Source organism: Dactylosporangium sucinum (genome assembly GCF_014647515.1).
Classification (GTDB): Bacteria; Actinomycetota; Actinomycetes; order Mycobacteriales; family Micromonosporaceae; genus Dactylosporangium; species Dactylosporangium sucinum.
On record NZ_BMPI01000022.1, the window covers coordinates 68147 to 125817 of the forward strand.

Annotated in this window: 51 protein-coding genes (1 of these 51 cut by a window edge); 23 read left to right on the forward strand and 28 right to left on the reverse strand. The window is 71.3% G+C overall.

Translation table 11 applies throughout. The annotated features are described in order from the left end of the window. Positions 1 to 497: 497 nt before the first annotated feature. The 3 genes from radA to IEZ31_RS22925 all read right to left on the reverse strand — a co-directional run bounded on the left by radA (position 498) and on the right by IEZ31_RS22925 (position 3585). Entirely contained in the window at positions 498 to 1904 is a 1407-nt protein-coding gene (gene radA, locus IEZ31_RS22915; RefSeq protein WP_190251987.1) for a DNA repair protein RadA, read from the reverse strand. A 34-nt stretch (positions 1905 to 1938) separates the two neighbouring features. Then, the gene (locus IEZ31_RS22920; RefSeq protein ID WP_190251988.1) at positions 1939 to 2667 is read right to left on the reverse strand and encodes a hypothetical protein; all 729 of its coding nucleotides are present in this window, start codon (positions 2665 to 2667) and stop codon (positions 1939 to 1941) included. A 96-nt stretch (positions 2668 to 2763) separates the two neighbouring features. Beyond that, positions 2764 to 3585: a UbiA family prenyltransferase gene (locus tag IEZ31_RS22925; RefSeq protein ID WP_190251989.1), complete on the reverse strand. Its 822-nt coding sequence runs from the start codon at positions 3583 to 3585 to the stop codon at positions 2764 to 2766. 45 nt (positions 3586 to 3630) lie between these two features. Between IEZ31_RS22925 and IEZ31_RS22930 the strand changes: the two genes are divergently transcribed. Then, positions 3631 to 4341, forward strand: a complete 711-nt coding sequence (locus tag IEZ31_RS22930) for a class I SAM-dependent methyltransferase (RefSeq protein WP_190251990.1) — start codon at positions 3631 to 3633, stop codon at positions 4339 to 4341. Between the two features lie 20 nt (positions 4342 to 4361). Next, positions 4362 to 5378, forward strand: a complete 1017-nt coding sequence (locus IEZ31_RS22935; RefSeq protein WP_190252057.1) for a type III polyketide synthase — start codon at positions 4362 to 4364, stop codon at positions 5376 to 5378. 3 nt (positions 5379 to 5381) lie between these two features. Here the strand turns inward: IEZ31_RS22935 and IEZ31_RS22940 are convergent, their stop codons facing one another. After that, positions 5382 to 6155: a hypothetical protein gene (locus tag IEZ31_RS22940; protein WP_190251991.1), complete on the reverse strand. Its 774-nt coding sequence runs from the start codon at positions 6153 to 6155 to the stop codon at positions 5382 to 5384. A gap of 366 nt (positions 6156 to 6521) precedes the next feature. Between IEZ31_RS22940 and IEZ31_RS22945 the strand changes: the two genes are divergently transcribed. Further along, positions 6522 to 7007, forward strand: a complete 486-nt coding sequence (locus IEZ31_RS22945) for a CarD family transcriptional regulator (RefSeq protein ID WP_033363204.1) — start codon at positions 6522 to 6524, stop codon at positions 7005 to 7007. A 39-nt stretch (positions 7008 to 7046) separates the two neighbouring features. Beyond that, positions 7047 to 7745, forward strand: coding sequence for a 2-C-methyl-D-erythritol 4-phosphate cytidylyltransferase (gene ispD, locus IEZ31_RS22950; protein WP_190251992.1), 699 nt, complete (start codon positions 7047 to 7049; stop codon positions 7743 to 7745). 193 nt (positions 7746 to 7938) lie between these two features. Here the strand turns inward: ispD and IEZ31_RS22955 are convergent, their stop codons facing one another. Next, positions 7939 to 8676 carry a TVP38/TMEM64 family protein gene (locus IEZ31_RS22955; RefSeq protein WP_190251993.1) on the reverse strand — a complete coding sequence of 246 codons (738 nt, stop codon included), beginning with the start codon at positions 8674 to 8676 and terminating at the stop codon, positions 7939 to 7941. Between the two features lie 102 nt (positions 8677 to 8778). Here IEZ31_RS22955 and ispF point away from each other — a divergent pair, with 102 nt between their 5' ends. Continuing rightward, a complete protein-coding gene (gene ispF, locus IEZ31_RS22960; RefSeq protein ID WP_190252058.1) occupies positions 8779 to 9255 on the forward strand; it encodes a 2-C-methyl-D-erythritol 2,4-cyclodiphosphate synthase in 477 nt (158 codons plus the stop codon). Continuing rightward, positions 9256 to 9633 (forward strand): PPOX class F420-dependent oxidoreductase, encoded by a 378-nt coding sequence (locus tag IEZ31_RS22965; RefSeq protein WP_190251994.1) that lies wholly within the window; start codon positions 9256 to 9258, stop codon positions 9631 to 9633. It abuts the gene before it with no gap. Here IEZ31_RS22965 and IEZ31_RS22970 read toward each other — a convergent pair. Beyond that, positions 9620 to 10795 (reverse strand): homogentisate 1,2-dioxygenase, encoded by a 1176-nt coding sequence (locus IEZ31_RS22970; protein WP_190252059.1) that lies wholly within the window; start codon positions 10793 to 10795, stop codon positions 9620 to 9622. The two genes, IEZ31_RS22965 and IEZ31_RS22970, sit on opposite strands and share 14 nt — an antisense overlap. An 84-nt stretch (positions 10796 to 10879) precedes the next feature. Between IEZ31_RS22970 and IEZ31_RS22975 the strand changes: the two genes are divergently transcribed. The 3 genes from IEZ31_RS22975 (at position 10880) to IEZ31_RS22985 (ending at position 14463) form a co-directional block, all read left to right on the forward strand. After that, positions 10880 to 11800, forward strand: coding sequence for a hypothetical protein (locus IEZ31_RS22975; protein ID WP_229835755.1), 921 nt, complete (start codon positions 10880 to 10882; stop codon positions 11798 to 11800). Continuing rightward, complete coding sequence (gene fahA, locus IEZ31_RS22980; protein ID WP_190251995.1) at positions 11797 to 12996, forward strand: fumarylacetoacetase; 1200 nt, start codon at positions 11797 to 11799, stop codon at positions 12994 to 12996. Before IEZ31_RS22975 ends, fahA begins: the two co-directional genes overlap by 4 nt. A 144-nt stretch (positions 12997 to 13140) precedes the next feature. Further along, positions 13141 to 14463: a PQQ-binding-like beta-propeller repeat protein gene (locus IEZ31_RS22985; protein ID WP_190251996.1), complete on the forward strand. Its 1323-nt coding sequence runs from the start codon at positions 13141 to 13143 to the stop codon at positions 14461 to 14463. A gap of 110 nt (positions 14464 to 14573) precedes the next feature. On the opposite strand, the gene hisC is transcribed toward IEZ31_RS22985, so the two are convergent. From hisC to hppD, 4 genes are read right to left on the reverse strand one after another with little or no spacing between them, the layout of a single operon-like run. Next, on the reverse strand, positions 14574 to 15614 hold the full coding sequence (gene hisC, locus IEZ31_RS22990) for a histidinol-phosphate transaminase (RefSeq protein ID WP_190251997.1): 1041 nt from the start codon (positions 15612 to 15614) through the stop codon (positions 14574 to 14576). Then, positions 15611 to 16768, reverse strand: a complete 1158-nt coding sequence (locus tag IEZ31_RS22995) for an RDD family protein (RefSeq protein ID WP_190251998.1) — start codon at positions 16766 to 16768, stop codon at positions 15611 to 15613. The genes hisC and IEZ31_RS22995 overlap by 4 nt, the downstream gene beginning before the upstream one ends. Further along, positions 16765 to 17406, reverse strand: coding sequence for an RDD family protein (locus IEZ31_RS23000; protein ID WP_190251999.1), 642 nt, complete (start codon positions 17404 to 17406; stop codon positions 16765 to 16767). The genes IEZ31_RS22995 and IEZ31_RS23000 overlap by 4 nt, the downstream gene beginning before the upstream one ends. 10 nt (positions 17407 to 17416) lie before the next feature. Continuing rightward, on the reverse strand, positions 17417 to 18574 hold the full coding sequence (gene hppD / locus IEZ31_RS23005) for a 4-hydroxyphenylpyruvate dioxygenase (protein ID WP_190252000.1): 1158 nt from the start codon (positions 18572 to 18574) through the stop codon (positions 17417 to 17419). Positions 18575 to 18666: 92 nt separating this feature from the next. Between hppD and IEZ31_RS23010 the strand changes: the two genes are divergently transcribed. The 3 genes from IEZ31_RS23010 (at position 18667) to IEZ31_RS23020 (ending at position 21682) form a co-directional block, all read left to right on the forward strand. Then, positions 18667 to 19164 (forward strand): Lrp/AsnC family transcriptional regulator, encoded by a 498-nt coding sequence (locus IEZ31_RS23010; protein WP_229835756.1) that lies wholly within the window; start codon positions 18667 to 18669, stop codon positions 19162 to 19164. A gap of 67 nt (positions 19165 to 19231) precedes the next feature. After that, positions 19232 to 20554, forward strand: a complete 1323-nt coding sequence (locus IEZ31_RS23015; RefSeq protein ID WP_190252002.1) for an outer membrane protein assembly factor BamB family protein — start codon at positions 19232 to 19234, stop codon at positions 20552 to 20554. Between the two features lie 180 nt (positions 20555 to 20734). Further along, on the forward strand, positions 20735 to 21682 hold the full coding sequence (locus IEZ31_RS23020; protein WP_190252003.1) for an alpha/beta fold hydrolase: 948 nt from the start codon (positions 20735 to 20737) through the stop codon (positions 21680 to 21682). Here IEZ31_RS23020 and fxsT read toward each other — a convergent pair. The 8 genes from fxsT to IEZ31_RS23060 all read right to left on the reverse strand — a co-directional run bounded on the left by fxsT (position 21676) and on the right by IEZ31_RS23060 (position 33394). Beyond that, positions 21676 to 25581 (reverse strand): FxSxx-COOH system tetratricopeptide repeat protein, encoded by a 3906-nt coding sequence (fxsT, locus tag IEZ31_RS23025; protein WP_190252004.1) that lies wholly within the window; start codon positions 25579 to 25581, stop codon positions 21676 to 21678. The genes IEZ31_RS23020 and fxsT overlap by 7 nt on opposite strands. Further along, positions 25578 to 26735, reverse strand: a complete 1158-nt coding sequence (locus IEZ31_RS23030) for a TIR-like protein FxsC (RefSeq protein WP_190252005.1) — start codon at positions 26733 to 26735, stop codon at positions 25578 to 25580. The genes fxsT and IEZ31_RS23030 overlap by 4 nt, the downstream gene beginning before the upstream one ends. Beyond that, positions 26732 to 27364, reverse strand: a complete 633-nt coding sequence (locus IEZ31_RS23035) for a TIR-like protein FxsC (RefSeq protein WP_190252006.1) — start codon at positions 27362 to 27364, stop codon at positions 26732 to 26734. The genes IEZ31_RS23030 and IEZ31_RS23035 overlap by 4 nt, the downstream gene beginning before the upstream one ends. A gap of 119 nt (positions 27365 to 27483) precedes the next feature. Continuing rightward, positions 27484 to 29643 (reverse strand): FxsB family cyclophane-forming radical SAM/SPASM peptide maturase, encoded by a 2160-nt coding sequence (locus IEZ31_RS23040; protein ID WP_190252007.1) that lies wholly within the window; start codon positions 29641 to 29643, stop codon positions 27484 to 27486. 392 nt (positions 29644 to 30035) lie between these two features. After that, a complete protein-coding gene (locus IEZ31_RS23045; protein ID WP_190252008.1) occupies positions 30036 to 30245 on the reverse strand; it encodes a hypothetical protein in 210 nt (69 codons plus the stop codon). A 485-nt stretch (positions 30246 to 30730) separates the two neighbouring features. After that, positions 30731 to 32365: a fumarate hydratase gene (locus IEZ31_RS23050; RefSeq protein WP_190252009.1), complete on the reverse strand. Its 1635-nt coding sequence runs from the start codon at positions 32363 to 32365 to the stop codon at positions 30731 to 30733. A gap of 13 nt (positions 32366 to 32378) precedes the next feature. Then, on the reverse strand, positions 32379 to 32687 hold the full coding sequence (locus IEZ31_RS23055) for an AzlD domain-containing protein (RefSeq protein ID WP_190252010.1): 309 nt from the start codon (positions 32685 to 32687) through the stop codon (positions 32379 to 32381). Then, positions 32684 to 33394 (reverse strand): AzlC family ABC transporter permease, encoded by a 711-nt coding sequence (locus IEZ31_RS23060; protein ID WP_190252011.1) that lies wholly within the window; start codon positions 33392 to 33394, stop codon positions 32684 to 32686. Before IEZ31_RS23060 ends, IEZ31_RS23055 begins: the two co-directional genes overlap by 4 nt. Positions 33395 to 33471: 77 nt before the next feature. Between IEZ31_RS23060 and IEZ31_RS23065 the strand changes: the two genes are divergently transcribed. Continuing rightward, positions 33472 to 34029, forward strand: coding sequence for a helix-turn-helix domain-containing protein (locus tag IEZ31_RS23065; RefSeq protein WP_190252012.1), 558 nt, complete (start codon positions 33472 to 33474; stop codon positions 34027 to 34029). 165 nt (positions 34030 to 34194) lie between these two features. Here the strand turns inward: IEZ31_RS23065 and IEZ31_RS23070 are convergent, their stop codons facing one another. The 4 genes from IEZ31_RS23070 to IEZ31_RS56750 form a co-directional block, all read right to left on the reverse strand. Next, complete coding sequence (locus tag IEZ31_RS23070; RefSeq protein WP_190252060.1) at positions 34195 to 35313, reverse strand: ABC transporter permease; 1119 nt, start codon at positions 35311 to 35313, stop codon at positions 34195 to 34197. A gap of 62 nt (positions 35314 to 35375) precedes the next feature. Then, a complete protein-coding gene (locus IEZ31_RS23075; protein WP_190252013.1) occupies positions 35376 to 36050 on the reverse strand; it encodes an ABC transporter ATP-binding protein in 675 nt (224 codons plus the stop codon). Continuing rightward, positions 36047 to 37099 carry an efflux RND transporter periplasmic adaptor subunit gene (locus tag IEZ31_RS56745; protein ID WP_229835757.1) on the reverse strand — a complete coding sequence of 351 codons (1053 nt, stop codon included), beginning with the start codon at positions 37097 to 37099 and terminating at the stop codon, positions 36047 to 36049. The genes IEZ31_RS23075 and IEZ31_RS56745 overlap by 4 nt, the downstream gene beginning before the upstream one ends. Next, positions 37096 to 37569: a hypothetical protein gene (locus IEZ31_RS56750; protein WP_229835758.1), complete on the reverse strand. Its 474-nt coding sequence runs from the start codon at positions 37567 to 37569 to the stop codon at positions 37096 to 37098. The genes IEZ31_RS56745 and IEZ31_RS56750 overlap by 4 nt, the downstream gene beginning before the upstream one ends. Positions 37570 to 37685: 116 nt before the next feature. On the opposite strand from IEZ31_RS56750, the gene IEZ31_RS23085 reads away from it, so the two are divergent. After that, positions 37686 to 38348, forward strand: coding sequence for a response regulator transcription factor (locus IEZ31_RS23085; RefSeq protein ID WP_190252015.1), 663 nt, complete (start codon positions 37686 to 37688; stop codon positions 38346 to 38348). Further along, positions 38345 to 39532, forward strand: coding sequence for a sensor histidine kinase (locus IEZ31_RS23090; RefSeq protein WP_190252016.1), 1188 nt, complete (start codon positions 38345 to 38347; stop codon positions 39530 to 39532). Before IEZ31_RS23085 ends, IEZ31_RS23090 begins: the two co-directional genes overlap by 4 nt. 3 nt (positions 39533 to 39535) lie before the next feature. On the opposite strand, the gene IEZ31_RS23095 is transcribed toward IEZ31_RS23090, so the two are convergent. The 3 genes from IEZ31_RS23095 to IEZ31_RS23105 are packed head-to-tail and all read right to left on the reverse strand — an operon-like array spanning position 39536 to position 41214. Then, complete coding sequence (locus IEZ31_RS23095) at positions 39536 to 40453, reverse strand: hypothetical protein (RefSeq protein WP_190252017.1); 918 nt, start codon at positions 40451 to 40453, stop codon at positions 39536 to 39538. Further along, the gene (locus IEZ31_RS23100) at positions 40447 to 40767 is read right to left on the reverse strand and encodes a PadR family transcriptional regulator (RefSeq protein WP_373294670.1); all 321 of its coding nucleotides are present in this window, start codon (positions 40765 to 40767) and stop codon (positions 40447 to 40449) included. The genes IEZ31_RS23095 and IEZ31_RS23100 overlap by 7 nt, the downstream gene beginning before the upstream one ends. Positions 40768 to 40812: 45 nt before the next feature. After that, complete coding sequence (locus IEZ31_RS23105; RefSeq protein ID WP_190252019.1) at positions 40813 to 41214, reverse strand: hemerythrin domain-containing protein; 402 nt, start codon at positions 41212 to 41214, stop codon at positions 40813 to 40815. A 56-nt stretch (positions 41215 to 41270) separates the two neighbouring features. On the opposite strand from IEZ31_RS23105, the gene IEZ31_RS23110 reads away from it, so the two are divergent. The 5 genes from IEZ31_RS23110 to IEZ31_RS23130 all read left to right on the forward strand — a co-directional run bounded on the left by IEZ31_RS23110 (position 41271) and on the right by IEZ31_RS23130 (position 49504). Continuing rightward, the gene (locus IEZ31_RS23110; RefSeq protein WP_190252020.1) at positions 41271 to 41717 is read left to right on the forward strand and encodes a MarR family winged helix-turn-helix transcriptional regulator; all 447 of its coding nucleotides are present in this window, start codon (positions 41271 to 41273) and stop codon (positions 41715 to 41717) included. A gap of 604 nt (positions 41718 to 42321) precedes the next feature. Then, complete coding sequence (locus IEZ31_RS23115) at positions 42322 to 45270, forward strand: AfsR/SARP family transcriptional regulator (RefSeq protein ID WP_268241684.1); 2949 nt, start codon at positions 42322 to 42324, stop codon at positions 45268 to 45270. Positions 45271 to 45286: 16 nt separating this feature from the next. Next, on the forward strand, positions 45287 to 46681 hold the full coding sequence (locus IEZ31_RS23120) for a class II fumarate hydratase (RefSeq protein WP_190252022.1): 1395 nt from the start codon (positions 45287 to 45289) through the stop codon (positions 46679 to 46681). A 389-nt stretch (positions 46682 to 47070) separates the two neighbouring features. Then, the gene (locus tag IEZ31_RS23125) at positions 47071 to 47307 is read left to right on the forward strand and encodes a hypothetical protein (protein ID WP_190252023.1); all 237 of its coding nucleotides are present in this window, start codon (positions 47071 to 47073) and stop codon (positions 47305 to 47307) included. Further along, the gene (locus IEZ31_RS23130; RefSeq protein WP_190252024.1) at positions 47297 to 49504 is read left to right on the forward strand and encodes an N-6 DNA methylase; all 2208 of its coding nucleotides are present in this window, start codon (positions 47297 to 47299) and stop codon (positions 49502 to 49504) included. The genes IEZ31_RS23125 and IEZ31_RS23130 overlap by 11 nt, the downstream gene beginning before the upstream one ends. A 318-nt stretch (positions 49505 to 49822) precedes the next feature. Here IEZ31_RS23130 and IEZ31_RS23135 read toward each other — a convergent pair whose 3' ends face one another. Next, positions 49823 to 50449, reverse strand: coding sequence for an IclR family transcriptional regulator (locus IEZ31_RS23135; protein WP_190252025.1), 627 nt, complete (start codon positions 50447 to 50449; stop codon positions 49823 to 49825). Beyond that, positions 50450 to 51367, reverse strand: a complete 918-nt coding sequence (locus tag IEZ31_RS23140) for a hypothetical protein (RefSeq protein ID WP_190252026.1) — start codon at positions 51365 to 51367, stop codon at positions 50450 to 50452. It abuts the gene before it with no gap. Between the two features lie 73 nt (positions 51368 to 51440). Here IEZ31_RS23140 and cysS point away from each other — a divergent pair, with 73 nt between their 5' ends. From cysS to IEZ31_RS23155, 3 genes are read left to right on the forward strand one after another with little or no spacing between them, the layout of a single operon-like run. Further along, positions 51441 to 52847, forward strand: a complete 1407-nt coding sequence (gene cysS / locus IEZ31_RS23145) for a cysteine--tRNA ligase (RefSeq protein WP_190252027.1) — start codon at positions 51441 to 51443, stop codon at positions 52845 to 52847. A 5-nt stretch (positions 52848 to 52852) separates the two neighbouring features. Beyond that, entirely contained in the window at positions 52853 to 53941 is a 1089-nt protein-coding gene (gene rlmB / locus IEZ31_RS23150; protein ID WP_190252028.1) for a 23S rRNA (guanosine(2251)-2'-O)-methyltransferase RlmB, read from the forward strand. A 38-nt stretch (positions 53942 to 53979) separates the two neighbouring features. Continuing rightward, positions 53980 to 56754 (forward strand): Hsp70 family protein, encoded by a 2775-nt coding sequence (locus IEZ31_RS23155; protein ID WP_190252029.1) that lies wholly within the window; start codon positions 53980 to 53982, stop codon positions 56752 to 56754. A 58-nt stretch (positions 56755 to 56812) separates the two neighbouring features. Here IEZ31_RS23155 and IEZ31_RS23160 read toward each other — a convergent pair whose 3' ends face one another. Further along, positions 56813 to 57671, reverse strand: the 3' portion of a protein-coding gene (locus IEZ31_RS23160; RefSeq protein WP_190252030.1) for an ABC transporter ATP-binding protein. The gene runs 233 nt beyond the window's last position; 859 of the gene's 1092 nt are visible here — the last part of the coding sequence; its start codon lies off the right edge, out of view — the gene reads right to left on this strand; the stop codon is at positions 56813 to 56815.

Below are 57671 nucleotides of genomic sequence, written 5' to 3' on the forward strand. Positions count from 1 at the left end.
CCCCGGACGAGGTCCGGATGAGGAACCACCTGCCCAGCTCGTAGGGAAGGGTGTTGGGTCCGCGCGGTATTCCTGTCAGGAATGGCTGCTGTATCCCACCCTCGCCGACGGGACGGCAGTTAGGGCAGGGGCCGCGGTTTGTCCTGGTGCCGGCGGCGGACGGCCTGAGGTGGCGGCGCCACGGCGGCCCGGTAGCTATTGGAGCCGGGTGGCCTGGGCGCGGTTCTGGTCGCGTCCCAGCGACGTCATGACACGCCGCGACCGGACGGCAGGGATGGGCCGCGTTTGCCGCTTGGCCGAGGACCAGCCCGCTTAGTCGACGGCAGCGCCCAGCCCCGCGCTCCGCGCAGGCCGGACGGCAGCGCCCGGCCCTCGCACCGCGGACGAGAACAGGCCCCACGGGGCCGGCTGGTCCGGCGCGGCGGTGGGCCCGTACCGCGGCGGCAGGCCCGTACCGCGGCGGCCGGCGCGGCTCACCTGGCGGTCGCGGGCGGCTGTCAGTCGTCGGTGGACTCCGCGGTGGCCTTGACGGCGTAGTGGAGGGCCGTGCGGATGTCGCCCACCTCGAGGACCCGCATGCCCGGCGGGGTGATGCCCGTGGCGGCCGGGCCGCAGCCCGGCGGGACCAGGGCGAAGCGGAAGCCCAGGCGGGCGGCCTCGGCCAGGCGGCGGGGGACGGCGCCGATGCGGCGGACCTCGCCGGTCAGGCCCACCTCGCCGATGGCGACCAGGTCGGGGGGCATGGGGAGGTCGTGGGCGGCGGAGGCGGCGGCCAGGGCCAGGGCCAGGTCGGCCGCGGGCTCGGTGACGCGCAGGCCGCCGACCGTGGCGGCATAGACCTCGCGGTCGTGGAGCTGGATCTGGGCGCGGCGCTGGAGGACGGCCAGGACCATGGCCAGGCGGGCGGAGTCGAGGCCGGAGACCGTGCGGCGAGGTGAGCCGGGCATTTGGGCGCCGATGAGGGTCTGGACCTCGGTGACGAGGGCGCGGCGGCCCTCCATGGCGACGGAGACGCAGGTGCCGGAGACCGCGTCGGCATAGCGGGTGAGGAAGAGGCCGCTCGGGTCGGGGAGGCTGGTGATGCCGCCCTCGTGCATCTCGAAGCAGCCGACCTCGTCGGCGGCGCCGAAGCGGTTCTTCAGGCCGCGGACCATGCGCAGGGAGGAGTGCTTGTCGCCCTCGAAGTTGAGGACCACGTCGACGAGGTGCTCCAGGACGCGTGGGCCGGCCACATTGCCGTCCTTGGTGACGTGGCCGACCAGGATGGTGGCCAGGCCGCGCTCCTTGGCCACGGCGACCACGGCGGCGGTGACGGCGCGGACCTGGGTGACGCCGCCGGCCACGCCGTCGGTGCCGGGAGCCGAGACGGTCTGCACCGAGTCGAGGATGAGCAGGCCGGGCTTGACCGCGTCGAGGTGGCCGAGGACGGCGGACAGGTCGGTCTCGGAGGCCAGATAGAGCCGCTCGTGGAGGGCGCCGATCCGCTCGGCGCGCAGGCGCACCTGGCTGACCGACTCCTCGCCGCTGACGACCAGCGACGGGGTGTCGCCGTGCTTGGCCCACTGCTGGGCGACGTCGAGCAGGAGGGTGGACTTGCCGACGCCGGGCTCGCCGGCGAGCAGGACGACGGCGCCGGGGACGATGCCGCCGCCGAGGACCCGGTCGAACTCGCCGACGCCGGTCGGGCGGGCCTTGGCCGGTGCGGCGCTGATCTCGGCGATCGGGCGGGCCGGCTCCAGCGGGGCGCGGGAGGGGACGGCGCGGAGCGCGGCGGGGCCGGCCGGGCCGGCCGTGGACTCGATGACCGAGCCCCACTCACCGCACTCCGGGCACCGGCCGGTCCATTTCGGCGGCCGATGCCCGCAGACGTCGCACTCGTAATTAGCGCTCTTCGCCTTCGTCACACCCGAAAGCTAGCCCACAGGTATGACAGAAACCCTATTCGCCGTGCCCTTCGTTCTTGACGACCGCGCTCGGCTTCGGCAGCGGGGTCAGCGGCGGCGACATCGGCAGCTCGGGGAGCGTGGCCGTGGTGGTCTTGCCGTCGGCGTAGGTGAAGGTGAAGACGACGTCGGGCTGGGCGGCGCCGGCCTGCAGGGCGTCGGGGAGCTTCTCGATCGCGAGATACGTCTTGGTGTCGGGGCTCAGGGCCACGAAGCCGGCGACGGGGATCGCGATGCTGATCTCGGAGGAGCCGGCCGACGTGGGCGACGGCGACGCGGACGTGGGCGCCGCGTTGGCCGACGCGATGTTCGACGGCGCGCCGCTCACCCGGCGCGAGCCCGACGGGGTCGGGGAGGCCGCCGCCGGCGTGGCGGCGGCCTGCGGGCCGCCGACCAGCACGACCGTGCCGCCCTTGTTGACGCTGACGCCCGTGATCTTGACCGGCTGCTTGGCGTTGTTGAAGATCCGGACGCTCAGCGGCACCGTGGAGCCGGCCTTGTACCCGTCGGCGTAGACGATCGCGGCGTCCCGGACGGCGATCAGCCCGTCGGCGCTGTTGACGCTCACGCCCGGCACGGCGGCGACCTGGGTGTCGGTCCCGGTGATCTGACCGGCGCTGCAGGCGGAGAGCAGGCCCACGCCGAGCGCGGCGGAAGCCAGGAGCGCGGCGCCCAGCACCGTGCGGCGGCGAGCCAGCGGCGTAGCCGGAGTCGAACGCGTCACCTTGGGTCCTCCATCTGGTGTCCCATCATCGGGTGGCCGCAGTACAGCCTAGATGCCGTTGATCCGCTGATGACGCGCACCCTGAACAATGTGACGTCAGTCCAGACGCAGGCCGCTGACCAGCAGAAACACCACATCGATGAGCGCCACGGCGATAACGGCAAGGAAGGGGACGCGGGAGGACGGATCGCGGCGCATGAAGTACCACCCGATCGACAATGCGATCAGGGCGAGCGCCAGCGCCGGCCAGAAGAGCAGCGGCGGCGGACCCGGCGGACCGAAGGCGAGGGTTGCCGTCGCGCCGAGCAGCAGTACCGCCGATGCGAGAAGCGACCCCGAGCGCCCGAACAGCTGCGGGAGGCCCCGCACGCCCATGCGGATGTCGTCGTCAAGATCCGGAAGCGTGTTGACGAAGTGCGCCCCCGCCCCGAGCAGCCCACCGGCCGCCAGCAGCCACAGCGGCGGCGTCCTGCCCGCGCCCAGCGCCACGAACGCGGGCAGGCAGGCGAACGACACCGCGTACGGGAGCACGGACACCGGGGTCGACTTCAGCGGCCAGTCGTAGAGCAGGGCCGAGGCGAGGGCGAGCGTCGCGACCAGGCCGGCCGCCCACCCGGACAGGAACCCGAGCGGCACGCAGGCCACCGCGGCGAGCGCGCCGAGCACCGCGACCAGGCGGCGGGAGAGCTTGCCGGCCGCGACGGGCTTGTCGGTCCGGCCGACGGCGGCGTCGCGGGGCGCGTCGAGGGCGTCGTTGACCCATCCGATCGAGAGCTGGCTCGCCAGTACCGTGGCCGCCGTCGCGACGACGCCGGGCCATGGCCGGTCGAGGCCGATCGCCAGCAACGCGGCGACCGCCGTGACCCCGGCGGCGGGCTCGGGGTGGCTGGAGCGCAGGAGCGAGATCGCAACCGACACTCGGCAAGTGTGGCCGCTGGAGGGGTTCCATGTCAGGCTCGATCCATGCCAGCGGTGCGGCGCGCACGCAACGACCCGGGTCAGTATGACGACCTGGCCGGCGAATGGTGGCGCCCCGGAAGCCCGTTGTCCATGTTGTACTGGCTGGCCCGCGCCCGGGCGAGCCTGATACCGCCCGCCGAGCGCGACGGGGCGGTCCTCCTCGATCTGGGCTGCGGCGGCGGGCTGCTCGCCCCGCACGTGGCCGGCAAGGGCTACCGCCACGTGGGCGTCGACCTCGTCTTCTCCGGCCTGGAGCAGGCCTCGGCGCACGGCGTGGTGCCGGTCCAGGCCGACGCCACGCGGCTGCCGTTCGCCGATGCGAGCGTCGACGTGGTGAGCGCGGGTGAGCTGCTGGAGCACGTGCCAGACGTTCCCGGGGTGATTGCCGAGGCGTGCCGCGTCCTGCGCCCGGGCGGCTGGCTCGTCCTTGACACGATCAACGACACGGCCCTGGCGCGGCTGATCGCGGTGCGCCTGGCCGAGTTCGTCATGCCGGCCGTGCGCGGCATCCACGACCCCGCGCTCTTCGTCGACCCGGGCCGCCTGCGGGACGAGTGCGCCAAGCACGGCGTGCCGCTGGAGGTGCGCGGCGTCCGTCCCACCCTGCTGCCGCTCACCCGCTGGCTGCTGACCCGCCGCAACGCAGTGCCGATCGTGCCGACGTTCACGACCGCGATCCTCTACCAGGGCCGCGGCAGGAAGGGGAATCCGTGACGGGTGCCGCCATAGCGGGGATGGGCGTGACCTTCCCCGACCCGATGCGCCAGGACGACGTGTGGGCAGGCTACTTCGAGCGGCACTACAACGGCTCCCCCCGCAAGGGGCTGGCCAAGCGGATCTTCGCCAACTCCGGGGTGGTCTCCCGCCACGGCGCGGTGAACCCGCTGTTCGAGGACGCGTCCGGCTGGTCGACGGCACAGCGGATGAGTCGGTATCTCACCGAGGCGCTGCCGCTGGGCAAGGACGCGGTCAGCAGCGCGCTGGACTCGGCCGGGCTGCGGCCCGACGAGATCGGCCTGTTCGTGGTCTGCTCGTGCACCGGGTACGCGACGCCGGGCCTCGACATCCTGCTGGCGCGCGACCTGGGCATGGCGCCGACGACGCAGCGGCTGTTCGTCGGGCACATGGGCTGCTACGCGGCGCTGCCCGGGCTGGGGGCGGCGTCGGACTACGTCGCCTCGCGCGGCCGGCCGGCCGTCCTGCTCTGCCTGGAACTGACGAGCCTGCACGTACAACCGCCGAGCGACGATCCGCAGCAGATCGTGGCGCACGCGCTGTTCTCGGATGCCGCGGCCGCGATCGTGCTGGTCCCGGGCGGCTCGGGTGCGTGCGTGGCCGACGTCGCGGCCGTCACCGACACCGCGACGGCCGACCTCATGACCTGGGACGTCACCGACCTCGGGTTCCGGATGGGGCTGTCGCCGAAGGTGCCGGACGTGCTGTCGATCTACGTGAGCGACCTGGTCGGCGGGCTGCTCGACCGGCACGGGCTGACGTTGTCCGATGTGGACGGCTGGGCGGTGCACCCCGGAGGTCCGCGCATCCTCGACGTCGTGCGGGACGAGCTCGTGCTGCCCGAGACGGCGCTGGCCGAGTCGCGCGGCACGCTCGCGGCGCACGGGAACTGCTCGTCGCCCACGGTGCTGCTCATCCTGGACGCGCTGCGCCGCCGGGCCGCCGGCCCGCCCCGGACGACGATGATGCTGGCCTTCGGCCCGGGATTGACCTTGTACGGCGTGCTGCTGCGTTGAGCCTCAGTGCAGGGCGCGGAGATCGTCGACGAACTCGGTCGCGCTGGTGACGTTGCGGGAGGTCTTCGTGACCTTGCCCGCGGAGTCGATGAGCACGGCCGAGGTGGTGCGGTCGGTGGCCAGCGCGGGCACCGCGGCGCGGACCGAGTTGTTCGGGTCGGCGGCCGCCTTGACCGGCACGGCCGCGTCCAGGCCGATCGGCAGGGTGGGGACCCGGGTGGCCACGACGAGAACAGTGGTGGGTTTTCCGGGCTTCGGGGAGGTCCCGGCGCCGACGGCGTCCACAGTGGTGGTGATGAGGTGCTCGCAGCTGCAGCCCTCGACGAGCAGGATGATCGCCGGGGCGACGTCTTTGATCGGTATCGCGGTGCCCGTCGCGTCGAACAGCGTGAGCCCGGCCAGCGACACCGCCACCGGCGGACTGCTCGGCGGGGCGACGCGTGGGGTGGTCCGGGGCGCGTGTCCGGGCCAGGCGACGGCGAACAGGCTCACCAGCGTCGCGATGACCGCGATCGACATGATCAGCAGCGGCACCGCGAGGCCGGGTGAGTCGTCGGTGGTCCGGCGGACCGGCTCGGGGGCGAGGTGCAGCCGGCGGCGCCAGCGGCGGCGGATGGCGGCCCGGCGGAATTGTCGACGGATCTTCGCGCCTTCGTCATCGAGCGCGCCGGGATCGTCGGGGATGATGACCGTGCCCCACTCAGGTGGGAGGTCAGGCAGGCCACCACCTTCTTGCGGTCGATCGCCACCGCCGTTGTCTCCGCGCAGCGTGCCCATCGCTGTTCTCCTCGCACCTGCCTCAACTTTCCCTCACACGGCGCCTGCGCGCCAGAGGGACGTTTCATCGAGATGTGTGCGTGTTTCTCGACGCTCCGCCGCTGGTGGGGTTACTGAGCGTGGTGATCTGGGATACTGGAGGGGTGGCCGTAGACACTTGCCGTAATCAATCGGATATGTCCGACTGGCAGGTCATTTGTGGGTGCTGCGGGTTGTTGATCCGTTACACAGCAGGTTCCACGATTCCTGTCAAGCGGGAGAAAGGGGACTCACATGTGTTCTGACCTGCGCGAATGCCTGTCTCTGGGGTGGGACGACAGCGCGTGACCGTGTTACCCTAGACACAGCGAAAGGGGTTTCGAACCTATGGTTTTCAGTGTCGGCGAGACCGTTGTCTACCCCCACCACGGGGCCGCACTCATCGAGGCAATCGAGACTCGGGTCGTCAGGGGCGAGGAGAAGCAGTATCTCGTCCTCAGGGTCGCTCAGGGTGACCTGACGGTGCGGGTGCCCGCCGAAAACGCCGAGATCGTCGGCGTGCGCGAGGTGGTCGGCGAAGAAGGCCTGACGAAGGTCTTCGACGTCCTCCGCGCTCCGCACACCGAGGAGCCGACCAACTGGTCGCGGCGTTACAAGGCGAATCTGGAGAAGCTGGCCTCCGGCAATCCGCTCAAGGTCGCTGAGGTCGTGCGTGACCTTTGGCGTCGTGACCGCGAGCGTGGTCTGTCGGCTGGCGAGAAGCGCATGCTCGCCAAGGCTCGGGACATCCTGGTCGGCGAGGTGGCGCTCGCCGAGAAGAGCACCAAGGACGAGGCGGAGACGCTGCTCGACAAGGTGCTGACCGAGGCCTGACATTCCAGCCTGGCTATCCCTTCGACCGAGGACCGCGACGTGACGGCGCACCCAAGCGTGCGTGGTGACGTCGCGGTCCTCGTGCCTGCGGCCGGCATGGGGGTTCGACTCGGACCCGGCGGCCCCAAGGCACTTCGACTCCTGCGCGGCGAGCCACTCCTGGTCCACGCGGTGCGGCGCGTTGCCGCCGCTCCCAGCGTGGGCTGCATCGTGGTGGCGGCCCCGCCGGACGCCGTGAGCGACGTGGAAGCGCTGCTCGCGCCGATCACCTCCGGCCCGGCCGGGGTGGTGGTCGTCGCGGGCGGCGCGACCCGGCAGGCTTCGGTGGCCCTCGCGCTGGCCGCCGTGCCGGCGTCCTTCGACATCGTGCTCGTCCATGACGCGGCGCGGGCGCTCACTCCACCGGGGCTGGTGGAGGACGTGGCGTCGGCGGTCCGTGGGGGGCACGGCGCCGTCATACCCGTTCTGCCGGTGGTCGACACCATCAAGCGCGTGGACAGTTCGGGCGCGGTGCTCGGGACGGTGGATCGGTCATCGCTGCGGGCGGTGCAGACCCCGCAGGGCTTCCGCCGGGACGTGTTGGCGAAGGCCCACGAGGCCGCTGTCGACGACCACACCGACGACGCCGGGCTGGCGGAGCGGATCGGCGTGGCCGTGCACACGGTGGCCGGGGCGGAGGCGGCGCTGAAGATCACGCGGCCGTTCGATCTGGCGATCGCGGAGCTGCTGCTCTCATGATCGACGGAAACATCTGGCTGCCATGGCGACCAGAGATATCCATTGATCATGGCCGCTTCGGGGGCCCGAGTTCGCGTTGGTGTCGATTACGGCGCGTAGTCGCGGTGTCGTAACTCTCTGTAACTCGGCCGGCCGGCGTCAGCTACTCAGGCGCGGGCGCACCGGACGGGGCGCCCGCGACATCGGGAACGGGTCAGGCGGTGGCCGGAGTCGCCGGCGAGATCGGGGCCGTCTGCGGCACGTGGTGCTTGCGGGGGCGGCGGCGCCAGACCAGCAGGCTGCCGATCGAGCCGCCGATGCCCAGCGTCAGGATCACCCCACCCGCGATGGACATGCCCGCCGCGTCGCCGCGGGCCGTGGCCGAGCCCAGGGCCGCGTAGGCCAGGGTGGCCGGCATCGCGCCCAGGACCGTGCCCGCGATGAACGGCAGCAGGCGGACCCGGGTGGTGCCGAACAGGTAGTTCGAGACGCCGAACGGCACCAGCGGGATCATCCGGGAAATCACCACCGCCAGGACGCCGCGTTTGGCCACGGCCTGCTCGATCAGCAGGAGCCGGCCGCGGAGGTGCCGCGCCATGAACTCGCGGCCGAGGTACCGCCCGACGGTGTGCGCCAAGATTGCGCCCAGCGTCACACCGACCAGGATGTACATCGCCCCGCTGGAGAAGCCGAACAACAGGCCGCCCACGGCCGACAGCAGCGTCCTGGGCAGGAGCGCCGTCGTCAGCAGGGCCGTGCCGAACACGGCCAGCACGGGGGCGAACGGGTGATCCGGGCTCACCGCGTGGGAGAGTGACGCGCGGTCGGGGCCGACCACAATCATCACCACGAATAGCGTTGCCACCAGCGTCGCCAGGAGACCGAAGCGCAGAGCGGCTCCGGTGCGCCACCACGGCTGGGGGCTCTTCGGGGTCGTCACATCGCTGCGCACCCGACCCAGCCTAGGCCCGGATCGCCGTCCTGCCGAGTCCGATGACGACTCGGCAACCGGAAGTTCACGGTTGTGCACCGATCGTCGTACCCTCGCGACGTGATGTTGATCGGTACCGGAACGGACGTTCACGCCTTCGAAAAGGGCCGCGACTGCTGGGTCGCCGGGCTCAGGTGGGAGGGCGTCGACGGGCTCGCCGGGCACTCCGACGGCGACGTCGCCGCCCACGCGATCTGCGACGCGCTGCTGTCCGCGGCGGGGCTGGGTGATCTCGGGGCGAACTTCGGGACGAGCCGTCCGGAGTGGGCCGGCGCCTCGGGCGTCACCCTCCTGCGCGAGACCGCCCGGCTGGTCCGGGACGCCGGTTTCGAGATCGGCAACGTGTCGGTGCAGGTCATCGGGGTGGCGCCGAAGGTGGGCAAGCGGCGCGCCGAGGCCGAGGCGGCGCTGCGCGAGGCGCTCGGCGGGATCGTCCGGCTGTCCGGCACCACGACCGACGGGCTGGGGTTCACGGGCCGGGGCGAGGGGCTCGCGGCCAACGCCGTAGCGTTGATCTACCCCGTGCAGAAAGAGGCCTGAGTGAACGACACCCTCCGCGAGCTGCTCGACCGCAAGGCGTTCCTGGTGCTCGGCACCGTCAACCCCGACGGCGGGCCGCAGTCCAGCGTCATCTGGGCCAAGCACGACGGCGACGACCTGGTCTTCTCGACGATCCGCGGCCGCCGGAAGACCCGCAACATGGAGCGGGACCCGCGGGTGTCGATCTGTGTGTACGACCCGGCGAACCCGTACCGCTACGTCGAGGTGCGCGGCGCCGTCACGCTGACCGAGGAGGGCGGGCCGGAGCTGATCGACGAGCTCTCCCGGCGGTACGACGGGACCCCCTGGACCGAGAAGGTGCCGGGAGTCACCCGGGTGGTGTGCCGGGTGACTCCGACGAAGGTCATCGAGCACTAGGCGGGGTGTTCGCCCAGGTCCACGCGTAACCCGCGTCCTCGATCGACAGGGCGGGCTCGCAGAGGTCGAGCGGGCGGAACGTGTCGACCATGACCGCGAGCTCGTCGAACGCCTCGACGCCGATCGCGCGCTCGACCGCGCCCGGCTGCGGGCCGTGCGTGAAGCCGCTCGGGTGCAGCGAGATGGAGCCCTGCTCGATGCCGGAGCCGCGGCGGGCCTCGTAGTTGCCGCCGGTGTAGAAGAGCACCTCGTCCGAGTCGACGTTGTGGTGGTTGTACGGCACCGGGATCGCCAGCGGGTGGTAGTCGACCTTCCGCGGCACGAACGAGCAGATCACGAAGTTCGGACCCTCGAACGTCTGGTGGACCGGCGGCGGCTGGTGCACCCGGCCCGTGATCGGCTCGAAGTCGTGGATCGAGAACGCCCACGGGTAGAGGCAGCCGTCCCAGCCGACGACGTCGAATGGGTGTTTTGCGTAAATGTGCTCGGTCCAGCCGCGGCGATGCTGGACGAGCACGGAAGTGTCAGACCCCTCCTGGAGTATGGGCGCCGAGGGGCCGCGGAGGTCGCGCTCGCAGTAGGGAGCGTGCTCCAGGAACTGGCCCCGCACCGACAGGTAGCGCCGCGGGGGGCCGATATGTCCAGTCGCTTCGATCGTCAGCAGCTTCACCGCACCGCCGACCGGGACCAGCCGGTGGATCACCGACGTGGGGACGATCGCGTAGTCGCCCTCGGTCAGCTCCAGCACGCCGAAGGTCGTCTCCAGCGTGACCGAGCCGGCGGAGACGTAGAGGCACTCGTCCCCGATCGCGTTGCGGTAGAGGGGCGAGGGCAGCGACGCCTCGACGTAGGAGATGCGCACATCGTCGTTGGCGAGCAGGTGCTGGCGGCCGAGCACGGCGTCGACGGGCTCGCCGCCGAGCTTGCCGGTCTGGAAGTGGCGCGGCTTGAGCGGCAGGTTGGGGATGCGCGACCAGGCCGGCGGGGTGAACTCGGTGGCCGAGACGATCGCCGTCGGGGGGTTGCGGTGGTAGAGCAGCGACGAGTCGCTCGAAAAACCCTCCTGCCCCATCAGCTCTTCCGCGAACAGCGAGCCGTCCGGTTGGCGAAACTGGGTGTGGCGCTTCGGCGACACGTCGCCGACGCGGCGGTAGTACGGCATCACGGCCTCCACGATGAAAGTTGGAGTGTCCGGATAGCGGACGAAGTTGTCCGCCCTGTATAGCGTCCATTAGATTCGGAAGCTGTGTCAAACGCAGTGCCGCCCCTGCTGACAGCCCTCATTGACGACGCCGCCGTGTTCCCGCCGGGCAGCGCGGCGCTCGCCGACGCCGTTCCCGCCCACGACGGCCACCGCGCGAGCTGGTATGCGCCGCTCGTCGGCCCGCTCCTGCTACCCGTCGCCGACCTCGGCGACCCGGCGCTGGCCGGTCACGCCCACGGCCTCGGCGTGATCGGGGAGCCCGGCGCGATCGAGCGCGCCCTGTCCGCGCCGGACGGCCTCGGAGCCGTCGACGTCCGGCAGATCGAGAGTCCCGTCGCGAAGCGGGGGGAGGATCCGGGTCCGGGGATCAAGCGGCTCGCGGCGCTCGTGCGGGCGTGTGCGGAGCCCTGGGAGTGGTATTTCGAGGTGCCGCTGACCTGGGGCCTCATGTCGGCGCTCGACGAGCTGGCCGATCTGCGGGCCGAAGGGCTGCGGGCCGCCGCGAAGTTCCGCACCGGCGGGCTGGCGGCGGAGCTGTTCCCGACGCCGGTCGAGCTGGCCGCGGTGATCTGTGCCTGCCGGGACCGGGAGCTGCCGTTCAAGCTGACGGCGGGGTTGCACAACGCCGTCCGGCATACGGACGCGGAGACCGGCCTGGTGCACCACGGGTTCCTCAACGTGCTGGCCGCCGTGCTCGCCGCGGCCGACGGGGCCGAGCCGGCCGACCTGTCGATCATCCTGGGCGGCACCGACGCCTTCCCGCTGGCCGAGGCGGCGCGGGTCGCGCTCGGCCGGCCGCGGCCGCTGTGGGCCGGGTTCGGCAGCTGCAGCGTCCAGGACCCGGTCGCCGATCTGACCGCGCTCGGGTTGCTGCGCCGGCCGAAGGAACACGGCCCGACCGGGCTGACTGCCGTGGGCCCGAATGCCGATCTCCGTGCCGACCGTGAGGAGGGGCAGCGGTGACGTGGTTGGAGCTGGCCGAGGATCACCCGTTCGGGGTGCACAACCTGCCGCTGTGCTCGTTCGGGCGGGAGTGCGCCGAGTGGGTCGGGGTGCGCATCGGCGACCGGATCCTCAACCTGGCCGGGGCCGAGAGTCTGGGGCTCGTCGACGCCGGCGGGAGCCTCGACGGGGAGACGACGCTCAACCGGTTCCTGGCGGAGGGACGGCCGACGTGGACCCGCCTGCGGGAGCAGCTCACCGGGCTGTTCAGCGACAGCAGGCAGCGGGAGAAGGTCGAGCCGCTGCTGTTCGAGGTCGGCGAGGTTCGCCTCGGCCTGCCGTTCGACGTGGCCGACTACGTGGACTTCTACTCGTTCGAGCAGCACGCGAGGAACCTCGGGAAGCTCTTCCGGCCCGGCATGGAGCCGCTCCTGCCGAACTGGAAGCACCTGCCGGTCGGGTATCACGGGCGGGCCGGGACCGTGGTCGTTTCGGGGACCGAGATCCCGCGCCCGTGGGGGCAGCGGAAGCGGCCGGACGACGCCGCGCCCACCTACGGGCCGTCGGAGCGCCTCGACATCGAGGCCGAGCTCGGGTTCGTGGTCGGCGTCTCGTCCGGGGGGGCGGTGCCGGTCGACGAGTTCCGCGAGTATGTGTACGGGGCGGTGATCGTCAACGACTGGTCGGCGCGGGACCTGCAGGCGTGGGAGTATCAGCCGCTGGGGCCGTTCACGGGGAAGTCGTTCCGGACGTCGGTCTCACCCTGGGTGGTGTCGCTCGACGCGCTCGACGCCGCCCGGGTGCCGGGGCCGGTGCAGGAGCCCGGGGTCCTGCCGTATCTGCAGGGGCGGGCGCACCATGGGTACGACATCCGCCTCGAGGTGACGTGGAACGGGACGGTCGTTTCCCGGCCGCCGTTCGCGGGGATGTATTGGACGCCGGCCCAGCAGTTGGCGCATCTGACCGTGAACGGTGCGTTCGCGCGGACCGGGGATCTGTACGCGTCGGGGACGATCTCGGGCGCTTCGCCGGAGGAGACCGGATCGTTCATCGAACGGACATGGAACGGCGCACAGCCGGTCCGGCTCTCGGATGGTTCTTCTCGTAGTTTTCTGCTGGACGGGGACACCGTGACGATTTCGGCGACCGCGCCCGGGGTAGATGGCGCTGCGGTCGCCTTCGGTGAGGTGACCGGGACCGTCGTGCAGGAGTTGTGATGAACGTGTGAGTCTCCTGTCGATAGACGGTCACCGTGAGCGGATCGCGACAATCGCCGGGTATGGTGCCCGGCGGAGGTGGTTATGGGGACGGGTCGGTCAGGGGTTCGGCGACTCGTGCGGCCGGGCAGTTGGCCCCGGCCCGTGCGCCGGATCTTCACCGCGCTCTTCGCGATCGTGGTGCTGTCGGCCATGGGGATCACTTCCTACCGAACACTCAAGCCGGCCGAGACGGTCAGCAGCGCCAAGCGGCCGGTGCCGTCTCCCGAGCCGATCAAGTCGATTCAGTACGCGGAGCTGCCCTCCGCTCCGCTGATCGTCGAGGGGCGGCTGCGCGTCTACACCGAGCAGCGGCGGGTGTTCGCCGATACGCCGGTGACGGCGCTGCGCGAGATGACGCCGCACTGGGCGTACCGGCGGTGGCCGGCCGAGGTGGTCTCGGTCGTGGCCGTGGAGAAGCCGGCCAGCGGCGTGGGGATGTCCGTCGTGATCACCAAGTGGTCGGACGGGGAGATCGTCGCGCTCGACGCCGAGAAGGGTGACATCGTCTGGCAGGCGCGCATCGAGCCCGCCGACGGCGAGACGTTCAAGGGGCGGCGGACCGGTGCGAAGACGCTGTACGAGCCGGAGGACCTGTTCGTCAGCGCCTCCGCGATCGACAAGCAGCCGGTGGTGATCGCGACCGGCAAGGACACCGTGTCCGCGATCGACCCGGCCGACGGTCACCTGAAGTGGACGAAGTCGTTCACCGCCCAGCCCGGGTGCCGCACGAACGACTGGACCGGCGCCGACGCGTACTTCGTGAAGGACACCTGCAGCAAGCCGGCCACGCTGGAGATCTACGACGCGGGAACCGGCGTGATGCTGAACACTTGGCGGCCGCCGGGCGCCTCGATCGGGCCGGACAACGTCACCAACTGGTTCCTGGAGCCGGCCTCCTGCCAGCTCGGCCGGTCCGGGTGCGCGGTGTTCAAGGCCGCGCCGACCGGCGACGTCGTGAGCTTCGCCGACGCGGCGGCCGGGGTGGGCACGCTCACGCCGACGTACTGGACGCTCGGCGCCGACCACCTGGTGCGCCCCGAGCCGGTGGCGGACAAGGACACCATCATCGTGGTCGGGGACACGATCGCCGAGCAGGTGACCGGCGGCTACATCTGGGCCTTCTCGCGCACGACCGGGCAGCGGCTGTGGATGTCGGAGGTCGCCGGGGCGCTGATCGGCGGCGACCAGCGCAACATGTACATCATCAACAAGGAGTACCAACTGCTGGTGCTCAACCTGGAGACCGGCGCGGTCACGTCGAGCACCGAGCTGCGGATCCGGCCCGAGGACAAGTTCGTCTACAACGAGTACTACCTGCACTCCGGTTACCTGGTGGTCGAGCGGCTCCAGACCACGAAGGAGTCGGAGATCGACGACAAGTACTACTTCAGCATGAACACGGTGGTGCTGGTCGGCATCGGCTGACCCGGCTCGCGCCGTCGCGGCGGGCGGCATGGGGAGTGGGTCGGCGGGGAGGGGCTGGACGCCGGCCGGCCCCGCAACCACGAAGGTCGCGGGGCCGGCCGCCCAAGCGGCTAGATGCCGAGGACGGCCAGGAACTGGTCGTTCTCTTCCGGGGTGCCGATCGTGACGCGCACGCCGTCGCCCTGGAAGGAGCGCACGATCACGCCCGCCTCCTCGCAGCGCGCCGCGAACTGGGCCGACTGGTCGCCCAGCGGGAGCCAGAAGAAGTTGGACTGGGTCTCGGGGACCTCGGGGTACACCTTGCGGACCGCCGTCACGACGCGTTCGCGTTCCGCGCAGACCAGCGACACCCGGCGCAGCATCTCGTCCTCGGCCGACAGGGCGGCCAGCGCGGCGGCCTGGGCGGCGCCCGAGGTCGAGAACGGGGTCACCACCTTGCGCACGGCCGCGGCCACCGCGGGCGAGCCGATCAGGTAGCCGACGCGCAGCCCGGCCAGGCCCCAGGCCTTCGACAGGGTGCGCAGGACGACGACGTTGGGGCGGTCGCCGTACGCGGCCAGGCCGTCGGGCACCGTCTCGTCGGTGACGAACTCGCGGTACGCCTCGTCGAGGGCGACCAGCACGTTGGACGGGACCTTGTCGAGGAAGGCGTCCAGGTCGGCGCGGCGGACGGCGGTGCCCGTCGGGTTGTTGGGGTTGCAGACGATGACCAGCCGGGTCCGGTCGGTGATCGCCGCGGCCATCGCGTCCAGGTCGTGGGCGTGCTCCGCCGTGTTGGGGACCCGCACGCTGGTGGCGGCCGTCGTCGCGGCGATGATCGGGTACGCCTCGAAGGAGCGCCACGGGTAGACCACCTCGTCGCCGGGCAGGCATGCGGCCCGGAGGAGGTGCTCCGTGAGGGCGACCGAGCCACAGCCGGTGGCGATCCGGTCGGCGTCGACGCCCAAGCGCGAAGCGATGCGGTCGCGGAGGGCGACGACGCCCATGTCCGGGTAGCGGTGCACGCCGGCGACCGCCTCCGCGACCGCCTCGACGACGCCGGGCAGCGGGCCGTAGGGGACCTCGTTGCTGGCCAGCTTGATCGCGCCGGGAACGGAGCGGCCGGGCACGTAGGCGGGAAGGGCGTCGAGGTCGGGGCGGGTGAGGCTCATCGCGGTTCTCCGGCAGGTTCGGTGGGGGTGGGAACGGGATCGGCCGCCACGACGACGGTGCCGGCGGAGCGGTCGTGGAACGCGCGGTGGAGCGGCCAGTCGATGACGGGCGACAGGCTGTCGAGGAACTGCAGCAGGAAGCCGACGCCGCAGGTCCACAACAGGACCGACAGGCCCAGCGGGTTCCAGCGGCGGATCGCGCGGCCGAACCCGAGGGGCTCCTCGCTCTCCAGGCGCATCACTTTGATCTTGAGCAGGCGCTTGCCGACGGTCTGCCCGTTGTTGGCGATCGAGGGCACCTCGTACGCGAACCACAGCGCCGCGATCAGGATCAGGATCACGACCTGCAGGTAGCCCTGACGCTCGGGGGCGACCAGGTCACCGGTCGACTGCTCGTTCTGCAGGCGGTGGTAGTACTCGCGCCAGTACGGCGCCACCTCCTGCAGCCACTGGTAGATGAACCAGCCGGTGACCGCGGCGTTGAGCAGGCCGACGATCGCGATGTCGATCAGCCGGGCGAGCAGCCGCGAGCCGAGACCGGCGATGGCCCGGCCGTGCGGCTTCACGACGCCTTGCCCCGCAAGGGCGATCTGCGGTGGCAGGAGTACCTGTACCGCGCCGGACGGCACGCTGCCCTGGGGCATCAGGCCGGGGGGCAGCGGCGTGCCCGGCGGGAGGATGATCGCGCCGGGGGGCAGCTGGCCGGGCTTGAAGCCGCCGGGCGGCACCGGGGTGCCGGGCGGGAGCACGACGGCGCCCTGCGGCAGCGGCGTCCCGGGCTTGACGGGCGAGGTCCAGGCGGCGGGCGCCGCCGAGCCCGAAGCGCCGGAGGCGGGAGCGTCGGACGCGGGCGTCCCAGGATCGGGCATCCCAGGACCAGGCGTCCAGGGAGCCGACGGCGGCCACGCCACGGGAGCAGCCGGGCCACCGGCCGAGGTGGCCTCCTCGGACCCGGAAGCGGACCCGGAGGACGAGGAGTCGGACGGCGCCGAAGCGGTCGGCTTCCTGGCCCAGTCCGGGGCCTCGGCGCCCTCCGGAGGCCCGTCCGGGGCCGGCTCCGACGCCGGGATGGGCTCACCCAGCCAGCCCTCACCGTCCCAGTACCGCTGGACCTCAGGGTCGACGGGATCCTTGTACCAACCGGGCTCTGTCACGTGCTGACCTTTACTACAATGGTTTCTGCCACTTTGTCATGCAGGCACTGCTGCCACGGCTTGTCCCAGAGCTGCCACAGGTTGTCGACCCAGGAGAAGAACGGCACCACCGACCCGACTCCGAACTGCATGGCCCAGCGCTTCGCCGCGACGCCCCGGGTGATCGGTGCCGCCGGCTCGTCCAGCCGCACCAACCCCAGTTTCATCGCCCGCTTGCCGAGCGTAACTCCCCGGCGGCTGGGGAACAGCTCCACGTAGTACACGTAGTAGGCGACCAGCAGCAAGACGAAGAAGCCCAGCTCGATCGCCAGGACCGGGCCGAAGAGCAGCGCGAAGTCGCCGCCGTCGGTGATCTCGCCGGTCTCCGGGTCGGTCTCGATCGAGCCGGCGCTGGCACCGATGACCGCGAACATCGCGATGAACGTCGGGATCATCAGGACGATCGTGACGCCGAACAGGACGGCGACGTCGATGAGGTACGCCAGGAGGCGGTCACCGAAGCTGGCCAGCGACATGCCATTGGGGGCGGTTGGCCGCGCCATGCGTGGGACGGCGTACTGGCCCTGCGGTGCGTATCCGGGCGGTGCCCCGTAGTAGGGGACACCGCCCGGCGGTGGCTGCTGTCCGGGGTAGGTCACCCGGACAGTGTTACAGGTTCCCGCGACGCTCCTGCTCCCGCTCGATCGCCTCGAAGAGCGCCTTGAAGTTGCCCTTGCCGAAACCGAGCGAGCCGTGCCGCTCGATCAGCTCGAAGAAGACCGTCGGGCGGTCCTGCACCGGCTTGGTGAAGATCTGCAGCAGGTAGCCGTCCTCGTCGCGGTCGACCAGGATGCCGCGGGCCTTCAGCTCCTCGATCGGGGCGCGGACCTTGCCGATGCGGGCGCGCAGCTCGGGGTCGTCGTAGTACGAGTCCGGGGTGGTCAGGAACTCGACACCGCCGGCGCGCATCTCGTCGACGGTGCGCAGGATGTCGCCGGTCGCGAGCGCGATGTGCTGGGCGCCGGGGCCGCCGTAGAACTCGAGGTACTCGTCGATCTGCGACTTCTTCCGGGAGATCGCCGGCTCGTTGAGCGGGAACTTGACCTTGCGGGTGCCGCTGGCGACGACCTTGCTCATCAGCGCGGAGTACTCGGTCGCGATGTCGTCGCCGACGAACTCGGCCATGTTGGTGAAGCCCATGACCCGGCGGTAGAACTCGACCCACTCGTCCATGCGGCCCAGCTCCACGTTGCCGACCACGTGGTCGACGGCCTGGAAGTACCGCCTCGCGGGCGGCGCGACGATCGGTGAGCGGGCGACGAAGCCCGGCAGGAACGGACCGGTGTAGCGGGAGCGGTCGACGAGCGTGTGGCGGGTCTCGCCGTAGGTCGCGATCGCCGCGACCCGCACGGTCCCGTGCTCGTCCGACTCGTCGTGCGGCTCCGAAAGACCCTGCGCGCCCTGCTTGAGCGCGAACGCGTAGGCCGTGTCGACGTCGGGCACCTCGAGCGCGATGTCGGCGATGCCGTCGCCGTGCCGCTCGTAGTGCTGGGTCGCCGGGGCCTCGCGGTGTACGCCGCCGGCGAGCACGAACATCGCCGAGCCGGACTTCAGCACGTACTCGGCGTGGTCGCGGTGGCCCTGCTCCGGGCCGCGGTACGCGACCAGGGTCATGCCGAAGGCCGTGGAGTAATAGTGCGCGGCCTGCTTGGCGTTGCCGACGTAGAACCGGACGTGGTCGAGGCCGGTGAGCGGGAAGGGGTCATGGGAGACGTCGTGCTCGACGGCCCCGATGAGCTCGTTGAGGTCTTCGATAGCGCGGGTCATGGCGCAAGCGTCGCCCGCGAATCCGCGGTGGGCAAGGAAGGCTATTCTTCATGGTCAGGTTGACCAATTTGGCCCTCGATTCGGCGGTACCGGTGAGCAAATTGCCCAGTGATATCGACACTCTGGATGCACGTCTGCTGGCGCTGCTGGAGGCCGAGCCACGGATCGGCGTGCTGGAGTGTTCGCGGCGCCTCCAGGTCGCGCGCGGGACCGTCCAGGCGCGGCTCGACCGGCTGGCCGAGCGGGGCGTGATCCGGGGGCACGGACCCGACATCGACCCCGCCGCCCTCGGCTACGGGGTGACCGCCTTCGTCACCCTGGAGATCCGCCAGCGCTACGGCCACGACCCGGTCGCCGCCCACCTCGCCGAGATCCCCGAGGTGCTGGAGGCGCACACGATCACCGGCTCCGGCGACCTGCTGTGCCGGATCGTGGCCCGCTCCAACGCCGACCTGCAGCGGGTGATCGACCGGGTGATGAACTTCGAGGGAATTGTGCGATCCTCGACGATCATCGCGCTCGCCCAGCAGATCCCGTACCGGGTGATGCCCTTGGTGAGGGCATCGGCCGGCGGTCGCTCGGACGGGTGAATCCGCTCGACACGGGCAATTGCGACGATCCTTCGCCGTATCATGCGCCGCCGGTACCGTGCAGGTCGTGGCGAGGCGAGGAGCTATCCGCAACTTCGAGACGGTGCTCGGGGCGATCGGCGTCCTGGCACTGATCATCACCGCCATCATCATCACGGGCTGGAACCCGCTGCCGAACGTCACCGACTGGTGGAAGAAGGTCGCCGACAACGCCGGCAAGCTGTCCGAGCCCCAGACGACCTGGGACGAGCGGGTCGGCGGCCAGCCGTCGGCCGCGGTGATCGCCGGCTCCGCGACGATCGTGGTCATGCGCGGCACGGTCGAGGCCCGCGGCCTGTCCAGCGGCACCGTGCTGTGGACGAAGGAGGCCGACTGGGCGGCCGTCGCCGGCGACGGCGACGCCATGGTCGTGGTCATCGGCCGGCGCGGCCAGGGGGTGAAGGCGCTCGACCCGGGTTCGGGCGCGGAGAAGTGGAAGGAGGACGAGGGGGTCGGCGCCTGGACCTACCGCAACACCGTCCTGACCCTCTCCTGCGGCGGCCTCAGCGACTGCACGCTCACGGCCCGGGCACCGAAGGACGGCGCCCAGATCTGGAAGTCCACCGTGCCCGGCATCGGCCGCACGCTCAACGGCGCGAACAGCGACCTGCTCGGCACCCGGCTCAAGTCGGACACGTACGACGACGCCGTGCGGGCCGTCCCCGGCTCGATCCCGGCGATGCTCGGCTTCCCGATCGAGCAACGCGTCCAGGTCGTCGACACCAACAGCGGCAAGCGGCTGCGCCAGGAGGAGGCGAGCAACACGACCCGCGTCGTCGTGGTCGGCGGCCGCGTGCTGATCTCGACCGCCGCGCCGAAGGACGGCAGCTGCCGGTACACCCTGGAGGCCCGCGACCCGTCCACCGGCAAGCAGGTGTGGAAGAAGGAAGGCTTCGACCTGCACACGTCCTCCGGCGCCGGCTGCGAGCAGCGCAAGGACCCGGCCGGCTCCGACGTGGTCGTGATCGCGACCCGCGGCGACAACCGCGACGTCTTCCTCTCCCCGCGCGACGGCCGCGAGATGTGGGTCGGCGCGGTGGGCGACGAGATCGTCGCGGCCGACGGCCAGTACGGCCTGGTCAAGATCGACGGCGGCCGGAAGCTGCTGGTGGTCAACCTGATCAAGGGTGGCAAGGCATGGGAGCAGGAGATCCCGGCGAAGGCGGACGTGGCGGTGACCCGGTGGGCGATCCTGGTCCGCGACGACGCTGGGGGCAAGGTGTGGGCCTACACGCCGGACTCCGGCCGTCTACTGTTGGAGGCGAAAACCACGTCCGACGTCCTGGGCGTCGGCGAGGACGGCCTGATGATCGGCCGTGGACGCACGATTGGCTATCTCCCATTCGCATGAACATGGATGAAACCGGATGGGTGAGCACGCCATGAGTACCTTCATGCTCAGCGTTCCGGCTGGACTTCGCCCGATGCCTAGCGTGCATCGGTGGCTGCGGTTTAACCTGGAACTCCGGCTGACGTCGACACCATCCATCGAGCGTCTTCTTTCTGTTCAAGACGTGGAAGGCAGGCTGCAGTGATCCTTGACGGGGATCCCGGGCCCCAGTTCGCCATCCGCGGCGACAACCTGAAGGTCGCTTTCGACACCTCAGGGGCGCCGGACGGTTTCCCCGTCTTCCTGTTGCACGGCACGCCCGGCAGCCGGAAGGGCCCCCGTCCCCGCGGCAGCGTCCTGCACCGGCTCGGCATCCGTCTGATCACGTACGACCGGCCGGGGTACGGCGACTCCGACCGCCGGTCCGGTCGCCTCGTCGAGGACGCCGCGCGTGACGTCGAGGCCATCGCCGAGAAGCTGAGGCTGAACCATTTCGCGGTCGTCGGGCGAAGTGGCGGCGGCCCCCACGCGCTGGCCTGCGCCGCGGACGACATCCTGCGCCGCCGGGTGACCCGGGTGGCCGTGCTCGTCAGCTTCGCTCCGCCGGACACCACGGACGTGGAGTGGTTCAAGGGCATGAACGCGGACAACGTGCGGGGCTTCGGTCTCGGCGCCGAGGCGACCGTCGAGATCGAGAACGAGATCCTCCGCCGCGCCGAGCTGGTCCGGCAGAATCCGAAGCTGCTGCTCGACGAGCTTTTCGAGTACATGACCCCGGCGGACCGTCGGGCCCTGAACAGCTCCGCTCTGCGTCAGATCGTGATCGAGACCCATCGCGAAGGGCTGCGGTCCGGGCCGTATGGCTGGGTCGACGACGTGCTCGCCCTCCGCGGCAACTGGAAGGTGGACCTGGAGTCGATCGACACCGAGGTCCGCATCTGGCACGGCGCCGACGACACGTTCGCGCCGGCCAGCCACTCCGCGTGGCTGGCCGCCCGGATCCCCGGCGCCAAGATCTTCGTAGAGCCCGGCAAGGCGCATTTCGACGCGATGCAGGAGATCCCCCGCGTCCTGCGCTGGGCGGCCGGCGATGGCGCCCAGCCGACCGCCCGCGACGAGGCCCTGAGCGGGGCCCGCGCCGCTCAGTAGGGGTGCGGGTCGAGGATCCGGCGGATGTAGCGGCCCTCGCGGAGGGCGAGCACGCTCGGGTGGTCCTGGCCGATCCGGTTGGCCAGCTGGTCGGCGATGCGGATCCGCTCCAGTCGCGGCGCCTCCGGGCTTGACTGGTTGGCGATCGCGAGGTTGCCGGCCGTCCGCAGCGTGTCGGGGTGGTCGTTGCCGAGCTCCTCGCGCAGCCGGTCGAGGGCCTTCGACAGCAGGTCGCGCCCGTCGTCCAGGTCGCCGGTGCTGATCGTGAACACCGCGTGGTTGTTGGCCACCGCCATCGCGATCGGGTGCTTGGGTCCGAGCTGTGCGTCGAGGGCGACGGTGGTCGCGGCGGTCAGCGCCCGGGCGCCGTTCGCGTCTCCGGCGTCGGCCAGGGTGACCGCGAGGTTGGCGCGGCACACCTGCACGTAGGGGTGATCGGTGCCGAACATGCCGACCAGCTGTACCTCGGTCTCGACCAGCTCCTGCCGCGTCTCGGCGGCCAATCCCTGCAGCTGGAGGTTGGCGGCCCGGCTCAGCCGGGTGAGTGCGGTGTCGGGGCTGGTCGGCCCGTAGCTGTCCTTCAGGCCGTGGTATGCCTGGTCGAGCAGCCGCGCCGCCTCCTGGATCTGGCCGGTGCCACGCAGCGACGCCGCGAGGTTCGTCTGCGCCGTCAGCGCTTCGCGGTACTGGTCGCCGTAGAGTTTCTGGTACCCCTTGACGACCTCGCGCAGCAGGTCCACCGAGTTGCCGTACTCGCCCGCCTCGCGCAGGTCGCGGCCGAGGTTGTTGGCGGAGCGAAGCGTCCGCGGGTGGTGCTCGCCGGACACCCGGACCCATCGGTCGTAGGTGTCCTCGTCGATCCGCCGCGCCTGCTGGAAGTCACCGACCAGCCGGAGCGACGCGCCGAGGTTGTTGGCAAAGATCAGCGTCCGGCGGTGCTCCTCGCCGAGCGCGTCGACGGACGCGCGGTAGGTCTGCTGGTCGCGTTCGAGCGCGTCGTCGTAGCGGCCGAGCGCGCGCAGGTCACCGCCGAGGCTGCTCGCGGTGGCCAGGGTGCGCGCATCGGTGGGGCCGAGGAGCGCCTCCTGCCGGCGCAGGGTGTCGGCGTTGAGGTCGTACGACTCCTGGAACTTGCCGCGGCTGCGCTTGAGGTTGGCCAGGTTGAACCGGAGCTCGAGGAGCCGCACCAGCAGTCGGTCGTGCTCGGCGCTGTCCGGCTCGAGCTGCGCGAGCTGAGCCGTCCACGCCGCGTTCACCTCTTCGGCGTAGGCCTCGCCCTGTTCGTAACCGCCGAGCACGTAGATGTACCGGATGCGGTCGATGAGCAGGGCGCGGACGTCGTCCGAGTCGCTCTCCTCCGGCTTGGCGCCGTCGAGGTGCGGCCAGAGGATGCGGAACTGCTCCTGGATCTCCGGGTCTTCGACCTCACCCGTCGGGCGTGATCCGACGAGCAGCCGGTGCACGTCCCGCGTGACGCCGTCCAGCTCTTCGGCGGACATGCGGCGGCGGAGCGCATTCTGTAGCAGCCGGTGGATCTGCAGCTGGTTGGCCTCCAGCTTGATGAGGGCCAGCCGGTTGATGTGCTGCACGATGGTGGCCGCGATGTCGCCCACGTTGGCCCGCAGCCGCAGCTGCCGGGCCACGTCCTTGTCGTGCTCGGCGATGATGCGCGCCGCCACCTCGCTGCGGAGCAGGTCGTGGGAGATCTCCGGGGCGAGCACCGACGCGAGCTGCAGCAGCCGGTAGGCGGCCGGCGAGCGCTCGGCCAGCCGCTCAAGCGACACGTTCCACACATGGACCCGGTCGACGATGGGCTCCGACGGGTCGGGGCTGCCCAGTCGGGACAGGTAGTCGGTGGCGGTGCGCTTGGTTTCGGCCAGCCATGCGCCGGCGAGCGCGACGAAGATCGGCACGTGCTCGACCATCTCGGCGATCCGGGCCGCATCGGCGGGATCCAACGTCCTGACCCGGGACAGCAGGTGCCCGACGCTCTCGATCGGCAGGAACTTGTCGACGTTGACGATCCGGGCGTGGGTGACGGCCTCGACCTGGTCGCGGGTAGTGAGCAGAAGGTGGCCGTCGCCGCGCGGGAGGTACTCCTCGATCGCGTTGTACTTCTCGACGTTGTCGAACACGAGCAGCCAGCGCAGGGGACCGGCGGCGTCGCGCCGGCTCAGCCGGTTGTCGACGGCGCGGATCCGGTCCGGGACCGTCGGTTGCCGCGGGATCTCGAGGGCGGCGCCGAGGTCGACGATGCCCATGTCGACGAACTGGGGCGGGTCGGCTGAGATCCACCAGATGATGTCGTAGGCGCCGCGGAACCGGTAGGCGTACTCCATCGCCAGCTGGGTCTTGCCCATGCCGGCGCCGCCGACCAGTGCGACCGGGCCGGGCCCGCCCGTCCGCAGTTCCTCGCGCAGGTTCGACATCAGCGCCTCGCGGGCGGTGAACAGCATGTTGCGGGCCGGCGCGCGGAACACCGGCGCCGGCTCGGCGGGAAAGCGGGGCAGGCGCGGGAACCGCCCGCCGGCCGCACGGCTGCCGACCCGGCCGACCAGGGTCAGCAGCTGCTCGAGCGACTGCTCCTCGCCGAGCCCGTCCAGCAAGATCCAGTTGGCCAGCGGGATGTCGAGCATCGGCGGCGTGCCGTCGAGGTGGATCGCGAGCGTGCCCGGTGGCCGGCCGAGTTCGGACCGGCGGCCGGTGGCGTCGAGGTACGACTTGGAGAGCAGCACGACGTCCCGCACCGGCATCGACTGGTCGGACTCGGTGCGCTCGGACATCGCGAGGTCGACGACGCGCAGGTTCGCGTTGGTGAGCACCGCCTGGATCCACTCGGCCCAAGCCTGGTCGGCCGGCGTGTGCCGCAGCAGGAGCACCTCGTCGCGGATGGCGGGCCTGCGCTCCAGTTTCGCCACTGTCGCGGTGCGCAGCGCCTCGTCTATCGGCGGCAGCTCGGTGATCTCGCGGTTGGTGATGTAGCTGGTCAGCCGCTCGTAGGCCGGCAGCAGCGAGTTCCGGCTTCCGGGCGGGTCACCGAAGGTCGCGAGGATCTCCTCGTACGCGTAGTACGCCCGGTAGGGCACCTCGACGCTCAGCCAGTATGCGCGCCGCTCGGCGCCGGTCATCCCCTGCGGCAGGTCGCTGAACTTCTGCATCGCCAGAGCGCGGCCGGCGTCGGCCTTGTTCTTCTCGCCCTCGTCCACGCGCATCGGCACCGGCAGCACCCGGCGCGGGCGGGTCCCCTCGTACATCGCGACCCGCTCGGCCACCTCGGCGGCGCCCTCGATGCCCTGGTTGGAGAACGTGAAGCAGTCGACGAGCACGTCGGGCAGGTGGATCGTGCAGATCTCGGCGACGTCGCTGATCCCGGTGCGGCTGTCGATGAGCGTGTAGTCGTAGTGGCGCTTCATGTCCTCGCGCAGCGCGTCGAAGAACTGGGCTCCGCCGAGCCGGTTGTAGAAGTTGTCCCAGTCCCGGCCGGTGACGCTCGCGACGTAGTCGGGGGTGGACTTGCCGGCCAGCAGGATGTCCAGCGAGCCGCCACTCTCGAACTTCCACTTCAGGGTGAACGCGTACGTCTGGACCTTGGCGTAGTCGAGATGCCAGTCAGCGGGCCGCTCGATCAGGGAGCCGTCGGGCCGCTTGGCGGCGGCGACCGCGGCGTCGTAGTCGCCGATGAGGTCCATGACGCCGCCGGTCGTGGCCAGCGCCTCGGAGTCGATGAAGGCGGCAAAGAACCGGTGCAGACCGGGCGACTCCAGGTCCCAGTCGGCGACGAGGACCTTCTTGCCGTTGGCGGCCAGGATCCAGGCCGTGTTGGCCAGGGCCATGGTGCGCCCGGTACCACCCTTGTAGGAGTAGAAGGTGATGACCTGGCCTTCGCGGTCCTGCGTCATCGCGCGTCTCCCTGCCCTTGCCGATCGTCGGAAGCGGTGCCCGGGCGCAGCCTTGGCCGGGGCGTTGCGGGGCCTGCCGGCGGGTCGACGGGACCGAGCCGGAGGAACTGCTTGTTGGCCTCGGTGACCAGTATCGGGACGGCCCGCTCGAACTCGCTCGCCGTGCGCGCGGGCAGCACCTTGGGAAAGCCGGCGTCCTGCAGCGTAGCGGCGACGGCGTCAGCGCCGGCCGCGCCACGCTGGTCGTCGCCGACCACCACGAGCGGCACCACCCACCGGGGCAGCGCATCGACTGCCGCCAACGCGTTCCGCGCCGTCAGGTCGGGGTCGATCAGCAGCACGGTCGGCTTCACCGGCGACCACTCGGCCGCGCCCGCGAGGTCGAGCACGGTCGCCGGCATGCCCAGGCGGTCGGCCGTGGCCGCCACGTAGTCGGCCAGCACAAGCTCGTGCTCGGTCGGGTAGGGCCGCCAGCCGGCGCCCTTTTCGCCGGTCAGGATGGTGACGACAAGCCGGGCGTCGCGCGGGTCGGTCGCGTGGGGCTGGATCGCGGTCGGCGGCTTCGACCGCGGCAGCGGATGGGCGCGGGTCACGACCACGATCCGCTCGGCCACCGCCTGCACGATCCGCATGTACTGCATGCGGTAGGCGCCGAGCTTGCACAGCGCGCGGAGCCCGTTCTGCGCGTAATCGGCCCGCTCGGGGGCGTCCTCGTCGATGATGGCCAGCGCCGCGGCGACCTCTTGAGCCCGGTCGTCCCACGAGTCCAGCGGGCTCCACAGCACCGGCACGATGTGTCGCTCGGCGTGCTGCGTGCCGGCATCGGCCAGGCGGGTCCGGAAGGCGTCCAGCTCGCCGGTCGCCCACCGGTTGCCGAAGTAGTTCTTGGAGTACAGCGGTATGAACACGTGTGCGGCGCCGAGCGCCTCGGTGAGCAGCGTCCGTAGGTCGGCGCCGGCCGGCAGCAGGCCGTCGAAGAAGCCCGCGTCCAGCTCCTCGTTGCGCTGCGGGTGTCCGGCGACCGCCGCCGAGAGGTCCTGGAAGAACTGCTTCACCCAGTAGTCGGTGTCGGGGCGGGCCTTCTCCGACAGCGGTACCGAGTGGGCGTAGCTGAGGAAGAAATACGTCTCGGGCTCGCCGGTGACCGTGCTCATGACGGCTCCTCCTCGAAAGCGCCGGGCAGCCCCTCGAAGTCCGTCGCCACCTTCGACGGCACGTGGAGGCGCTCGGCCAGATCGGCGATTTCGTTGGCGAGGCGCCAGACCACCATGTCGTAGTCCGACGACTCCAGCTGCCGGACGCGCAGCCCGTACACGCCCTCCCTGCCGTAGCGGCGCTCGATGCCGTCGGGCGGCGGGATCGGCTGGAAGCGCTGCAGCCGGTCGATCATGGCGGGCGCCGCGACGCCCTTCTTGGTCCAGATCACCGGGAGCATCGCAGTGTCCTCCGGCGCCAGGATGTTGTCCGGTAGGCGGCTGGCGAAGGCGTGCCACTCGCGGGCGCACCACTCGCTCGTGTAATACCGCGGCGAGAGCAGGGCGACGAAGACGCTGCAGTGGCCGACGGCGAAGGCCAGTTCCTTGGACCAGACCCGGCCGGCACCCATGTTGACGTTCATGAAACCCACGTCGCCGCTCGCCGGGAACCCCATCAGCTCAGCCACATGGTCCGAGAGCTCCTCGAAGAACTGTCGCACCCAGTCCCTGCGGGGTGTCTCGGCGTAGCTGAGGAAGAACACCGGGGCACGCCGGTCCGGCGCCTGTGGCGGATGTTGTTCGACCACGGACCGCTCCCCGGGTTCCCATTCGGCATTCCAAAGATATCGACGGTTGCCAGCCGGAACGCATCACAGTTACGGCTTCCGATGATCGGGCGTCCGGCTCTTGTGCGATCACCGCGGCCTTACCAGGAGTCCAGCGTCGAGCGGAGCCGGCTGACGAACTCCTGCCCGGCCGGGGTCAGCCCGCCGCCCTCCAGCAGGGCGTCCACGGCGCCGGAGGCCCAGGCCCGGTACTGGTCGGCCGTCGGGCCGGGCCGTGCGCGCCACAGGTCGGCCACCGCCACGAACGCGTACGTGCCCTGCAGGACGCCCTCCACCGGGCGCGGATCCTCGCGCCACGGCACCCGCACGGTTCGCCGGTCGGCGCGGTCGAACAGGGCGGTCACGTCCAGGACGGCACCGAGTTTCACGTGTTGTACCTCGTGCACGAGCAACACCGCGAGCGCCGCCGGGTCGGTGACCGGTGCGACGGCGACCGCGCCGAAGGCGTCGCGGGCCGCCGCGCTGCGTTCCCGGCCGGCGGCATCGGGGCGCAGCGGGACGACGGCGCGCAGGGTGCCGCGGACGCCAGGCCCGTACGGGGTCGCGTCGATGATGCGGAGGGCGCCGTCGAGGAGGTCGTGCCAGCGCTTGACCTCGCCGTCGTCGAGGCGGTCGGCGACCTCCAGGTCGTCGAAGCAGTCCCGGTCGGGGTCGGTGTCCTCGAGCAGCACCGTGCCCAGGGTTCGCGCCGGTTGCCAGCGCTGGCGGCTGGTGCGCAGCTCGAACTCGCCGCCGACGACGGCCAGGTCGGCCGCCTCGCCGTCCACTTCGAACGAGCCGATGCCGGGCAGGGTCACCCGTCCCTTGTGGACCGGGAGGGCCAGGCGGGCGTCGGCGCCGGCGTGAATCGCCGCCGCGGCCGCCACGCCGGCGAAGCGGGCCAGGTCGGGGCCGGGGCCGGCCGTCCGGCAGCGGGCCGCCCAGCTGCGCACGAACGGGTGGTTGAGCACCGTGCGGACCGCGTCCGGCGACTCCTCGTCGAGGCGGGCGAGCAGGTCCCAGCCCGCGGCGGCGAGCGGCACGGCATCGACGGAGCGGCTCAGGTCGCGCAGCAGGGCGCGGACCATGCCCTCGTGGACGGCGACGAGCTGCTCGATCGAGCCGGGTCCGCCGCCGCCCGTGGCGAGGTCGTCGAGGACGGTGCCGGCGAGCCGGTCGTTCGGGGGCGGCGGCATCGCGGCGATCAGCTCCTGCAGGTCAGCGCAGTAGACCGACGGGTTGGCGAAGCCGGAGCCGGTGCGGTACCGATGCGTGAACTGGCCGCCGCCGCACTGATGCACGATCGCGCACGCGCGGCAGGTGGCGGACAGGCCGGTGAGTCCGGTCTGCCGGATAGCGATCATCGGGTGGTCGGCGACGTCGTCGACGCTGTTGCGGAAGACATCGAGCCCCGTCGCGGCGGCGCCGTCGAAGGCCGTCTTCAGCGAGTCGACCTGCTCGAAGGTGCCGTCGGATTCGATGACCACCAGGTCGGCTCGGCCCAGCCCGACCGCCTCGGTGTGGCTGGGGCCGCCGGACATCGCGTCGAACAGCCGGATCGGCATCGGCCGCCCGTCGGCGACCCAGCGCCGGTGGATCGTGAGCAGCCAGTCGGCGTGCGGCGTCGGCTTGCCGTTGCGCTCGGGCGGGCGGTCCCAGTTGGCGTGGGGCAGCAGGAAGTCGACATGTGGCGGCTGCTCGGCGCGCAGTGCCTCGTACACCGCGATCGGGTCGTTGTCGATGTCGACCGTGCAGAGGATGCCGCCGTAGGCCTTTCGGTATTCGTCCCGGCGGAGCAGCGCGAGCGCGTCCCGGACTTTGGCGTGGCTGCTGGCGCCGTTGGCGTAGCGGCGGTGGCGGTCGTTGGCGGCCTGGTCGCCGTCGAGGGAGATGCCGACCCGCACGTCGTGCTCGACGAGCACGTCGCAGATCTGCGGGGTGAGCAGCAGCCCGTTGGACTGCATGCCGAGCTCCAGCCGCGTCACCGGATCGATCCGGCGGCGCAGCTCGGTCGCCACGGCACGCAGTCCGTCAGCCCCGGCGAGCAGAGGCTCGCCGCCGTGCAGGATCACCCGGACCGACCCGAGCCGGTGCTGTGTGGCGTGCTCGGCGATGCGAGCCGCCACCTGGGCGACCGTTTCCGGCGCCATGGCGATGGGCTGCCGGCGCCAGCTCTGGTCCGGGTGCTCGTACACGTAGCAGTGGTCGCACGAAAGATCGCAACGACTGGCGATCTTCAGCACGAACTGGCTGAGCGGCACGAGCTAGATGGCGGAACCAAATGCCGCGACACCGACCGGGGCCGGTTGGCCCTCGCTGCGGTCGTTGACGCGGGCTACCTGGGCAGCCCGATCGATCGGGATCCGGGCAAGTGGCGTGTTGCGCAGGTCTTCGAACGGAGGCGGCGTCGGCTCCGGTTGGCGTGCGATGCGGTCCACGTGCGTCCCCCCACTTGGACTCGTTGGAGCAGGGCACGTCCCGGCGAGCGGTCGCTCGACAAGACATCCATCGACAAGCATAGGCAACGCCGGCCGTCATGTCACCGGTGCGCTGCGCTTCGTGACTTACCCGATCGACCCATTCCTTCCGGCTGTCGCCCGGTGCCGCCGAGCAGACCGGGGTCGTCCGGTCGGCGGCGAACCGGCCTCGGGGTTCAGCGGCGCGGCCGGCGGTTCGCCGCCGCGAGGACGCTGGCCAGCGCGCCGAGCACGCCGGCGAGGGCGACCAACGCGGTGGCCAGCCCTCCGATCGCGCCGCCGACCAGCAGCGCAGCCACAATGATCACGACGACGGCGAGCACCGAGAGAATGGTCACCAGCACGACCGGGCCCGGCCGTTTCCGCGCAGTCTCGTACTTGGCCACTACACAGCACCTTTCTCGTGCACAGCGATGGAGCTGGTCTGCAGAACGTATTGACGTCACGCGCGGTGTCGTCGTTCTGCGAGGGCGCATGGCCTCGCGCACAGCCGGCCGTACTCGCTGACGCGCGGTCGCGGGTGCATCACTCCCGGTCTCCGCGGCGGGTGAGAAATGGTCGCGACAACCGCCGGGCCCGTTGCTAGCGTGGTCGCAGCAGCTCCCGGTGTGCAGGCCGACGGTTCCTTCTGGCAAACCCGGTTCGAATCCGAGACGTCGCGCGTCAGCGCGGCGGTAGACCGTCGGCCGAATTGATCTCGGGAGCGGCTGACAGCGTCAGCGGGTGCCCGGTGCGCAGGCCACGGATACTTCGTAACTCATGGGTCGCTGGTTCGATTCCAGCCCTCCCGGCCGGCCCTGGAGGTAGCTCAGACGGCAGAGCAATGAACATGCCCGAGGCCGACCTCGACCTCGGGCACCCGCACCAATCCTTACCGGCGGCCGATCTGCACTGTCAGCGTCGGCTTCGTCACCTCGGCGAAGAAGTCGTTGCCCTTGTCGTCGACCACGATGAAGGCCGGGAAGTCGACCACGTCGATCTTCCAGACCGCTTCCATGCCCAGCTCCGGATACTCGATGACCTCGACGTGCTTGATGCAGTCCTGGGCCAGCCGCGCGGCCGGGCCGCCGATCGAGCCCAGGTAGAAGCCGCCGTACGTGTTGCAGGCCTCGGTCACCTGCTTCGAGCGGTTGCCCTTGGCGAGCATCACCATCGAGCCGCCCGCGGCCTGGAACTTCTCCACGTACGCGTCCATGCGGCCGGCCGTCGTCGGGCCGAACGAGCCCGACGCGTAGCCCTCCGGGGTCTTGGCCGGGCCGGCGTAGTAGACCGCGTGGTCGCGCAGGTACGACGGCATCGGCTCGCCGGCGTCCAGGCGTTCGGCGATCTTGGCGTGGGCGATGTCGCGGGCCACCACCAGCGGGCCGGTCAGGGACAGCCGGGTCTTCACCGGCAGCTGCGAGAGCTGGGCGCGGATCTCCGCCATCGGGCGGTTGAGATCGACCTGCACCACGTCGTCGTCCAGGTGCTCGTCGGTGACCTCCGGCAGGAAGCGGGCCGGGTCGCGCTCGAGCTGCTCCAGCCAGACGCCCTCGGCGTTGATCTTCCCGACCGCCTGGCGGTCGGCCGAACACGAGACCGCGATCGCGACCGGGCACGAGGCGCCGTGCCGCGGGAGGCGGACCACGCGCACGTCGTGGCAGAAGTAGCGGCCACCGAACTGGGCGCCGATGCCGAAGTTGCGCGTCAGCTCCAGTACCTCTGCCTCCAGCTCCAGGTCGCGGAAGCCGTGCCCGACCGCGGTCCCCGACGTGGGCAGCGTGTCGAGGTACTTCGCCGACGCCAGCTTCGCCGTCTTCAACGCGTGCTCGGCGGACGTGCCGCCGATGACGATCGCCAGGTGGTACGGCGGGCAGGCCGCGGTGCCGATCAGCCGCAGCTTCTCCTCCAGGAACTGCATCATCCGCGTGGGATTGAGCAGCGCCTTCGTCTCCTGATAGAGGTAGCTCTTGTTCGCCGAGCCGCCGCCCTTGGCCATGAACAGGAACTTGTACGCGTCGTCGCCCTCGGCGTAGAGCTCGATCTGCGCCGGGAGGTTCGAGCCGGTGTTCTTCTCGTCCCACATCGTCAGCGGAGCCAGCTGCGAGTACCGCAGGTTGAGCCGCGTGTACGCGTCGTAGACGCCCCGCGCGATGGCCGCCTCGTCGTTGCCGTCGGTCAGGACAAAACGCCCACGCTTGCCCATGACGATCGCGGTGCCGGTGTCCTGGCACATCGGCAGGATGCCGCCCGCGGCGATGTTCGCGTTGCGCAGCAGGTCGAGGGCGACGAACTTGTCGTTCGCCGAGGCGAGCGGGTCGTCGATGATCGAGCGGAGCTGGGTCAGGTGGGCCGGGCGCAGGAAGTGCGCGATGTCGTGCATGGCCTCGTCGGTGAGGCGGGTCAGCGCCTCCGGCTCGACCGTCAGGAACCGGCCCTCGCGCCCGATGCCGTCGCTGGTGACCAGGCGGTATTCGGTGGTGTCCGGACCGAGCGGCAGCAGGGGTGAGAACGCGAAGTCGGGCATCCCTCGACTGTAGTTACCGCACTCCGGCCAGCCTGAGCAGGGCCGCCGTCAGTGCGGCGGCGACCACTACGACGACGAACGGCGCGCGCCGCCAGGCCAGCACGGCGCCGACCACGACGCCGGCCGGGCGCGCGATCCCGACGAACTCGGTGCCGTCCAGCAGCGCCGCCGTGCCGATCAGCGCCGCCAGGAGGGCGACCGCGGCGAGCGTCAGGTAGCGCTTCACGGTCTCGGAGACCGAGAGGCGGTCCCGCAGCACCGGGCCGGCCAGGCGCAACGCATACGTGCCGCCCGCGAGGGCGAGGATGACGACCCAGCTCATGCGGCTGTCCTTTTTCGCGACGGTACCGGCAGCGCGAGCGCCAACGCGACCAGCGCCACGAGCACCGGCAGGCCGGCCGGCAGGAACGGCGTGGTCGCGAGCGCCAAGGCGGCGCCGCCGATCGCCACCCGCATCGATGCCTTGTCCTTGAGCGACGGCAATGTCAGGGCCAGCAGGGCCGCGGGGAAGGCGGCGTCGATCCCGAACGTGTTCGGGTCGCCGAGCGCGCTGCCGGCGACGGCGCCGATCGCCGACGCGATGTTCCAGGTCAGGAACAGCCCTATGCCGGTCATCCAGTAGGCCCGGCGCCGCCGGGCGGGGTCCTCCTGGGCCAGCGCGAACGCCACCGACTCGTCGGTCATCAGGTGGCTGCCGAGCAGCCGGGCCGCCCAGCGGTCGCCGAGCGGCGCGCTGCCGATGGCGAGCCCGAACGGCAGGTGCCGCGCGTTGAGCAGCAGCCCCGCGACCACGACCGCGACGGTCGTGGCGCCGGCCCCGACCAGCCCGACAGCCAGGAACTGCGCACCGCCGGCATAGACGAACAGCGACATCGCAACGATCTGCGACAGCGGCAGCCCGGCCGCGGAGGCGATGGCGCCGAACGAGAGCCCGACCACCACGCCCGCGGCGCACAGTGCGGCGACGTCGCGGGCGATCGGGTCGAGCGTTCGCCGGGGCGAATCTCCCGTTCGGATTATCGAACGCATAGTTCGGTATGCTGAACCTGTCCCGGTCGTTCGTCAAGTCGAATGACTCGTTCGTTTCACCGAACGGATGCCGTCGCATGGACCCACGCAAGGCCCCACTGGACCTGATCGCGGCCGCCCTGCGCCGCGAGCGCGAGCGCTCGAACCTGTCGCTGAGCGAGGTGGCGAAGCGCGCCGGGGTGGCCAAGTCGACATTGAGCCAGCTGGAGTCGGGCGCCGGCAACCCGAATATCGAGACGTTGTGGGCCCTGGCGGTGGCGCTGAACGTCCCGTTCAGCCGCCTGGTGGAGCCCCCGCCGACGGCCCCGCGCGTGATCCGGGCCGGCGAGGGCCCGTCGATCAGGTCCGAGCAGGCCGACTTCGTCGGCACCCTGCTGGCCACGTGCCCGCCGGGCGTCCGGCGCGACATCTACCTGATGACGGTCGAGGTGGGCAGCGCGAGGAAGGCCGACCCCCACCTGCCCGGCACGGTGGAGCACGTGTTGATGATCAGCGGCCACCTGCGGGTCGGTCCGGCCGACTCCCCGGTCGACCTGGACGTCCACGACTACGCCTCGTTCGCGGGCGACGTCCCGCACGCCTACGAGGCCCTCGCCCCGGGCACCTCGTTCGCCCTGGTCATGGAGCACCGCTGACCGGTCGGCCTCGATCACGTTCCGCCGGGGCCTCGTTGAGGAGCCTGCGGTGGAACAGGTTTCGGCACCGTGGCCGCAAGAACCGGCCGCCGCGGATTGCGCAGGAGCGCCGAGGTCTAGGGCGGCGAGCGGGGAAGGCGGTGGCCGCCCTCCCCGCTGGCGTCGTCACGGCGTCTGCAGCGCCTCGGTCGGTGACAGGCGGGCCGCCTTCGTGGCCGGGTAGAGGCCCGCGGCCGCGCCGATGAGCAGCGTCGCCGCCACGCCGCCGGCCAGGGCCCATGGCGGGATCACCACCGGCCACGTCTTGTAGGAGGCGTAGCCGGCCGTCACCGCGGCGCCGAGCAGCACGCCGCCCGCGCCGCCCAGGGCGGACAGCAGGAGCGACTCGGCCAGGAACTGGGTGCGGATCTGGCCGCGGGTCGCGCCGAGGGCCCGGCGCAGGCCGATCTCCGGGCGGCGCTCCAGCACCGAGATCACCATCGTGTTCGCCACGCCGACGCCGCCGACGAGCAGGGCCACCGCGCCCACGCCGAGCAGCAGGCCGGCGAACGCCTGGCTGGTGGCCTGCTTCGCGGCCAGGGCGTCGGACGGGCGGGACACGTCGACCTCGTTCGGCGCCGACGGGTTCGCCGTGGCGGCCAGGCGGTCGCGGACCGAGGGGAGCTGGGACTCCACCGACCGGGTGTACACCGTGGTCGGGTGCTCGTCGAAGTCGAGCCACCGCGCCGCGGCCGGCCAGCCCATGAGGGCGGCGCTGTCGAGCTCCGTCGCCAGCGGCACCGGGTCGAGGATGCCGATGACCGTGAACCGGACGCCGCCGACGACCACCTGGGTGTCGGGGCCCGCCGAGCCGATGCCGAGGCGTTCGGCGGCGGCGGAGCCGAGGACGATCGACGGGAACTGCTCCGTCGCCGGGTTGAGCCACGCTCCGCCGCGCAGCGTCGCGCCGGTGATGGCCAGCAGGTCCTGCCGGGCCGCGTACGCGGCGATGCCGTTGGTCTGGGCCGTGGGGATGTGCTCCGAGCGGTACACCTTGGCATCGACGCGGCCGATCGCCGACACCGCCTCGACCGCCGCGATGCGGGCGATCATCGCCTCCGACTCCAGGGGCAGCTGCGCGTCCTCGCCGAGGATGGTGCGGCCCGGCGAGACGGTGAGCAGGTTGGTGCCCAGCGCCGACAGCGTCCGGTCGAGCTCGGCGCCCGACGAGGACGAGATACCGACCACGGCGACCATCGCCGCGATGCCGATCGCGATGCCGAGCGCCGAGAGGAAGGCCCGCATCGGGCGGGTGCGCAGCCCGACCCCGCCGACCCGGACCACGTCGCCCGGGCTGAGCCGGGCGCTCACGCGTGCACCGCCGCGGTGTCCTCCACGATGCGGCCGTCGCGCATCCGGATCTGGCGGGGCAGGCTGTCGGCGATCTCGCGGTCGTGGGTGATGACGACGACCGTGGTGCCGCCGGCGTGCAGGTCGCGCAGCAGCGCCATCACCCCGGCGCCGGACTGCGAGTCGAGCGCGCCGGTCGGCTCGTCGGCCAGCAGCAGCGGCGGGCGCCCGGCCACCGCCCGCGCGATGGCGACCCGCTGCCGCTCGCCGCCCGACAGCTCGTGCGGGTCGTGGTCGAGGCGGTGGCCGAGGCCGACCCGCTCCAGCGCTTCGGCCGCCCGCCGGCGCCGCTCGGGCCGGCGCGTCCCGGTGTAGAGCAGCCCGTCGGCGACGTTGTCGAGCGCGCTGGTACCGCCGGCGAGGTGGAACTGCTGGAACACGAACCCGATGCGGGTCGCCCGCAGCTCCGACAGTCGCCGGTCGTTCAGGCGGGCCACGTCCTGGCCGTCGATGCGCACCGTGCCGGACGTCGGCCGGTCCAGCGTGCCGACGATGTTCAGCATCGTCGACTTCCCCGAGCCCGAGGGGCCCACGATCGCGGCCAGCTCGCCGCGCTCGATGTGCGTCGAGACGCCGTCCAGCGCGGTGACGCTCCCGCTGTACACCTTGATCACCCGCTCCAGGAAAATCACTTCGGCATCCCGACGGTCGCGCCCTCGGCCAGGCCGTCGCCGGTGATCTCCACGCGGCCGCCGGCGAAGAGCCCCGTCGTCACCGGCACGTGGCGGGTCGTGGCGCCGTCGACGACCTCGACGCCGAAGCCGCCGCCGTCCAGCGCGACCAGCGCGGCGACCGGCACGGTGAGCACGTTCTCGCGCCGGGCCGCCGTGAACGTCACGTCGACCGACGCCAGCCCGAGTTCGGCCGTCGCCGCCTGGTCGTCGAGGGCGACGAGCGCCTCGATCCGGGTGGTCGGGTCGGCGTTGTTGCCCGCGCCGGGCTCGATGACCGTCGCCACCTCGGTGACCTTGCCGGGGGTGCGCTTGCCGCCGGGCAGCGTGACCGACACCGTGGCGCCGGGCTTGGCGACGGCGCGGTCGTCGACGTCGAGGTCGACGGTGACGACCTTCGTTGTCCCGGTGTACGTCAGGAGCCGCTGCCCCGGCGCCGCCGGCTGGCCGGCCTCGGCCTCCAGCGAGTCGACCCGGACGGTGCCGGCCGCGAAGACCACCCGGCCCAGCTCCACGACGCCGGTCTCGGGCAGGCCGAGGTCGTCCTGCCACCGCTCGACGGCGTCGGCGGTCGCGTCCGTGTACTCGTCGTCGACCGTGAAGCCGCGATAGCCGAGCGCGTGCAGGTTCTGCTCCAGCTGGGCGACGTCCGGGCCCTCGGTGCCCGGCGCCATCGCGCGATAGGCCGGGACGGTGCCGCTCAGCAGTACCGTCGGCGCGTTGTCCAGCCGGTAGAGCGGATGTCCCGGGGTCACCTCGGCGCCGGCGGCCGGCAGCCAGGTGACCGTGCCGGGCCTGCGGGCGGTCGCGGTCAGCGTCGGGCCGTAGCCGAGCTCGCCGTCGACGTCGAGCGTCTCCTGCAGCGTCTGCCGGGTGACCTGCGCGGTGGCCGGCGGCAGCGCGCTGGAGGTCTTCGTGCCCTCACCGCGGTCGGCGGCGGTGAGGGCAAACGTCACCGCGCCGCCGGCGATGATCACGACCGCCGCGGTGAGCGCGACGGGGCGCCTCACTGCTGGAGCTCCTTCGCGCAGGCCTGTTCCGCGGCCTTGAAGTCGGGGTCGTCGGCGACGCTCTTGTCCAGGCGGATGCCGGTGCCGTCGGGGTCGGGGAACGCCTCGACGCCGTTGGCCCGCATGCACTGGGCGTACTTGCGCATCCGGGCCTCCTGCTGCGGGTCCCCTCCGCCGCCGCCGTTCATGCCCTGCGGCGCCCACTCGCGGCAGGCCTCCATCGCCTTCTGGACCTGCTCCTGGCTGACCGAGCCGTCGAACTTCATCATCACGCCCTTGCCGGGCTCCGGGTCCGGCACGTTGACGCCGTTCTCCCGCATGCACTGGGCGAACTTCAGCGCTTTCGCACCGGGGTCGGCGCTGGCGCTGGGGCTGGCTTGGGTGCCCGTCTCTTCCGCCTTGCCGCCGCAGCCGGCCACGGTGAGCGCGAGGGCGAGTACGGCCGTCGCGGCATACAGGTGTCGTCGCATGGTCGCTCCTGTTTCGGTGGGTTCGTCCGGCGGCCCATGCAACGCGGTGGCCCGTTTCCGGAGCGTTTGCGCTGGTGATAACGGCGGGGAAACACCACCGGTGGCAACCTTGAGCGATGCGGGTGCTGGTGGTGGAGGACGAACGGATGCTCGCCGAGGCGATCGCCGAGTGGCTGCGCGAGGAGACCCACGCGGTCGACGTGGCCTTCGACGGCGCGGCCGCGCTGGAGCGCATCGAGGTCAACGACTACGACGTGGTCGTCCTGGACCGGGACCTGCCGATCGTGCACGGCGACGACGTCTGCCGGACCGTGGTCGGCTCGGGCTCCTCGTCGGCGGCCCGCGTGCTCATGCTGACCGCCGCCGCGGAGATCGGCGACCGGGTCGCCGGGCTGTCGATCGGCGCCGACGACTACCTGACGAAGCCGTTCGCGTTCCCCGAGCTGGCCGCGCGGGTGCTGGCGCTGGGTCGCCGGTCGCGCCCGCTGGTGCCGCCGGTGCTGCGGCGGGCCGGGATCACGCTGGACCCGGCCCGGCGCGAGGTGACCCGCGACGGGCGATATGTCCCGCTGTCGAAGAAGGAGTTTGCGGTACTGGCTGAGCTCCTGCGGGCCGAGGGGACGGTGGTGTCGGCCGAGCACCTGCTGGAGAAGGCGTGGGACGAGCACGTCGACCCGTTCACCGGGGCGGTGCGGCTCACGATCCTCAAGCTGCGCCGCAAGCTCGGCGACCCGCCGGTCGTCGAGACCACGCCGGGTGTCGGGTACCGGATCGCATGAGCTTCCGTCCCACGCTGCGGCTCCGCCTGACGCTCGTCTACGGCGGCCTGTTCCTGCTGGCCGGCATGGCCCTGCTCGGCGTGACCTACCTGCTGTTCAGCAAGCAGCTGTCCGACTCCGTCGGGGGCTACCTTCCCGACGAGCCCGGCATGAACCGTCAAGTGATGGTCCTCCGGCGCGACGGCACCACCCTGACCGGCGAGGCCGCCCTCGAGTGGATGCGCCGGCAGCAGGCCGAACTGCAGGACGCGGCGACGACCTCGCTGCTCACCCAGGGCGCGATCGCCCTCGCTCTGGTCGCCGCCGCGGCGGCCGCCTCCGGCTGGGTGGTCGCGGGCCGCATGCTCGCCCCGCTGCACCGCGTCACCGCCACGGCCCGCCGGATCGCCGCCGCCCCCGCCACCGACCGCAGCCTGCAGCAGCGCATCGACCTGCACGGCCCGCTGGACGAGGTCAAGGAGCTGGCCGACACCTTCGACCGGATGGTGGAGCGGCTGGACCACGCCTTCGACGGCCAGCGCCGCTTCGTCGCCAACGCCTCCCATGAGCTGCGCACGCCGCTCACGCTGAACCGCGCCCTGGTCGAGCTGGCGATGCACCGCCGCACCGCCTCGCCCGACGTCATACAGCTCGGCGAGAGCCTGCTGCAGATCAACGCCCGCCACGAGCGGCTCATCTCGGGCCTGCTGCTGCTCGCCCGCGCCGACCACGAGATCGCCGAGCGCTCGCCGGTGGACCTCGCCGACGTGGTCACCCACGTGGTGGCCCAGACCAAGGACGAGGCCGACGAGGCGCGCGTCGACGTCACCGAGTCGGCGGACGCCGCTCCGACGCTGGGTGACGCGCTGCTGCTGGAGCGGCTGGTGCACAACCTGGTCGAGAACGGCGTCCGCCACAATGTCGTGGACGGCTGGGTGCATGTGGCCAGCCGTTCGGCGCCGGGCGGCGGGGCGGAGCTGGAGGTCAGCAACAGCGGCCCGGTCGTCCCGCCCTACGACGTCCCGGCCCTCTTCGAGCCGTTCCGCCGGCTGGGGCCGGAACGGCTGGTGACGGCGAAGGGCTCCGGGCTCGGGTTGTCGATCGTCCTGTCGGTGGCCCGCGCCCACGGCGGCGACGTGCAGGCGGTGCCGCGGGAGGGTGGCGGGCTCGTGGTCACGGTCCGCCTGCCGAGGGGTGCTGGTTAGCCGTCAGGCGACCCTTCCGCCGGGCGTTGCTTCGACCGTTGCCCCGGCCGGCGCGGGCCTCCGGCCGAGCGCCGCGCCTATGGCGAAGCCGGTGAACACCAGGTAGAGCACCGGGTCGAACTCGGCGATGTCGCCGACGAGGAACGCGTCCGGCCAGGCCGGGATGCCCAGGTTCTGGCCGGTGAGCACCACGAACAGCCACAGGGGGGCACCCTGCGGGTCGGGGTGCTGGGCGGAGTTGAGCACCGGCACCATCGTCGCCACGTCGGCCAGCACGACCGCGCCGGCGATGGCGAGCCATCGTGCCGAACGTCGTCGGCCGGCCCTGGCGCGGTGCCCGGCCCAGGCCAGCAGGAGCGCGAGGCCGCCGAAATACAGCAGGTAGGCCGGGCCGTGCAGCCTGATCTTGTCGGTGTTGTTGGAGACGGCGTAGAAGAGCAGGCAGATCGCCAGCGGCGGGACCGTCACGGCCGCGACGAGCGTCGCCGGGCGGTCGGGCAGGCTCCACCGGCGGCCGAGCAGCGCGAGCAGCAGCGCCCCGAGCACGCAGAGCCCGGTGATCATCGGCATCTGCAGGTCCATCGGGTCGAACGCGCCGCTCCCATACGGAATCCGGTGGACCACGACGCTCATGACCACCACGCTCGCGGCGAGCAGGACGAACCCGATGACCGGAGCGAGGAGCACGAGCCGGACGGCATGCCACAGCTGGCGCAGTCGCATGGCGGCGGACATCGGCTGCCGGGCGGGGCGGGCGAGGGCGAGACTTCCGGAGTAGCGCAGCATCGCCCACGGCCGTCCGGCCTCGCCCAGGACGTGCAGCTCGGCCGCCCACTCGCGGTGCAGCTCGTCGCGGATCGGTGCCGGCCAGCGCCGTGCCGCCGCCCGCAGCAGGGCCTCGGCCAGCCGCGCGGTCACCACGCCGGCCTCACGGTGCCCGAGGCGTTCTTGGTGGTCGGGACGGCCGTGCGGCGGTGCAGCTCGGCCAGCGCGTCGCGGGCCTGCTCGACCCCGTCAGGTGTCAGTCGGTAGAACCGGCGGGCGGGCCGCCCGGCCTCGGCCGGGTCGATGTCCTCCCAGAGCGCGGTCACCCAGCCCGCCTCCTGGAGCCGGTGCAGGATCGGGTAAAGCGTGCCGCTGGCGAGTCCGGTGGCCTGGATGAGCTCCAGCCCGTAGCGGTCCGCCGCCGGATCGGCGAGCAGCGCCGCCAGCACCTGCGCTGTGGTCACGGTCATTCGCACCGGGCCACTGTATCGCATCTCTACATAGGGTGCTGCCCCTCAGGGGAGTGCCTCGATGGCTGGGATCAGCGCCGCCTCCTCGTAGCGGAAGTGTTCGTCGAGCTCGGCCGCCAGGCTGTCGACGCGTTCGCGGAGGGCGTGCGGATCGGTGGCCAGCGCGCGCAGCTCGCGGATCCGCTCGGCCACCACGGCGTGCTCGCGGCGGAGGCGGTCGAGGACCGGCGTCAGCTCCGGCAGCGCATCGTCCAGGAACGGGAAGGCGAGCGTGTCCTCGCCGGTGTGGTGGGCCGTCAGCGACGCGCAGAACGCCACGCAGTGCTCGGCCAGGCGCTCGGGGAGTGCCTCGCCGGATCGGAGGCGGTCGAGGTCGGCGCGCAGGCCGTTGTGGATGTCGGCGAGCTGGCGGGCCGCCGCGCGCAAGCGGTCGGCGGTGGTGGGCATGCGACCCCCTACGATGTGGAAAGCTTTGCCAGCAAAATTACTTTGGAGACAAAGGTATGTCAACGGGCCTCGGCGTCGACGACGGTGTGCGGATGTTGCTGCTGCTCATGCCGCGCATGGTGGGGCGCGCGAAGCGGATCCCCGTGCCGGCCGAGCTGCAGTCGTTGTCGCTCGCGCCGCGGCACTTGTCGCTGCTCTCGTACCTCCTGTTCGACGGACCCCTCGGCGTCAACGAACTCGCCAAGCGCCTGGAGGTCGCGCCGACGACCGTGAGCCTCATGGTCGCCGAGCTCAGCCGGGCCGACGTGGTGGAGCGGGCGGAGGACCCGGCCGACCGCCGCCGGGCGATCGTGAGCATCACCGACCGTCGACGTCCGGCCATCGACGCCTGGCTGTCGCGGGGTGCGCACGCCTGGCGGAAGGTGCTGGAACCGCTCACCCCGCAGGAGCGCCAGCTGTTCGTCGACACCCTGGCCGCGTACGAGCGCGAACTTCAGACGTGACAGCGCAGGCGGACGAGCAGCACCTCCGCCGAGGTCCCGACCCTCGCCGGAGCACACCGCCGCCTCGGTCCGCCAGGCGTCCAGGTCGAGCAGGCCAAGTGGCCCACCCGCGCACATATCCGGAAAATCGGATAAAGTGCCGACCAGCCGAGAGTCACTCGCGTGGCCCGGCGGCACCACGAACGCGGGATCGGCGAGCCGCCACGACTCCCGCCGGCCCGGAAAGCCGCGATGCGCCCCGAACGGGGCCATTGCCGCATTCGGCGCGTCCACGCCGGGCGCACACGCCGTCAGCGAGAGACCGGCCAGCGCAACCCTTCGCGGGCCAGCGGTTCGGGGGCCGCACCCGTCGTTGGGCGCGGCCCCTCACCCCGAAAAAGGTGCGCGCGACCGAAACATCCCCGTTCGTCCGGGAGTAATGAACAGGGCTCCGCCTGAGTAAGAAGACGGGGGTTCTGAGCAAGTCCTGGACGCATTCCGGCACGCGCTTGCCTTCCAGTGAAAAAGGGTCGCCGCCGCTGCTCTCTTGCCGCTCTCATCTGACTACCATCGAGTGTTCAGCGTGCAGCTTCGAGGGGAGGCGGCGGCCGCACAGAGGGTGGTTATGCGCAATTCGACCAGGTTTTCGATCTTGGGGCCGGTGCTGATTCGCACACCGGTTACCGAAATCACGGTCGCTGCGCCCCGCGAACGGGTGCTACTCGCCCTGCTGTTGCTCCGCGAGGGGCAACTCGTGCCCGTGCAACAGGTCATCACCGCGCTGTGGGACACGCATCCGCCGCCGACCGCGCGCGCCCAGGTCCACAGCTGCGTCTCCCGGCTGCGCCAGCTCCTCAGGCGGGCCGGCCTGCCGGAGGACCTGGTCATCACCGAGCCCGCGGGGTATCGGATCAAGGTCGGCCCCGAGGACCTCGACGCCGCCCTGTTCGCCACCCGGGTCGAGCGGGGGCGGGCCTGCGCCGCCGAGGGCGACCTGACCGGCGCGCGGGACGAGCTCCGGTCCGCGCTGGCCCTGTGGCGCGGGCGTCCGCTGGCGGACGTGGATTCCGAGACGGTACGGGCGGCCGCCGCCCACCTCGACGAGCAGTGGACCGCCGCCATGGCGTTCTGCCTCGACCTGGAGCTCCAGCTCGACCTCGCCGAGGAGATCCTCGCCGAGGTGGCCGACCTCGTCGAACGATTTCCCCTCAACGAGCAGTTCCGCGGCCACCTGATGACCGCGCTCGCGCGCACCGGCCGGCGGGCCGACGCCCTCGCCGTGTTCCGGCGAGGGCGGGCGCTGCTCAACGACGAGCTGGGCATCGAGCCCGGCGCCGAGCTGGTCGAGCTGCACCGGCGCATCCTCAACGGCGACGTGACGCTGCTGCTCATGCCGCACGTCTCCCGGGGCGGCATCCGGCGGCCGGCCCGCTGCCTGCCCCGCGACATCGCCGACTTCGCCGGCCGGGCCGAGACCGTGCAGCGCATCGTCGACGCGCTCAGCGACGGGCGGCAGGCCGTGATCGCCATCGACGGCATGGCCGGCACGGGCAAGACCACCCTGGCCGTGCGGGCCGCCCACGCCGTCTCCGACGGTTACCCCGACGGGCAGCTGTACCTCGACCTGCGCGGCCACAGCGACCGCACCCCGCTCGACCCCGGCGAGGCGCTGGGCCTGCTGCTGCGCCAGCTCGAGGTACCCGTCGAACGGGTCCCGCAAGGACTCGACGAGCGGGCCATGCTCTGGCGCACCGAGCTGGCCGACCGGCAGGTGCTCGTCCTGCTCGACAACGCTCTCGACACCGCCCAGGTGTTGCCGCTGCTGCCCGGCAGCGCGCAGACCGCGGTGATCATCACCAGCCGGCGGCGGCTCGGCGGGCTGGACGGCGTGCAGCCGCTCTCGCTCGACGTACTGCCGATCGAGGACGCCGTCGAGCTGCTGCGGCGCACCGTCGGCGAGCGGGCGTTCGCCGACCCGGCGTCCACCGCCGAGGTCGCCGAGCTGTGCGGGCGGCTCCCGCTCGCGGTCCGGCTGGCGGCCGCCCGGCTGCAGCACCGGCCCAGCTGGAGCGTCGCCGACCTGGTGGCGCGGCTGCGCACCGCCGACCGCCGCCTGCCGGAGCTCGCCGTCGACGGCCGGACCGTCGCCGCGGCGTTCACGCTGTCGTTCCAGCACCTTCCGGTACCGCTGCAGCATCTTTTCGCCGTGCTTGGACTGCATCCGCCGGGGGACTTCGAGCCGTCCGCGGCGGCGGCCCTCGCCGACCTGCCGCCGGCCGAGGCCGAGGCGCTGCTGGAGGACCTCGTCGACGTGCACCTGGTCGAGGCGCCGGCGGCCGGGCGGTACCGGCTGCACGACCTGCTGCGCGACTACGCCGCGCAGCTGGCCGGCGCGGCCACGGCACCGGCCGTCAGGCGGCTGCTCGACCACTACCTGCACAGCGTCGTCAGCGCGACCCGGTTCATGGAGCTGTCCGACGCGAAGACGGTGCTGCGGCTCGGCCCGCCGCCACCGACCGCGAAGCATTTCGCCACGCTCGGTGACGCGCGGCGCTGGCTCGACCGGGAGCTGCCCAACGTGCTGTCCGTCGCCCGGCTCGCCGCCGAGTCGGGCCTGCACCGGCACACCTGCCTGATGACGCGCGCGGTGTCGCCGTTCCTGTTCGGCGTCGGGTTCGGCGAGACGCAGCTCGACCTGTACGAGCGGGCGATCGCCGCCGCCGTCGCGCTCGGCGACGGCGAGCTGGAGGCGGAGTCGCGCAACTACCAGGCCGCCGTGTACTTCCGCATGGGCCGCATCGCCGACGCGCTCGCCACGCTGCAGCTGGTCGTCGAGATCGCCGAGCGCGACGGCCTGCCCCGGCTGGTCGGCACCGCGCTCACGAACCGGGCCATGCTGCTGACCAAGCTGGGCCAGTATCCGGAGGCGATCGCCGCCGCCGAGGCCGCGTCCCGGGTGCCGCAGCGTCATCCGGACTATGTGGTGCCCGCGAGCCTCGAGTTCAAGATGCACAACATGATCGGCGTCGTGCACACGCAGGCCGGCAACTACGCGCAGGCCCTCGTGGCCAACCGCCGCGGGATGGCGGTCGCGCGGCGCCTCGGCGGGGTCCGCCCGGTCGCGATCATGATGGGCGAGCTGGGCCTCGTCCATCTGCACCTCGGCCACCTCGGCGTCGCCACCGGCCTGCTGCGCCGGGCGCTGCTGCTCAAGCAGGACTCCTACAACCAGTACGGCGCCGCCGAGACGCTCTCGAAGCTCGGCACCGCGCACCGCATCGCCGGCCGGGTCAAGGACGCGATCGCCTGCCAGCGGGCCGCCCGCGAGCAGATGGAGCAGGTCGCCGACGTGTCCGGGCAGTGCCTGGCCGCCAACGACCTCGCCTTCTCGCTGCAGGCGCTCGGCGCGCAGGAGGAGGCGCGGGCCCTGCACCGCGAGGCGCTGGCCAAGTCGACGCGGATCGGCGACCGCTACGAGCAGGCCCGGGCCCTGGCCGGGCTGGGCCGCACGGACGAGGCAGTGGCGCTCTTCACCTCCCTGGGTGCGCGTGATCTGTCCGCATTGACGCGCTGAGCGGCACCATTGGTTTATGGAGTACCGCGTCGAACACGACACGATGGGTGAGGTGCGCGTCCCCGCCGACGCGCTCTGGCGCGCGCAGACCCAGCGGGCCGTGGAGAACTTCCCGATCTCCGGCGGTCGGCTGGAGAGCGCCCACATCCAGGCCCTGGCCCGCATCAAGGCGGCCGCCGCGGCGGTGAACGCCGACCTCGGCGTGCTCGACCGCGACGTCGCCGACGCGATCGTCGCCGCAGCCGGCGAGGTGGCCAGCGGCGCACACGACGGGCACTTCCCGATCGACGTCTTCCAGACCGGCTCGGGCACCTCGTCGAACATGAACATGAACGAGGTGATCGCGACCCTGGCGACCCGCGCGCTGGGCCGCCCGGTCCACCCGAACGACCACGTCAATGCCTCGCAATCGTCGAACGACGTCTTCCCGACCTCGATCCACGTCGCTGCCACGCACGCGCTCGCCAACGACCTGCAGCCGGCTCTGCGCACGTTGGCCGATGCCCTGGCATCGAAGGCGGCCGAGTTCGAGACGGTGGTGAAGTCCGGCCGCACGCACCTGATGGACGCCACGCCGGTCACGCTCGGCCAGGAGTTCGCGGGCTACGCGGCGCAAATCTCCTACGGGATCGATCGAGTCTCGGGTGTACTGCCAAGAGTGGCGGAACTCCCGCTCGGCGGCACCGCGGTCGGCACCGGGATCAACACCCCGCCCGGCTTCGCCCCGGCGGTGATCGCATTGCTGGGGTCGTCCACCGGCCTGCCGCTGACCGAGGCGCGCAACCACTTCGAGGCCCAGGGCGCCCGCGACGCGCTGGTCGAGGCGTCGGGCGTGCTCCGCACGATCGCGGCCGGGATGTACAAGATCGCGAACGACATCCGCTGGATGGGCTCCGGCCCGCGCGCCGGCCTGCGCGAGCTGCACATCCCCGACCTGCAGCCCGGCTCGTCGATCATGCCCGGCAAGGTCAACCCGGTCATCCCGGAGGCCGTCCGCCAGGTGGTCGCCCAGGTGATCGGCAACGACGCGGCGGTCGCGTTCGCGGGCACCCAGGGCGACTTCGAGCTCAACGTGATGCTCCCGGTGATCGCCCGCAACCTGTTGGAGTCGATCCGCCTGCTGTCGAACGTGGCCCGCCTGTTCGCCGACCGCTGCGTGGCCGGCCTGACCGCGAACGTCGAGGTCCTTCGCGCCTACGCCGAGGGATCGCCGTCGATCGTCACCCCGCTGAACAAGTACCTCGGCTACGAGGAGGCCGCGTCGATCGCCAAGCAGGCCCTGGCCGAGAACCGCACGATCCGCGAGGTCGTCCTCGACCGCGGCCACGTCGACAGCGGCAAGCTCACGCTCGAACAACTGGACGCGGCGCTCGACGTGCTGGCGATGACCTCGCCTCCGCGGGCTTCGTGAGCTGATACCGGGCCGGGTCCGGCGGTCCGGAGGTACCCGCGGTCAACGCGATTCACCTGGTAGCGCAGTGGCAGCCGGGCGGCAGGTCATTGACGTCTGGTGTGTGCAGGGTTTCGAATCCTCGGTAGGGGCCGCGGACCTCCCCAACACCTCCCTGGAGTCGAGGAAACGCAGCTCAGTGGTGGTGAGTGTGCGTACGCTCTCGTCGAGGTAGGCGTGGCCTCCGCGAGATTGCGGCCGATACCTCAGGTCGTGTTCAGGGTCCGCCACCCTTTCCTGTGCGGCACCGCTGGTCAGACAGGCATTCGCGAACGCTTGCGAAACAAAATCACTGACATCTGGTATCCGAACGTGCGCGTCGGTCCGCGGCAGGCCTACCTTCAAACGCGGTGAGCGTTGAGGAGGAGGTCGGCATGGCGGACTGGGCGGCCCGGGTGATCGGGGGTTTGCCATGGCCACACCTGGCCATGGTCATCCTGATATCGATGCTGTTCGTAGGCTGGGTGATCATCAGCGAGCTGCGCACCCGGCATCTGGTCCAGTTGATCCGCGCGTGGCGGAGTCCGGCTGGCGCTGACCGGGCGGTCCAGGCCCGACCTGAGGAAGGTCAGGACGATGGCCGCTGAGCGGCGATTGATGACGCGGGCGCAAGTGGCACAGGCTGCCGGCGTTAGGGAACAGGCAGTCAGTCAGTGGGTCAGTCGGGACTCGTCGTTCCCGCGCACAGTCCGGAACGGCCGCCGGGTCGGCTATCCGGTCGACGCGGTCGCCGAATGGTTGGACAACCGCAAGATCCACAAGAAGGCCCGCCAGGCGGGCGATCCGCCTGGCCTGACCTACTACGGCCAGCGCTTTCGTCTTGCGGTTGGCTTGGCCGCCGCGCCTCGCCACGGGACCGGCGCGAAGCAGTGCCGGGGCGAGCCACGGCAGCGGTTGCGTGCCTGGGCGGATCAGCTACGAGTGCCCAGCGAACGTCCGGAGCGGTTCGAGGCGGTGGTGCTGTCCCTGCTGTACGTGCGGGCGATGAATCCGACCGGCTGGGCGACGCTGACACGAGCGCCGATCGGTAGCGTCCGGGCCGCGGCAGCCGAGGTGTCGCGGCGGTTGCCGCAGCCGCTGATGGCGGCGACCGAGCAGCTGCGTGACCTGAAGGATGACTGGTGGTCGACCCGTTTGCGGCGGGTCGTCGCAAAGCTGGCCGAGCCCCCGACGTCGGCCGCCGACACCTTCGAGTTTCTGCTGGACGTGTTCGCCCGGCGTCGACACCGCAGCCCGGACGAATACCTGGTACCCGTCACGTTGGCGCGGTTGATGGTGGCTCTGGTTGACCCCCAGCCTGGCGATCGAGTCCATGATCCGTGCTGCGGCCCTGGAACGCTGCTGGTAGCGGCTGGGCAGCACCTGGCCAGCACTGTTGGGCCGGCGGTGGACGGCGCCTCGGCCGTGCTGACCGGCCGGGCGACGACAGCCCGGACGTGGCAGTTGGCCACCCTCAATATGGCGATCCACGAGCTGCAGTGTGACCTCTCCGCCGAGCCACTGGCCCCGGACCGCGCCAACGAGGTTGATGTCGGGCCAGGAGGATACGACGTCGTGCTGCTCAATCCGCCATTCGGCCGGACGGAGTGGAGCGTTCCGGCATCGCGTGCCGGACAGGAGTGGCTATGTGTTCGACCGGCGGCATACGACACGGCCTCGGCCTGGTTGCAGACCGCGGTGTCAGCGTTGGCCCCAGGGGGCCGGGCCGCGGTGATTATGCCGAACAGCCTCGCCTCGGGCCTCACCGACCAGCAGCGCCCGGTGCGCAAGGGAATGGTGGAGCACGGCGTTGTCCGGTGCGTGATCACGTTGCCCAGAAACCTATTCCGGGAAACCGCCACTCCGGTCACAGTGTGGATCTTGGCGCAACTGGATGACCCGCCGCGCGAGGATATCCTGCTGATCGACGCTCGGCGGGCGACGCGGACCGACGGCAGCTACCAGGCGCTGACCGAGGCCGGCAGCGAGGCCGTCCTCGATGCCTACCGACGCTGGCTCGACGGCTCGGTTGTATTGGTCAATGGCACTTCCCCGATCACCGCGGTCGCGGTAACCAGGGACCAGGTCCGCGACCATGATTACGCCCTCCAGGTCGACGCCTACGACCTCCCGCGTCCGCATGCGACGCCGCCGACGCGACCCGAACAGCAGGCATCGGCCGACCCGCGTGGCCGGCCGGACCCTACCGAGGACCGACCCGATCATCGGTCGACACTCGGAGTGGCAACGACCAAAGACAGTCTTGTCGGAGCCATCCCGGCCGACTGGTGGGTGGGTGAGCTGCACGAGCGATGCGAGATCCGGCTGGGCCCGTCCGGCACCCAGTTGCCCGCCTCCGACTACCTGCCCGAGGGAGTCCCCGGAGTCCCCGTGGTCATGGCCAGCAACATCCGCAACGACGGCATCGCACCAGACCTCAAGGTACGAGTGAGCGACCGGACTGCAGAACGGCTGAGCGAATACCAACTGCAATCAGGCGACATCCTGCTGGTCCGGATTGGCGAGACAACACGGTTCGGCAGAGTCAATGAGCAAGAAAACGGTTTGCTGATGGGCAACACCTGCATCCGGGTGCGTCCGAGCCCGGCGGTCACGCCGGAGTTTCTGGCCCACTACCTCAGCCACCCCGAGGTGCAGGGATGGCTGCGCGCCCACACCCTGCACGGCTCGCGATCCAGCATGAACAAGAGCCACCTCAGCCGATTGCCGCTCGCGCTACCCCCTACCACGGTGCAGCGCCGAATCGTCGCGGCTGGCGGAACTGCAAGTTACGTAACGGTGTAACTCAGATAAAGGGGACAGCGCGACGGCGATGATTCGGTACCGAAATGCGATGCGTCGCCGGTGGTGTCGGGATCGGCCGATGACCAGCCGTCCCCACGGGCCCCCGCTCGCCCCGCGGCGGCCCGGCTGGCGCCGCCGACGTGGATCGGGAGCGGACCGAGCGCCGTCGGGAAGCTGGTCAGCTCGTCGAACGCGAAGAGAAGCCCTCGAAGCCGCAGGCCTCGGCGTGCCGGGCGACGGCGACCAGCAGCTCGGGGTCGGTGGGCCGGTGGTGGACGGCGAACCTCATGGCCGCGACCGTAGAGCGTGACGCGGGCGTCAACGCAAGGCTCGCGCCACCGCGTCGGCGGCGTCGACCACGTGCGTTCTGGCTTCCTCTTTGATCTGTGCCAGAGCGACCACGCCGACGCTCGCCTCCAGCCCCTCGACGTTCGGAACGGCCGCGGCGACGCCGTAGGCGCCCGGCTGGAGTTCGCCCTCGGTCGTGATGGCGTCGAAGTTGCCGTCGCGGCCGGCCAGGATGGCCTTGCCTGCCGCGCCGACCTCCAGGGGGTGGCGGGAGCCGGTGCGGTACGCGACGTGGAACTGCGTCCAGCTCGGCTCGACCACGGCGAGGGCGTAGGCCTCGCCGCCGTCCGCGATCGTCAGGTGGGCCGTGGCGCCGACCGTCTCGGCCAGGCGGCGCAGCGCGGGCAGGGCGGCGTCCGCGACCAGCGGCTGGGCCCGCCGGGCCAGGTGCAGCACGCCGGCGCCGACGCGCAGGCGGCCGGAACGATCGCGCCGGATCATGCCGTGCTCGGCGAGGGTGGCGACCAGGCGGTAGACGACCGCTCGGCCGACGCCCAGGCGGGCCGCGGCCTCGGTCATGGTCAGGCCGCTGGGAGCGTCGGCCACCAGGTGGAGCAGGCGCAGGCCGCGGTCGAGGGTCTGCGCGGTCTCGGTCACCTACTTATTGAACGCCAGCGCGTCCCGCACCGTCTCGCAGGTGGGGGTCCACTTGGGGACCGCTCTGCCGGCGACCGTGATCGTGCCCTTGAGCTGCAGCGTGAGCTGGGCGGTCTGGATCTCGGCCGGGACGTCGGCGGTCAGCTCGGCGCGTCCGATGTGCGGGTCGTCCTGGTTCGGGCCGCCGAGCGACAGCGGCACGGTGACCGGGATCGGGCCCTCCGGGCCGGTGAGCGTGATCGATGCCGCCGTGTCGAGCGCGATCGCTATGCCGTTGCGGCTGTACCACAGATTCAGCTCGACGGTCATCCACACACGGCCGCTCTTGGCCCAGCCGCGCGTGTCCACCCACGGGTCCAGGACGGCGTCGGTCATCAGGACCGCGGACGAGCCGTCGATCGCCTTGTCGGGGCTGGCGATGTTGCAGCGGATCGAGGCGTGGTCGCGGCGCTCGGGGTACAGGCCGGGGATCGGCGTGCTCGTCTCGGCCGTGCGCAGGTCGATCCACTGGGTGCGGTCGGTGTCGGTGATCTCGAGCCGCACGTTGGAGTCCTTGGGGGCGGCGGCGACGATGAATGCCTGCGTCTGGAACTTCGGTACCGGATGCGGCTGGCCGTTGATCTTCAACAGTGCGTCGGTGAAGGCCTTGGACGTGGTACCGCTGGGTGAGGAGCCGACATAGGTCGCGCCGATCATCTCCAGGTGCAGGCCGACCTCGGGCCAGCGCAGGTTCGCCTCCTCCTTGCCGAGGATGCGGATGAACGGCAGCTCCAGGCTGGCCGGGCGGGGACCCTCGCGCACGAGCACCTTCGGCGCCGGCGGCGGCGGGCTGACGGTCGACCAGTCCGTCGGCGGATCCGACTTCGAGCACGCCGAAAGTAGGAGTAGCCCGCACAGGGCGAGTCGGCGGATCAGCACGTGGCCGATTCTGCGGTTGCGCGCCGGGGTCGCGCGACATCGCGTCACAATGCCGACCGGTACTCTTGCATCTGTGACCCTACGCCTGTATGACACCGCCACCCGATCGGTCCGGGACTTCGTCCCGAAGACTCCCGGGCAGGTCGGCGTCTACCTGTGTGGGCTCACCGTGCAGGCCGGTCCGCACATCGGCCACCTTCGCTCCGGCGTCAACTACGACGTGCTGCGCCGATGGCTGCTGAAGTCGGGCTACCAGGTGACGTTCATCCGCAACATCACCGACATCGACGACAAGGTGCTGCAGAAGGCGCTGGAGGCCGGCCAGCCGTTCTGGTCGATCGCCTACGCCAACGAGCGCCTGCTCGCGGCCACCTACGAGAAGCTGGGCGTCCTGCCGCCGACCTACGAGCCGCGCGCCACCGGGCACATCCCGGAGATGCACGAGCTGATCAAGATCCTGATCGACAAGGGCTATGCGTATCCGGCGACCGACGGCTCCGGCGACGTGTATTTCGACGTGCTGGCGTTCGGCGACTACGGCTCGCTGTCGAACCAGCGGCCGGAGAACATGGAGCCGGCCGCCGACGGGCCGGCCCGGTCGAAGAAGGACCCGCGCGACTTCGCGCTGTGGAAGGGTGTCAAGGCCGACGAGCCGTCGAATGCGTACTGGCCGTCGCCGTGGGGGCCCGGCCGGCCCGGCTGGCACATCGAGTGCTCGGCCATGTGCTGGCGGTATCTCGGCGAGGAGTTCGACATCCACGGCGGCGGGCTCGACCTGACGTTCCCGCACCACGAGAACGAGATCGCGCAGTCGCACGCGGCGGGGCACCCGTTCGCGCGGTACTGGGTGCATCACGCGCTGCTGAACCTCGGCGGCTCGAAGATGGCCAAGTCGCTCGGCAACGTGGTGTCGCTGGAGGCGCTGGTCGAGTCCGGGGTGCGGCCCGTCGAGATCCGCTACTACCTGCTGGCGCCGCACTACCGGTCGGTGATCGACTACACGCCGGCGGCGATGGAGGAGGCGGCGGTCGGGTACCGGCGCCTGGAGAACTTCGTGCAGCGGGCGTTCGAGCTGACCGGGTCGTCCGAGCTGGGCGAGCTGCCGGCCGAGTTCGTGGCAGCGATGGACGACGATCTCAACACGTCGAGGGCGCTCGCCGTCGTGCACGACCTGGTCCGGGACGCGAACGCGGCCCTGGCCGTCGGAGACGCCACGTCGGTCGCGCGGTGGCTCGGCTCGATCCGGGCGATGCTCGACGTGCTCGGGGTCGACCCTCTGTCGGACCAGTGGCGGTCTGCGGAGTCCGGCGATTTGACGCGGGTGGTTGACTCGCTCGTGTCGCTCGCGCTGGAGCAGCGGACCGCCGCGCGCGCCCGCAAGGACTGGGCCGCCGCCGACGCGGTGCGCGACCAGTTGAAGAACGCCGGCATCGCGGTGGAGGACACCCCGGCCGGCCCACGATGGACGCTGGAGAGCTGAGGCAGATGCCAGGGAATTCCGAACGCCGCGGCAAGCGCGTGGCGTCGAAGAAGGGCGCCACCAAGGGCTCCGGCGGCAAGAACCGCCAGTCGCTCGCCGGCCGTGGCCGCACGCTGCCGGCCGACGAGCGGCCGTGGCACAAGGGGTACTCCGGCGACGAGGAGCTGCCGCAGCGCACCGCCTGGAAGCAGGACAAGGAGCGCCGTGCGGCGGCCGCCGAGGGGCGCGCGCCGAAGATCGGCCAGCCGGGAACGAAGCGCACCGCCGGTAAGGGCCCGTTCGGCGCGTCGAAGAAGGCCGCGGTTTCCAAAGGCCCGCGGGTCTCGCCCGGACGGAAGGCCGCCCAGCCGAAGGACGGGCCGGAGCTGCTCGTCGGCCGCAACCCGGTCGTCGAGGCACTGCGCACGCACGTCCCGGCAACGGCGCTGTATGTCGCGCTCGGCATCGACATGGACGAGCGGGTCAAGGAGGCCGTCCGCACCGCCGCCGAGCGGGGCATCGCGATCCTCGAGGTCACCCGCAACGAGCTCGACCGCATGACCGGCGGAGTGCTGCACCAGGGTCTCGGTCTGCAGGTGCCGCCGTTCGCGTACGAGCCCTTCGCCGACCTGCTCGCCGCCTCCCTGGAGGCGCCTGCCCCGCTGCTGGTGGCGTTGGACGGCGTCACCGACCCGCGCAACCTCGGCGCGATCATCCGCTCCGCGGCCGCGTTCGGCGCGCACGGCGTCTTCCTGCCCGAGCGGCGCTCGGCCGCGATCACCGCCACCGCCTGGCGCACCAGCGCCGGCGCGGCGGCCCGGGTCAAGGTGTCCCAGGTCACCAACCTGACCCGCTCGCTGAAGGCGTGCCAGGAGGAGGGCTTCGTCGTCGTCGGTCTCGACGCGGACGGGGAGACCTCGCTGTACAGCCTGGAAGCTGCGGTCGGCCCGCTGGTCGTCGTCGTCGGCTCCGAGGGCCGCGGCCTGTCCCGGCTCGTCGGGCAGACCTGCGACATGCGCGTCGGCATCCCGATGATCTCCGACGTCGAGTCCCTCAACGCCTCCGTCGCCACCGCGGTGACCCTGGCGGAAGTCGCGAGACGGCGATCTGTCTGATCACTGGCGAGTTGGTTCCGACTGCCTAGTATGAGCCGGTGACTGAGCCTCAGCAGGGCTTCGCGATCGGAGTCGATCTCGGGACGTCCAACACCGTCGCCGTCATCCGGTGGCCCGACGGACGTACCCGACCGCTCCTCGTCGACGGGGCGCCCATCATGCCATCGGGTGTCTTCGTCGACGAGAGCGGCCGGCTGCACGTCGGCCGGGACGCCGCCCGGCTGGCGGGCCTCGACCCGTCCCGCTTCGAGCCCAACCCGAAGCGACGGATTGACGAGCCCACGGTACTGCTGGGAGACCGCGAACTCCCGACCGTCGACCTGCTGGCATCGATCCTCGCGTCCGTCGCCCGAGCCGCGGTGGAAGCGGTCGGATTCCTACCCACGGCCGTCCTGACCTATCCGGCGGCGTGGGGGACGCGGCGGCGGGAGGCCCTGCAGACGGCGGCGCGGCGGGCCGGCTGGCCGCCGGTCATGCTGGTGCCCGAGCCGGTGGCGGCCGCGCGGTACTTCGCCGACGTCCTGCGCCGCCCGGTCCCGGTCGGCTCGGCCCTCGCCGTCTTCGACTTCGGCGGCGGCACGCTGGACATCGCCGTTGTCCGCAACGACGGCGGTCGTTTCGAGGTCATCGGTACCGGTGGCTTGGAGGACCTGGGCGGCCTGGACGTCGACGCCGCGCTGGTCGAGCACCTTGGCCTGATCATCGGGCAGACGGCCCCGGACACGTGGTCGGCGCTGCGCAACCCGTCGTCCACGTCGCAGCGCCGGGACCGGCGGCTGTTCTGGGACGACGTGCGCGGGGCGAAGGAGATGCTGTCGCGGGCGGCGGTCGCGCCCATCACGGTTCCCGGCCACGACCAGGCTATTCACCTGACGCGTGAAGAGCTGGACAAGGTCATCGAGCCGCTGATCCGCCGGGCCGTGTGGGAGACGGGGAACGTGGTTCAGCGCTCGGGTCTCCGCGGCGACCAACTGGCCGGCATGTTCCTCGTCGGCGGCTCCTCGCGACTGCCGCTGGCGGCGCGGTTGCTGCACGCTGACCTGGGGATTCCGCCTACGGTGCTGGAGCAGCCGGAGCTGCCGGTGGCCGAGGGTGCTTTGGCCGAGCTGGCGCCGGTCAGCGGGTACCGCACGGAGAGCATTCCGGCCGGTAACTCGAGGCCGATGGCTGCGGCGCCGGTGTCGCCGGGATTCGCCGGGACGCCGACCTCCGGGCCTGCGTATGGGAATGCGTCGCCGCCCACCGGTTATCCGATGTCGGCCGCGCAGGCGATCCCGCCGCAGATCTCCTCACCGCCGGCTTCCGGCGTTTCTGCCCCGCCTACGCAGGGCTTTTCTGCCCCGCCAACCCAGGGCTTCGGTGCGCCTCCGGTTTCCGGCGCTCCCACCTCGCCGGGGTACTCCGGCCGGCCGACGCCTCCGCCGTACGTGAACCCTCCGACGCCGCCTTCGGACGAACCCGGCAAGCCGCGCCGCACCGGCCTCCTGGTCGCGGTCGCGGCGGCGCTCGTGGTCCTGGTCGTGCTCGGCGGCGGCTACTGGTTCTTCTTCCGCGACCCCGACACCACGGTGGACTTCAAAACGATCACGGCGTACGGCTCGATGGACATCGGCGAAGCGACGAAGATCGACGCGGTGACGACGGTGGTACTCGGCGACCGCGTCTACGTCGGCTGGGAGTTCGACAACAAGTACCAGGTTGCCGCGTACGACCTGAAGGACAAGAAGAGGGCCTGGGGCCCGAAGACGGTCGAGGGCGCCAACACCACCTGGGGCTTGTGGCCGTACTCCAAGGGCATTCTTGTCACCGGCACCGGCGACTCCGCTGGCGGCGCCCTCGTGCTGCTCGACCCGAACAGCGGCGAGCAGTTGCACAAGGAGAAGTACGAGAGCCAGGACCGCATCTACCCCCTGGAGAACGTGTGGGTCCAGCACTCGTCCGCCGGTAAGAAGAGCAAGGCGTTCGCCTGGAACGGCGATCTGAAGTGGACCCGTGCCGACAACGAGAAGGGCTCGTTCCTCGTCGGGCAGACCAACGCCGCCGACCTGCGCGGCCCGGCGTACCTGGGCGGCACGCCGCAGAACCTCGAGCTCAAGGGCCGAACCGACCTGATCAGCGTTGACGGCGACGGCAAGATCCGCCTCCTGGACGCGGCGGACGGCAACAAGGTCCTGCGCACATATGCCAACGACGGCGACTCGTACTCCACGTACGTCACCCACGACGGCAAGCTGTTCCTGACATCGACCAGCGCCAAGTTCACTGTCAAGGTGTACGACCTGGCGAAGGATGGTGAGCCGACCCAGATCTTCAGCGCCACGGACGACAAGCGCAAGATCATCGATATCGCACCGTGCGGCACCGACCGCATCTGCATCCTCGACGGCGCTGCGTACGAGGGCACCGACACGGTGCTCCGCGCCATCTCGGTGACGGAGCGCAAGCAGCTCTGGCAGGCCGACGCCCCCGGCACCAAGGTGCTCGTCCCGGTCGGGAAGCAGGTCCTGGCCACGACTGTCTCCGGCACCGTCGCGAGCGCGCTGTTCGACCAGTCGGGCAAGCAGTTGCTCAAGGAGGACGAGGACCGCAGGTCCGTAGGCGTCCGCGCCACGAGCGGCAGCCTGCTCTTCCTGAACAAGGTTCCGAGCAGCAGTGAGGCCGACATCGCCCTGGTCGGCGTCACGGCCGCCACGGGCAAGCGGGTCGCCGTCGGCACCGTCAACGACGTGACGGGCTCAAGTTGCTCCTGGAATGCGGCCTACATCGCTTGCGAGTCGAAGGGCAAACTGCAGGTCTGGACCTTCGCCAAGTAGCTTTCCATGCAAAGGGGCGACGCTCTCGTCGAGCGTCGCCCCTTTTTCGGGCCTCAGATCAGATGCGGCGGCCGGTCGCGGCGTTGAACGCGTGGTGCGTGTTCGCGTGCGGGCGGACGTACACGATCTCGGTCAGGCGCGGCGTGCGGCGCGGGTCGGCGCGGACGACGAAACGCTCGTCCTGGCCGTCGAGCGCGACGGTACCGTGGACGTACGCGTCGGAGCCGAGCTCCTCGACCAGGTCCACCGTGATCGGGATGCCGCCGTCGTTCGGCCCGACCAGGTCGGTGTCCTCGGGACGGAACCCGACGGTGACCTTGCCGTTGCCGCCGTCCGTCTGCGCCGCGGCGATCTGCTCGCGGGACAGCGGGAGGACAACTTCGCCGAAGCGGCCGCCCTGGTCGGTCAGCGGCACGGTCTTGATGTTCATGGCCGGAGAACCCATGAAGCCGGCGACGAAGACGTTCGCGGGCCGGTCGTAGAGCTCGCGCGGGGAGGCGACCTGCTGCAGCACACCGTCGAGGAGCACCGCCACGCGGTGACCCATCGTCATGGCCTCGACCTGGTCGTGGGTAACGTAGACGGTGGTGATGCCGAGCTTGGCCTGCAGCGTCGCGATCTGCGAGCGGGTCTGCACACGGAGCTTCGCGTCGAGGTTCGACAGCGGCTCGTCCATGAGGAAGACCTGCGGCTCACGCACGATGGCGCGGCCCATCGCGACACGCTGGCGCTGACCACCGGAGAGGGCCTTAGGCTTGCGGCCGAGGTAGTCCTCGAGCTGCAGCATCGCGGCCGCTTCCTTCACACGCCGGTCGATCTCGTGCTTCGGCGTCTTGCGCAGCTTGAGCGCGAACGCCATGTTCTCGTACACCGTCATGTGCGGGTACAGCGCGTAGTTCTGGAAGACCATCGCGATG

Coding starts and splice junctions, on each gene's coding strand:
- IEZ31_RS22930 (WP_190251990.1), top strand. CDS start 3,631: ATGCCAGCGGTGCGGCGCGCACGCAACGACCCGGGTCAGTATGACGAC.
- IEZ31_RS22935 (WP_190252057.1), top strand. CDS start 4,362: ATGGGCGTGACCTTCCCCGACCCGATGCGCCAGGACGACGTGTGGGCA.
- IEZ31_RS22940 (WP_190251991.1), bottom strand. CDS start 6,155: ATGGGCACGCTGCGCGGAGACAACGGCGGTGGCGATCGACCGCAAGAA.
- IEZ31_RS22945 (WP_033363204.1), top strand. CDS start 6,522: ATGGTTTTCAGTGTCGGCGAGACCGTTGTCTACCCCCACCACGGGGCC.
- ispF (WP_190252058.1), top strand. CDS start 8,779: ATGTTGATCGGTACCGGAACGGACGTTCACGCCTTCGAAAAGGGCCGC.
- IEZ31_RS22970 (WP_190252059.1), bottom strand. CDS start 10,795: ATGCCGTACTACCGCCGCGTCGGCGACGTGTCGCCGAAGCGCCACACC.
- hisC (WP_190251997.1), bottom strand. CDS start 15,614: ATGAGCCTCACCCGCCCCGACCTCGACGCCCTTCCCGCCTACGTGCCC.
- hppD (WP_190252000.1), bottom strand. CDS start 18,574: ATGACCCGCGCTATCGAAGACCTCAACGAGCTCATCGGGGCCGTCGAG.
- fxsT (WP_190252004.1), bottom strand. CDS start 25,581: ATGACGCAGGACCGCGAAGGCCAGGTCATCACCTTCTACTCCTACAAG.
- IEZ31_RS23030 (WP_190252005.1), bottom strand. CDS start 26,735: ATGAGCACGGTCACCGGCGAGCCCGAGACGTATTTCTTCCTCAGCTAC.
- IEZ31_RS23050 (WP_190252009.1), bottom strand. CDS start 32,365: ATGCCCGACTTCGCGTTCTCACCCCTGCTGCCGCTCGGTCCGGACACC.
- IEZ31_RS23055 (WP_190252010.1), bottom strand. CDS start 32,687: ATGAGCTGGGTCGTCATCCTCGCCCTCGCGGGCGGCACGTATGCGTTG.
- IEZ31_RS23060 (WP_190252011.1), bottom strand. CDS start 33,394: ATGCGTTCGATAATCCGAACGGGAGATTCGCCCCGGCGAACGCTCGAC.
- IEZ31_RS23065 (WP_190252012.1), top strand. CDS start 33,472: ATGGACCCACGCAAGGCCCCACTGGACCTGATCGCGGCCGCCCTGCGC.
- IEZ31_RS23070 (WP_190252060.1), bottom strand. CDS start 35,313: ATGCGGGCCTTCCTCTCGGCGCTCGGCATCGCGATCGGCATCGCGGCG.
- IEZ31_RS56750 (WP_229835758.1), bottom strand. CDS start 37,569: ATGCGACGACACCTGTATGCCGCGACGGCCGTACTCGCCCTCGCGCTC.
- IEZ31_RS23085 (WP_190252015.1), top strand. CDS start 37,686: ATGCGGGTGCTGGTGGTGGAGGACGAACGGATGCTCGCCGAGGCGATC.
- IEZ31_RS23090 (WP_190252016.1), top strand. CDS start 38,345: ATGAGCTTCCGTCCCACGCTGCGGCTCCGCCTGACGCTCGTCTACGGC.
- IEZ31_RS23100 (WP_373294670.1), bottom strand. CDS start 40,767: ATGACCGTGACCACAGCGCAGGTGCTGGCGGCGCTGCTCGCCGATCCG.
- IEZ31_RS23105 (WP_190252019.1), bottom strand. CDS start 41,214: ATGCCCACCACCGCCGACCGCTTGCGCGCGGCGGCCCGCCAGCTCGCC.
- IEZ31_RS23110 (WP_190252020.1), top strand. CDS start 41,271: ATGTCAACGGGCCTCGGCGTCGACGACGGTGTGCGGATGTTGCTGCTG.
- IEZ31_RS23115 (WP_268241684.1), top strand. CDS start 42,322: ATGCGCAATTCGACCAGGTTTTCGATCTTGGGGCCGGTGCTGATTCGC.
- IEZ31_RS23120 (WP_190252022.1), top strand. CDS start 45,287: ATGGAGTACCGCGTCGAACACGACACGATGGGTGAGGTGCGCGTCCCC.
- IEZ31_RS23130 (WP_190252024.1), top strand. CDS start 47,297: ATGGCCGCTGAGCGGCGATTGATGACGCGGGCGCAAGTGGCACAGGCT.
- rlmB (WP_190252028.1), top strand. CDS start 52,853: ATGCCAGGGAATTCCGAACGCCGCGGCAAGCGCGTGGCGTCGAAGAAG.